Source organism: Serratia sp. CY31944, from assembly GCF_052169175.1.
Lineage (GTDB): Bacteria > Pseudomonadota > Gammaproteobacteria > Enterobacterales > Enterobacteriaceae > Serratia > Serratia sarumanii.
The window spans coordinates 57,406-113,017 of sequence record NZ_JBJNLG010000013.1 but is presented as its reverse complement, the minus strand read 5'-3'; the positions used below and the strand labels follow the sequence as shown (position 1 = coordinate 113,017).

At 61.1% G+C, this 55,612-nt stretch carries 54 protein-coding genes and 1 other RNA gene (2 of these 55 running past the window's edge); 39 read left to right on the top strand and 16 right to left on the bottom strand.

Annotated features, from left to right (window positions below):
* On the top strand, positions 1-335 hold the 3' portion of the coding sequence (locus tag ACJ8IN_RS14885) for a GNAT family N-acetyltransferase (protein WP_060428540.1). 163 nt of this gene lie to the left of the window's left edge; the window shows 335 of its 498 coding nt (coding positions 164-498); the start codon falls outside the window, past its left edge; the stop codon is at positions 333-335.
* A 62-nt stretch (positions 336-397) separates the two neighbouring features.
* Here the strand turns inward: ACJ8IN_RS14885 and ACJ8IN_RS14880 are convergent, their stop codons facing one another.
* Entirely contained in the window at positions 398-1,132 is a 735-nt protein-coding gene (locus ACJ8IN_RS14880) for a class I SAM-dependent methyltransferase (protein ID WP_033649792.1), read from the bottom strand.
* 98 nt (positions 1,133-1,230) lie between these two features.
* Between ACJ8IN_RS14880 and ACJ8IN_RS14875 the strand changes: the two genes are divergently transcribed.
* From ACJ8IN_RS14875 to ACJ8IN_RS14865, 3 genes are all read left to right on the top strand, one after another.
* Positions 1,231-1,683 carry a GNAT family N-acetyltransferase gene (locus ACJ8IN_RS14875; protein WP_308325979.1) on the top strand — a complete coding sequence of 151 codons (453 nt, stop codon included), beginning with the start codon at positions 1,231-1,233 and terminating at the stop codon, positions 1,681-1,683.
* A gap of 111 nt (positions 1,684-1,794) precedes the next feature.
* Positions 1,795-2,211 (top strand): DUF2946 domain-containing protein, encoded by a 417-nt coding sequence (locus tag ACJ8IN_RS14870; RefSeq protein WP_308325978.1) that lies wholly within the window; start codon positions 1,795-1,797, stop codon positions 2,209-2,211.
* Positions 2,212-2,282: 71 nt separating this feature from the next.
* Positions 2,283-3,944, top strand: a complete 1,662-nt coding sequence (locus ACJ8IN_RS14865) for a DUF2534 family protein (protein ID WP_308325977.1) — start codon at positions 2,283-2,285, stop codon at positions 3,942-3,944.
* A gap of 54 nt (positions 3,945-3,998) precedes the next feature.
* Here the strand turns inward: ACJ8IN_RS14865 and ACJ8IN_RS14860 are convergent, their stop codons facing one another.
* Complete coding sequence (locus tag ACJ8IN_RS14860) at positions 3,999-4,934, bottom strand: LysR family transcriptional regulator (protein WP_308325976.1); 936 nt, start codon at positions 4,932-4,934, stop codon at positions 3,999-4,001.
* 135 nt (positions 4,935-5,069) lie between these two features.
* Between ACJ8IN_RS14860 and ACJ8IN_RS14855 the strand changes: the two genes are divergently transcribed.
* Genes ACJ8IN_RS14855 through ACJ8IN_RS14845 form a run of 3 tightly spaced genes read left to right on the top strand, consistent with a single transcriptional unit; the run spans position 5,070 to position 7,252 of the window.
* Complete coding sequence (locus ACJ8IN_RS14855; protein WP_308325975.1) at positions 5,070-5,723, top strand: DUF3313 domain-containing protein; 654 nt, start codon at positions 5,070-5,072, stop codon at positions 5,721-5,723.
* A gap of 38 nt (positions 5,724-5,761) precedes the next feature.
* A complete protein-coding gene (locus ACJ8IN_RS14850; RefSeq protein WP_047570808.1) occupies positions 5,762-6,106 on the top strand; it encodes a DUF3302 domain-containing protein in 345 nt (114 codons plus the stop codon).
* 9 nt (positions 6,107-6,115) lie between these two features.
* Positions 6,116-7,252, top strand: coding sequence for an HlyD family secretion protein (locus ACJ8IN_RS14845; protein ID WP_041036389.1), 1,137 nt, complete (start codon positions 6,116-6,118; stop codon positions 7,250-7,252).
* Between the two features lie 134 nt (positions 7,253-7,386).
* Here ACJ8IN_RS14845 and ssrA read toward each other — a convergent pair.
* Positions 7,387-7,750: a transfer-messenger RNA gene (ssrA, locus tag ACJ8IN_RS14840) on the bottom strand.
* Positions 7,751-7,799: 49 nt separating this feature from the next.
* Positions 7,800-8,282, bottom strand: coding sequence for an SsrA-binding protein SmpB (smpB, locus tag ACJ8IN_RS14835; protein WP_033654311.1), 483 nt, complete (start codon positions 8,280-8,282; stop codon positions 7,800-7,802).
* A 161-nt stretch (positions 8,283-8,443) separates the two neighbouring features.
* On the opposite strand from smpB, the gene ACJ8IN_RS14830 reads away from it, so the two are divergent.
* Positions 8,444-8,878 (top strand): type II toxin-antitoxin system RatA family toxin, encoded by a 435-nt coding sequence (locus tag ACJ8IN_RS14830; RefSeq protein ID WP_060423847.1) that lies wholly within the window; start codon positions 8,444-8,446, stop codon positions 8,876-8,878.
* Positions 8,871-9,155 (top strand): RnfH family protein, encoded by a 285-nt coding sequence (locus ACJ8IN_RS14825; protein WP_004929098.1) that lies wholly within the window; start codon positions 8,871-8,873, stop codon positions 9,153-9,155. Before ACJ8IN_RS14830 ends, ACJ8IN_RS14825 begins: the two co-directional genes overlap by 8 nt.
* A 118-nt stretch (positions 9,156-9,273) precedes the next feature.
* On the opposite strand, the gene bamE is transcribed toward ACJ8IN_RS14825, so the two are convergent.
* The 3 genes from bamE to nadK form a co-directional block, all read right to left on the bottom strand.
* A complete protein-coding gene (bamE, locus tag ACJ8IN_RS14820; RefSeq protein WP_004929101.1) occupies positions 9,274-9,612 on the bottom strand; it encodes an outer membrane protein assembly factor BamE in 339 nt (112 codons plus the stop codon).
* Positions 9,613-9,852: 240 nt separating this feature from the next.
* On the bottom strand, positions 9,853-11,514 hold the full coding sequence (recN, locus tag ACJ8IN_RS14815; RefSeq protein WP_047570813.1) for a DNA repair protein RecN: 1,662 nt from the start codon (positions 11,512-11,514) through the stop codon (positions 9,853-9,855).
* Between the two features lie 86 nt (positions 11,515-11,600).
* Positions 11,601-12,479, bottom strand: coding sequence for an NAD(+) kinase (gene nadK / locus ACJ8IN_RS14810; protein WP_019452304.1), 879 nt, complete (start codon positions 12,477-12,479; stop codon positions 11,601-11,603).
* Positions 12,480-12,604: 125 nt separating this feature from the next.
* Between nadK and grpE the strand changes: the two genes are divergently transcribed.
* Positions 12,605-13,189 carry a nucleotide exchange factor GrpE gene (gene grpE, locus ACJ8IN_RS14805; RefSeq protein WP_025159545.1) on the top strand — a complete coding sequence of 195 codons (585 nt, stop codon included), beginning with the start codon at positions 12,605-12,607 and terminating at the stop codon, positions 13,187-13,189.
* A gap of 56 nt (positions 13,190-13,245) precedes the next feature.
* On the opposite strand, the gene ung is transcribed toward grpE, so the two are convergent.
* Complete coding sequence (ung, locus tag ACJ8IN_RS14800; RefSeq protein ID WP_055317291.1) at positions 13,246-13,929, bottom strand: uracil-DNA glycosylase; 684 nt, start codon at positions 13,927-13,929, stop codon at positions 13,246-13,248.
* Positions 13,930-14,275: 346 nt separating this feature from the next.
* On the opposite strand from ung, the gene grcA reads away from it, so the two are divergent.
* The 3 genes from grcA to ACJ8IN_RS14785 all read left to right on the top strand — a co-directional run bounded on the left by grcA (position 14,276) and on the right by ACJ8IN_RS14785 (position 16,553).
* Positions 14,276-14,659, top strand: a complete 384-nt coding sequence (gene grcA / locus ACJ8IN_RS14795; RefSeq protein WP_004929114.1) for an autonomous glycyl radical cofactor GrcA — start codon at positions 14,276-14,278, stop codon at positions 14,657-14,659.
* 183 nt (positions 14,660-14,842) lie between these two features.
* Positions 14,843-15,805, top strand: coding sequence for a phospholipase (locus tag ACJ8IN_RS14790; protein ID WP_308325974.1), 963 nt, complete (start codon positions 14,843-14,845; stop codon positions 15,803-15,805).
* Complete coding sequence (locus ACJ8IN_RS14785) at positions 15,798-16,553, top strand: ankyrin repeat domain-containing protein (RefSeq protein ID WP_308325973.1); 756 nt, start codon at positions 15,798-15,800, stop codon at positions 16,551-16,553. The genes ACJ8IN_RS14790 and ACJ8IN_RS14785 overlap by 8 nt, the downstream gene beginning before the upstream one ends.
* Positions 16,554-16,605: 52 nt before the next feature.
* Here the strand turns inward: ACJ8IN_RS14785 and srmB are convergent, their stop codons facing one another.
* Complete coding sequence (gene srmB, locus ACJ8IN_RS14780; RefSeq protein ID WP_016929798.1) at positions 16,606-17,928, bottom strand: ATP-dependent RNA helicase SrmB; 1,323 nt, start codon at positions 17,926-17,928, stop codon at positions 16,606-16,608.
* Between the two features lie 99 nt (positions 17,929-18,027).
* Here srmB and trmN point away from each other — a divergent pair, with 99 nt between their 5' ends.
* The gene (gene trmN / locus ACJ8IN_RS14775) at positions 18,028-18,828 is read left to right on the top strand and encodes a tRNA(1)(Val) (adenine(37)-N(6))-methyltransferase TrmN (protein WP_308325972.1); all 801 of its coding nucleotides are present in this window, start codon (positions 18,028-18,030) and stop codon (positions 18,826-18,828) included.
* A 17-nt stretch (positions 18,829-18,845) separates the two neighbouring features.
* On the opposite strand, the gene nadB is transcribed toward trmN, so the two are convergent.
* Positions 18,846-20,447: an L-aspartate oxidase gene (gene nadB, locus ACJ8IN_RS14770; RefSeq protein WP_019452310.1), complete on the bottom strand. Its 1,602-nt coding sequence runs from the start codon at positions 20,445-20,447 to the stop codon at positions 18,846-18,848.
* Between the two features lie 214 nt (positions 20,448-20,661).
* Here nadB and rpoE point away from each other — a divergent pair, with 214 nt between their 5' ends.
* From rpoE to rseC, 4 genes are read left to right on the top strand one after another with little or no spacing between them, the layout of a single operon-like run.
* Positions 20,662-21,237: an RNA polymerase sigma factor RpoE gene (rpoE, locus tag ACJ8IN_RS14765; RefSeq protein WP_004929136.1), complete on the top strand. Its 576-nt coding sequence runs from the start codon at positions 20,662-20,664 to the stop codon at positions 21,235-21,237.
* Between the two features lie 30 nt (positions 21,238-21,267).
* Complete coding sequence (gene rseA, locus ACJ8IN_RS14760; RefSeq protein WP_016929795.1) at positions 21,268-21,921, top strand: anti-sigma-E factor RseA; 654 nt, start codon at positions 21,268-21,270, stop codon at positions 21,919-21,921.
* Positions 21,921-22,880, top strand: a complete 960-nt coding sequence (rseB, locus tag ACJ8IN_RS14755) for a sigma-E factor regulatory protein RseB (RefSeq protein ID WP_033635628.1) — start codon at positions 21,921-21,923, stop codon at positions 22,878-22,880. The genes rseA and rseB overlap by 1 nt, the downstream gene beginning before the upstream one ends.
* On the top strand, positions 22,877-23,353 hold the full coding sequence (gene rseC / locus ACJ8IN_RS14750) for a SoxR-reducing system protein RseC (RefSeq protein WP_047570822.1): 477 nt from the start codon (positions 22,877-22,879) through the stop codon (positions 23,351-23,353). Before rseB ends, rseC begins: the two co-directional genes overlap by 4 nt.
* Here rseC and ACJ8IN_RS14745 read toward each other — a convergent pair.
* Entirely contained in the window at positions 23,350-24,186 is an 837-nt protein-coding gene (locus tag ACJ8IN_RS14745; protein ID WP_308325971.1) for a hypothetical protein, read from the bottom strand. The two genes, rseC and ACJ8IN_RS14745, sit on opposite strands and share 4 nt — an antisense overlap.
* A gap of 519 nt (positions 24,187-24,705) precedes the next feature.
* Here ACJ8IN_RS14745 and lepA point away from each other — a divergent pair.
* The 7 genes from lepA to acpS all read left to right on the top strand — a co-directional run bounded on the left by lepA (position 24,706) and on the right by acpS (position 31,258).
* Positions 24,706-26,505, top strand: coding sequence for a translation elongation factor 4 (gene lepA, locus ACJ8IN_RS14740; RefSeq protein WP_060423862.1), 1,800 nt, complete (start codon positions 24,706-24,708; stop codon positions 26,503-26,505).
* Positions 26,506-26,537: 32 nt separating this feature from the next.
* Positions 26,538-27,515 (top strand): signal peptidase I, encoded by a 978-nt coding sequence (gene lepB / locus ACJ8IN_RS14735; RefSeq protein ID WP_308325970.1) that lies wholly within the window; start codon positions 26,538-26,540, stop codon positions 27,513-27,515.
* A 236-nt stretch (positions 27,516-27,751) separates the two neighbouring features.
* The gene (gene rnc, locus ACJ8IN_RS14730) at positions 27,752-28,432 is read left to right on the top strand and encodes a ribonuclease III (protein WP_004929158.1); all 681 of its coding nucleotides are present in this window, start codon (positions 27,752-27,754) and stop codon (positions 28,430-28,432) included.
* Positions 28,429-29,337 carry a GTPase Era gene (gene era / locus ACJ8IN_RS14725; protein WP_004929162.1) on the top strand — a complete coding sequence of 303 codons (909 nt, stop codon included), beginning with the start codon at positions 28,429-28,431 and terminating at the stop codon, positions 29,335-29,337. The genes rnc and era overlap by 4 nt, the downstream gene beginning before the upstream one ends.
* Before the next feature lie 6 nt (positions 29,338-29,343).
* Positions 29,344-30,075 (top strand): DNA repair protein RecO, encoded by a 732-nt coding sequence (gene recO, locus ACJ8IN_RS14720; protein ID WP_004929165.1) that lies wholly within the window; start codon positions 29,344-29,346, stop codon positions 30,073-30,075.
* 71 nt (positions 30,076-30,146) lie between these two features.
* On the top strand, positions 30,147-30,878 hold the full coding sequence (pdxJ, locus tag ACJ8IN_RS14715; protein ID WP_025303943.1) for a pyridoxine 5'-phosphate synthase: 732 nt from the start codon (positions 30,147-30,149) through the stop codon (positions 30,876-30,878).
* Complete coding sequence (acpS, locus tag ACJ8IN_RS14710) at positions 30,878-31,258, top strand: holo-ACP synthase (protein ID WP_004929169.1); 381 nt, start codon at positions 30,878-30,880, stop codon at positions 31,256-31,258. Before pdxJ ends, acpS begins: the two co-directional genes overlap by 1 nt.
* A 45-nt stretch (positions 31,259-31,303) precedes the next feature.
* On the opposite strand, the gene ACJ8IN_RS14705 is transcribed toward acpS, so the two are convergent.
* The 3 genes from ACJ8IN_RS14705 to ACJ8IN_RS14695 all read right to left on the bottom strand — a co-directional run bounded on the left by ACJ8IN_RS14705 (position 31,304) and on the right by ACJ8IN_RS14695 (position 34,192).
* Positions 31,304-31,564 carry a YfhL family 4Fe-4S dicluster ferredoxin gene (locus ACJ8IN_RS14705; protein WP_033635622.1) on the bottom strand — a complete coding sequence of 87 codons (261 nt, stop codon included), beginning with the start codon at positions 31,562-31,564 and terminating at the stop codon, positions 31,304-31,306.
* Between the two features lie 91 nt (positions 31,565-31,655).
* The gene (locus ACJ8IN_RS14700; RefSeq protein ID WP_190296740.1) at positions 31,656-33,200 is read right to left on the bottom strand and encodes a phosphoethanolamine transferase; all 1,545 of its coding nucleotides are present in this window, start codon (positions 33,198-33,200) and stop codon (positions 31,656-31,658) included.
* A gap of 143 nt (positions 33,201-33,343) precedes the next feature.
* Positions 33,344-34,192, bottom strand: coding sequence for a MurR/RpiR family transcriptional regulator (locus tag ACJ8IN_RS14695; RefSeq protein ID WP_033648938.1), 849 nt, complete (start codon positions 34,190-34,192; stop codon positions 33,344-33,346).
* 167 nt (positions 34,193-34,359) lie between these two features.
* On the opposite strand from ACJ8IN_RS14695, the gene murQ reads away from it, so the two are divergent.
* From murQ to yfhb, 3 genes are read left to right on the top strand one after another with little or no spacing between them, the layout of a single operon-like run.
* On the top strand, positions 34,360-35,253 hold the full coding sequence (gene murQ / locus ACJ8IN_RS14690; protein ID WP_033648937.1) for an N-acetylmuramic acid 6-phosphate etherase: 894 nt from the start codon (positions 34,360-34,362) through the stop codon (positions 35,251-35,253).
* Positions 35,254-35,271: 18 nt separating this feature from the next.
* Entirely contained in the window at positions 35,272-36,639 is a 1,368-nt protein-coding gene (locus ACJ8IN_RS14685) for a PTS transporter subunit EIIC (RefSeq protein WP_033635619.1), read from the top strand.
* A gap of 3 nt (positions 36,640-36,642) precedes the next feature.
* Positions 36,643-37,299, top strand: coding sequence for a phosphatidylglycerophosphatase C (yfhb, locus tag ACJ8IN_RS14680; protein ID WP_103799209.1), 657 nt, complete (start codon positions 36,643-36,645; stop codon positions 37,297-37,299).
* Between the two features lie 35 nt (positions 37,300-37,334).
* On the opposite strand, the gene ACJ8IN_RS14675 is transcribed toward yfhb, so the two are convergent.
* A complete protein-coding gene (locus ACJ8IN_RS14675) occupies positions 37,335-38,399 on the bottom strand; it encodes a DUF2157 domain-containing protein (RefSeq protein WP_308325969.1) in 1,065 nt (354 codons plus the stop codon).
* Positions 38,400-38,516: 117 nt separating this feature from the next.
* Between ACJ8IN_RS14675 and tadA the strand changes: the two genes are divergently transcribed.
* On the top strand, positions 38,517-39,023 hold the full coding sequence (gene tadA / locus ACJ8IN_RS14670; protein ID WP_308325968.1) for a tRNA adenosine(34) deaminase TadA: 507 nt from the start codon (positions 38,517-38,519) through the stop codon (positions 39,021-39,023).
* On the opposite strand, the gene mltF is transcribed toward tadA, so the two are convergent.
* A complete protein-coding gene (gene mltF / locus ACJ8IN_RS14665; RefSeq protein WP_004941352.1) occupies positions 39,024-40,484 on the bottom strand; it encodes a membrane-bound lytic murein transglycosylase MltF in 1,461 nt (486 codons plus the stop codon).
* A 274-nt stretch (positions 40,485-40,758) separates the two neighbouring features.
* Between mltF and purL the strand changes: the two genes are divergently transcribed.
* The 10 genes from purL to ACJ8IN_RS14615 all read left to right on the top strand — a co-directional run.
* A complete protein-coding gene (purL, locus tag ACJ8IN_RS14660) occupies positions 40,759-44,652 on the top strand; it encodes a phosphoribosylformylglycinamidine synthase (RefSeq protein WP_192839562.1) in 3,894 nt (1,297 codons plus the stop codon).
* 887 nt (positions 44,653-45,539) lie between these two features.
* Positions 45,540-46,976, top strand: coding sequence for a sensor histidine kinase (locus ACJ8IN_RS14655; RefSeq protein WP_033635614.1), 1,437 nt, complete (start codon positions 45,540-45,542; stop codon positions 46,974-46,976).
* A gap of 3 nt (positions 46,977-46,979) precedes the next feature.
* On the top strand, positions 46,980-47,852 hold the full coding sequence (qseG, locus tag ACJ8IN_RS14650; protein WP_308325967.1) for a two-component system QseEF-associated lipoprotein QseG: 873 nt from the start codon (positions 46,980-46,982) through the stop codon (positions 47,850-47,852).
* Entirely contained in the window at positions 47,849-49,189 is a 1,341-nt protein-coding gene (glrR, locus tag ACJ8IN_RS14645) for a two-component system response regulator GlrR (RefSeq protein ID WP_033635613.1), read from the top strand. Before qseG ends, glrR begins: the two co-directional genes overlap by 4 nt.
* Positions 49,190-49,318: 129 nt before the next feature.
* Complete coding sequence (locus ACJ8IN_RS14640) at positions 49,319-50,941, top strand: NAD+ synthase (protein ID WP_025303930.1); 1,623 nt, start codon at positions 49,319-49,321, stop codon at positions 50,939-50,941.
* An 11-nt stretch (positions 50,942-50,952) separates the two neighbouring features.
* The gene (gene glnB / locus ACJ8IN_RS14635) at positions 50,953-51,291 is read left to right on the top strand and encodes a nitrogen regulatory protein P-II (protein WP_004847623.1); all 339 of its coding nucleotides are present in this window, start codon (positions 50,953-50,955) and stop codon (positions 51,289-51,291) included.
* A gap of 285 nt (positions 51,292-51,576) precedes the next feature.
* Complete coding sequence (locus ACJ8IN_RS14630; RefSeq protein ID WP_004941365.1) at positions 51,577-52,500, top strand: LysR substrate-binding domain-containing protein; 924 nt, start codon at positions 51,577-51,579, stop codon at positions 52,498-52,500.
* 115 nt (positions 52,501-52,615) lie between these two features.
* On the top strand, positions 52,616-54,079 hold the full coding sequence (locus tag ACJ8IN_RS14625) for a gamma-aminobutyraldehyde dehydrogenase (protein ID WP_033654294.1): 1,464 nt from the start codon (positions 52,616-52,618) through the stop codon (positions 54,077-54,079).
* Between the two features lie 73 nt (positions 54,080-54,152).
* A complete protein-coding gene (ydcS, locus tag ACJ8IN_RS14620; protein ID WP_033648931.1) occupies positions 54,153-55,307 on the top strand; it encodes a putative ABC transporter substrate-binding protein YdcS in 1,155 nt (384 codons plus the stop codon).
* Positions 55,308-55,360: 53 nt separating this feature from the next.
* A protein-coding gene (locus ACJ8IN_RS14615) for an ABC transporter ATP-binding protein (RefSeq protein ID WP_060423867.1) crosses the window boundary here: on the top strand, positions 55,361-55,612 show its start. 777 nt of this gene lie beyond the right edge of the window; only the first 252 of its 1,029 coding nucleotides appear in the window; the start codon lies at positions 55,361-55,363; its stop codon lies off the right edge, out of view.

The window sequence follows — 55,612 nt, the reverse complement described above, 5'->3', positions numbered from 1 at the left end:
TTTGTACGGTAAACGGCGAGCCGGCGGGTTATGCGGTGTTCTTTATGAGTTACTCCACCTGGCTGGGTAAAAACGGCATCTATCTGGAAGACCTGTACGTGGCGCCGAAGCATCGCGGCGCGGGCGCCGGTAAAAAGCTGCTGCGGCACATCGCCCAGCTGGCGTGCGAACGGCAGTGCGGCCGCCTGGAGTGGAGCGTGCTGGACTGGAACCAACCGGCCATCGATTTCTACCTCAGCATCGGCGCGCAGCCGCAGGGCGAGTGGGTGCGCTATCGTATGGAAGGCGAGGCGCTGACGCACTTCGCGGCGCACGGGGCGGCGCTGCCGGCATAATAGCCGTTGGGGGGAGGCGGCCTCCCCAACTGTGGTGATGTGAACGGTTTACTGCGGATCAATCAGGCGGGTTTGCGGGCGGCGAGAATGAAGATCATCGGGCGCTCCTGCTCTTCGTCCAGCGCCGGATTAGCGGCAATTTGCTGCGCGCTGGGGCCCCATTCGTTCAAATGCTGGATGATAAAGCCTTGCTGCGCCAGCGGGTTGATATAGCCGCCGAGCGTGCGGTGCTGCTTGATGACACCTTCCGCCAGCCAGTTGGAAACGCGCTGGCCTTCTCGCTGGTAGCCGTTCACCGGCCAGGATTTCTGTCCGTTGCCGTCGGTCAGCCAGCCCTGCTGCGCCGGGGCGGTGTAGATCGGGTGCTCGGCGGTGAAGATGAACTGCCCGCCGGGTTTCAGCGCGGCGTAAACCGTGGCGAACAGCGCGGCCAGATCCTCGAGGTAGTGCAGCGTCAGCGAGCTGTAGACCAGATCGTAACTTTCCGGCGGCAGCTGCAGCTGCGCCAAATCCTGCCGACGATACGCGATGCCCGCGTCGGCGGTCATCTCCCGTGCTTTGGCCAGCATTTTTTCCGAGACGTCCAGCCCCAGCACGCTGGCTGCGCCCTGTTCGCGCGCGCTGCGGCAGAACCAGCCGTAGCCGCAGCCGAGATCGACCACGCTTTTGCCCTGCAAATCCGGCAGGATGCGGCGGATGGCGGGCCATTCCGGCGCGCCGTCCAGGCCGTGCTGCGAGCGGCTGAGCTGCGCATAGCCGTCGAAAAAGGCCTGATTGTCATAGATGTTTTGCGTCATGATGACTCCTTAGTGAATGACGGCGGCGGAATGCCGCTGCCATACCGTGCATATTGCTGCATAATTCTACGCTGACAACATGGATAACAGGAATGACGATGGACATGATTTCGGTGCGGCAAGCGCCCGAGCTGGCGCCGCGCGCCATTGCGTATTTTCAGCGGCACTGGGCCACGGCAGAGACGCTGATGATGTATGAAGACGCCATCAACCGCAGCCTCGGCGCCATCAACCCGCTGCCGCAGTGGTACCTGCTGATGGAAAATGACCGGATCCTCGGCTGCGCGGGGCTTATCACCAACGACTTTATCAGCCGTGGGGAGTTGTATCCCTGGCTGTGTGCGCTCTATGTAGAGGAAGCGCAGCGCGGCCGGAGCCACGGCGCCAAACTGATTGAGCATGTGGCGGCGGAAACCCGCCGGCTGGGCTTCCCGCAGCTGCACCTGTGCACCGATCTGGAAGGCTACTACGAGCGCAGCGGCTTCGTTTATAACGGGCTCGGGTATCACCCCTGGGGCGAAGCCTCGCGGGTCTATTCGCGGGTGCTGTGATCGCCGCCGCCGGGTGCGCGTAAGACAAACCTGACTTTTCTTTCACCTCACCGCGCATCGCGGTTACACTGGCCGCTTGTTCGCCACCGACCGGGTTAATTCGCCGCCGCGATGAGAGTGCCACGTCAGCTACAGCAACGCTTTACCGCCTGCATCGCCATTATGGCGGTGCTGTTGCTGTTTGTGGCGCCGATGGTGTCGAAATCGCTGACGCACCACCCGATGATTGGCGGCATGACGCAGACGGCAGCCGCTATGCCGCACGACATGCACGCGATGGCGATGCCCGCCGCCGAGCATGCCGGCCACCACGGCATGGATCCTGGGGAGATGATTTTCTGCGGCTATTGCGAGCTGCTGATCCACGTGCCGCTGCTGCTGTGGACATTCGTCCCGCTGCTGTGGCTGATGGCGCGCATCGTGCGCCTGCCTTGCGCGCCGCGCATCGTTTCTCCGCCCATTCGGCGCCTGACTCTGCGGCCGAGCCCGCGCGGGCCACCCGGCCAACCGTTTTTCCCTATTGCTTGATCATGGGTAACGCCGTCCGTATCGCTGCGGACGGTTTGCCTGCGCGCACAGTTTGAAAAACGAGAAAGGCCATGTCTTCAATAACCAAAACTCCACCTGCCGCATCGCCGCGTGGCGCGATGCTGAACCTGATCAGACGGCTGCATTTTTATATCGGCCTGCTGGTCGCTCCTTTTATTCTGGTCGCTGCATTGACCGGCACGCTGTATGTGTTGACGCCGCAGCTTGAAGAGACGCTGTATCACGATGCGCTTTTCACCGAACCGCACGGGCAGGCGAGATCGCTGGCTGACCAGATAGCCGCCGCCCGCCGCGCGGTGGGTGACGAGGCGCGCATTTACGCCGTGCGCCCGGCACCCGGCGCAATGGACACCACGCGCGTACAATTCGCGGGCGCCGATCTGGGCGCTTCCGAGTCGCGCGCGCTGTTTGTCGATCCTTATACCCTGGCGATCAAGGGCGATATGACGGTGTACGGCACCTCCGGCGTGCTGCCGCTGCGCACCTGGCTGGATAAGTTGCACAGCAGCCTGCTGCTCGGCGATCTGGGGCGCAACTACAGCGAGCTGGCGGCCTCCTGGCTGTGGGTGGCCGCGCTGGGAGGCGTGGCGCTGTGGCTGGCGACGCGGCCGAAGCGCAAGCTGAAAAGGGCGAAAGGGGGCTTCGCAGCCAGCCGCCATTGGCATATCACGCTGGGTGTGGCGCTGTTGGCCGGGCTGCTGTTCTTCTCGGCTACCGGGCTGACCTGGTCGCAGTGGGCCGGCGGCAACATCGACGTGCTGCGGGCCAATCTGGGCTGGCTGACGCCGCAGGTCAACACCAGCCTGCAGGCCGATGCGCCGCAGACGCCGGCCGATCCGCACGCCGAGCACCGCGGGATGATGCCGAGCATGAAGATGGGCCCTGCCGCGCAGAGCAATGCGCTGAACGGCGACTGGGATCGGGCGCTGCACGCTGCGCGCGCCGCCGGAATAGATGCCGCTAAGGTTGAGCTGCGCCAGCCGAAAGGCGAGGGCAAAGCCTGGACGGTAACCGAAGTGGATCGCAGCTGGCCAACGCAGGTGGACGCGGTTGCCATCGCACCGCAAAGCTTCGCCGTCATCGATCAGGTGCGGTTCGACACCTTCCCACTCATCGCCAAGCTGACCCGCTGGGGCATCGACGCCCACATGGGCATTCTGTTCGGCTTGCCGAATCAGCTGCTGCTGGCGGCGTTCGGCCTTGGGCTGTGCTTGATGATCGCGCTGGGTTACCGCATGTGGTGGATCCGCCGCCCGGCGGCGGGGGCGCAGCATCCGGTGCATACGCTGGTCGCCGCCTGGCTGGCGCTTTCCCTACCGGCGCGCGCCGGCACGCTGCTGGTGGCAGCGGCGCTGGGTTATTGCCTGCCGGTGATGGGCGTGAGCCTCGCGGCGTTGCTGCTGGTGGACGTGTGGCGCTGGCGCGGCCAACGGCAAGGCCACCGGGACGAAACGCCGGAAGCGGCCGCCCGCCGCGCCGAGGTGCGTAAGTTCCGCGCGGCGGTGGCGACGGTGGCGGTGGCGGTCGGCTGCGTGATGGGCCGAGCGATCCTCGGCGGCACCGTTGAGCAATTCCAGCTGCCGATCGGCGCCTGGAGCGCCCAGATGGTGATCATGCAGAGCCTGATGGTGCTGCTGTATACGCTGGTGTTCACCCTGCTGCTTTCCATTCCGCTGTGGTATTTCTTCCTGGGGGAGAAAGAGGGGCGGTGAGGCATTTTTCGCCGACGCAAAGCATTCAACCCCGCTGCGGCGGGGTTTTTCTTGTTACATCAGGCGGTGCGCGTGCAGCTTAACGCTCTCCATGATGCTGTCCATCGTCACCTGCACGCGGTGCGGCAACACGCCGCGCCGGCGGTAGATCAGGTAGGCCTGCATATCGATGCCGCGCTCGCGCGCCAGGCAGGGCAGCAGTGTGCCGGCATCCAGCTCGGCGGCGACGGAATAGTACGGGGCGTAGACGATGCCCAGGCCCTGTTTGGCCAGCTCGATCGCCGGCAGAATGTTATCGCAAACGCTGGCGCCGTTGATCTCGACCTGCACCAACTCCCCCTGCGCACTGTAGCCGCTCCAGGTATTGCGAATGCCGCCCAGCATGCGCAAGGTAATGCAGCGATGCTGCGGCAGTTCATCCAGCGCTGTCAGCGGCGAGCGGGCGATGTAATCCGGTGCGGCGAACAGCCCGACGCGAAAACGGGTGAAGGGCCTGGCGATCAGGCTTTCGTTTTGCGGCTGGAAAAAGCTGATCAGCAAATCGCAGTCGCTGTCGAACACTGCGCCGTACTTTTTCTCGCGTTCGTCGGGGTTGCGGGTCACCAGATCGACAGTCAGCGCCGGTGCAGCGTGCAGCAGCGGCGGCAGTAAATAACGGGCCAGGAAAGCGTGGATGCCTATCGGCGCGCCGAGCGTGACCATGCCGTTCAGGCTGCGTTTATAGGTGCCGGACATATCGAGCAGATCGCTGTGTTCGTCCAGCAACTGCGAGGCGCGCCGCAAGAATTGCTCGCCGAATTCAGTCAGCGCCAGGGTACGCGGGCCGCGCAGGAACAGTTCCAACCCGAGCCGCCGTTCCAGCGCGGTGAGGGCGCGCGACACGTTAGACTGCGGCATGTCCAACCGCTGCGCCGCTTTGCTGACGCTCGCCGTTTCGGCAATGATGCGGACAATCCTGAGTTCTTCAATGCGGAAGTCTTTCTCTTTCACTGGCCGGCTCTTGTGAGTTTGTATATCAAAAATGATATACACCTTTGGCGGCATTGTCATATGACTTATCACGGGCGGGTGGGTATCATTCGATTTGATTATTTGCTATCCACCAAAATAAAGAGAAATCCGTCAATGAAAGTGACAAGAGCGGTTATTCTGCCTGCGCTGTTATTACTGGCCGCGTGCTCTTCCGCCGTGACCGAAAAAGAAAAATACTCGACCTTTCTGACCAATTATAACGATATCAATAAAGGTCAATCCGCGTCCGGCAAAGACGTTTTATATTGGAAAGATAAGAACGTCGATTTTTCCCATTATCAATATTTGGTTTATCAACCGATGATCTATTTCCCGCGGCCGAAGCCGAGCGAGATGGTGAGCCAGCGTTCACTCGACAATATTCTGAACTATACCAACCAGCAGTTTAAGCAGGCGATGGGCACCCACTTTACGCTGGTGGACATGCCGCGCGAGCATACGCTGATTTTCCGCGGCGCCATCACGGCGATCGACACGCAGAAGAAGGGGCTGCAAATCTATGAAGTCTTGCCGATCACCCTGCTGATCGCCGCGACGCAAAGCGTGACCGGCCATCGCACCATGGAGAGCGCGGTCTATATGGAAGGCGAGTTTATCGATGCCGCGACCAATCAGCCGGTCATTAAGGTGGTGCGCAAGGCTTCGGGGGAAAATCTCAATAACGAGAAAGCGCAGCTTAAAGTCACCGACGTGAAGAATGCCATCGATACCATCGCCAACGATATCAGACAATATAACACGCTATAAACCTCGTTTATTTTCGTTATTCTCAGCCAGGACTTTACATGTTTCTTGACTATTTCGCTTTAGGCGTACTGATCGCGGTATTCCTGATTTTATTCTACGGCGTCATTATTATTCATGACATTCCCTATTTGCTGGCCAAAAAACGCCGGCACCCCCATCAAGATGCGATTCACGTTGCCGGTTGGGTCAGCCTGTTTACGCTGCACGCCATTTGGCCGCTGCTGTGGATCTGGGCAACGCTCTATCGGCCGGAACGCGGCTGGGGCATGAGTGAGAAGGCAGAACCTTCAACGGATCTGCAGGCGCGCATCGCGCTGCTCGAAGCCGAATTGCAACGCCTGCAGGAAAAGCCGACGGCGGTTTCCGGCCCTACGGCAAGTTGAGCGTAGCCTATGGATTTGCTCATTATTCTCAGCTACGTGGCGCTGAGCTACGGCGTATTTAAACTGTTTCGCATTCCGGTCAACAAATGGACCGTGCCGACCGCCGTGCTTGGCGGGATCGTTATCGTCGGCGCGTTGATTCTGACGATGAACTACAACCATCCGTACAGCGATCGGGCGCAGAAGATCGCCGTGTCGGTACCGATGGTGCCGCAGGTCTCGGGCATGATCGTTGAGGTGACGGAGAAAACCAACGTGCTGCTGCGCAAAGGCGAGGTGCTGTTCCGTCTTGACGACAGCCGCTACCGTGCGCGGCTCACCAGGCTGGAGGCAGATCTGGCCGGGGCCGAGGCGGAGATAAGAACGCGCCGGGCGGCGCTCAGCGAGTCCGCCGCCAACGTGCAGCGGGCGAACGCAGAGTATGAGCGCGCCCGCAAGGATTACCAGCGCTACGCGAAAGGGGCGGCGATGCCGGTCAACCCGTTCTCGGAGCAGGACGTCAGCCATGCGCAGCAGCAGTACCAGGCGCAATCCGCGGCGCTGCAGGCGGCGAAAGCTCAGTTCCAACAGGAACAGGCGCGGTTGTCCGGGCGCTATGACGGTGAAGACGCCACGATCGCCAGCCTGAAATCGCAAATTGCCGAGGCGCGTTACAACCTGGAACAAACGGTGGTGCGTGCGCCGAGCGACGGGTATGTCACGCAGGTGCTGGCGCGGCCGGGCACGGCGGCGGTTCGCCTGCCGTTCAAACCGGTGATGATCTTTATCCCGCAGCAAAAGCGCCAGGTGGTGGCGGTGTTCCGCCAGAACGCCATCCTGCGTTTGGCGCAGGGGGATCAGGCCGAGGTGGTGTTCAACGGCTTGCCGGGACAGGTTTACGGCGGCACCGTAAGCCGGGTGTTGCCGGCGATACCGGACGGCAGCTACCAGGCCAGCGGCGCACTGCAGGGCCTGAGCGCCACACCGGGCCGGGAAGGGGTGTACGTGATGATTGACCTGGCGGCCAACCCGGATCTGGCTCACTTGCCCGACGGCGTGAGCGCTCAGGCGGCGGTCTATACCGGGCACTTCGAGCACGTCTCCGTGATGCGCAAAGTGCTGCTGCGCATGACCAGCTGGCTGCATTATCTTTATCTGGATCACTAGCCTGCATTGGCCCGGGGGGGCCCGGGCCGTGGGGTGAGCCTTCGGAATACGACAAAAACAAAAAAGCCCGCAACCGAAGTTGTGGGCTTTTTCGCTATTATCGCCGGGTCTATCTGGTTCACTGGCGACGTATTTGGTGGAGCTGGGGGGATTTGAACCCCCGTCCGAAATTACTACACCGTCGGCACTACATGCTTAGTCCAATCTTTACATTCGCCGGCCAGCTGCGGATGGACACGCTACTGACAGACTAGCCTGATTGAGTTTAACGCTTCAGCCCCAGGCAGGACGTCCACGCGATCTCTTTTGGGTTTGACCTCTCTTGATCCCCGTCCTAAGAGCGGAGGCTAGGGAGAGAGGGCTCTAAGCAGGGTATTAAGCTGCTAAAGCGTAGTTTTCGTCGTTTGCGACTATTTTTTTGCGGCTTTTTACGAGGCCAACCGCCCCTCGGCATGCTCCTAGGGCTTCGCAAATCCCGTCGAATCCAGAATCAGCCCCAAGTAACTTTGTGCAGTATACCAGAAGTTTACCTCGATAAGCCAGCGGCTTAACGATTGGCGTGCTTCATGATACGGGCTTTCGCCGTCTGCCATTCGCGATCTTTGATGTCATCGCGTTTGTCGTGCTCTTTCTTGCCTTTGGCTACGCCGATCTTGATCTTGCTCCAGGCATTTTTCCAATACAGGGACAAGGCCACCACGGTGTAGCCATCGCGGTTGACGCGGCCGAGCAGGGTATCCAGCTCGCGTCGTTTCAGCAGCAGTTTACGGGTACGCGTCGGATCGCACACCACATGCGACGAAGCCACGTTGAGCGGGGTGATGGTGGCGCCAAACAGATAGGCTTCACCGTCACGGAACGTCACGTAGCTGTCGCTGAGGTTGGCTTTGCCTGCACGCAGCGATTTAACTTCCCACCCTTGCAGCGACAGGCCCGCCTCGAACTCTTCTTCAATGAAGTATTCGAAACGCGCGCGCTTGTTTTGAGCAATGGTGGCGGAACCGGGTTTGTGTGCTTTTTTCTTTGTCATAGTGCGTTCATTATACTGGATGCTTCAGCGAAAGAAATCCTTTCCCGTTCAGCACCTGCGCAATTTTTCGCATTTTTGGCGCCCCCATCCCTTAGCAGATTTTTTGTTTGCCGCCAGATAAATGGTATTATCTGTACGTTTTATGTCTCACAGGAAATGATATGCCCCAGATCAGTCGGTCTGCATTAGTGCCGTTCAGCGCCGAGCAGATGTATCAGTTGGTTAACGATGTTCATTCTTATCCCGATTTTCTGCCAGGCTGCACCGGCAGCCGGGTGCTTAATGCTACCAACAATGAAATGACCGCCGCGGTGGACGTCGCTAAGGCCGGTATCAGCAAAACTTTTACCACGCGCAATACGCTGCTGGATAACCAGAGCATCAATATGCAACTGGTCGATGGCCCGTTCCGCAAGCTGATGGGCGGCTGGCAGTTCACGCCGCTGAGCGAAGAGGCCTGCAAGGTGGAGCTGCACCTGGACTTCGAGTTCACCAATAAACTGATTGAGCTGGCGTTCGGCAAGGTGTTCAAAGAGCTGGCGGGCAGCATGGTGCAGGCATTCACCCAGCGGGCGAAAGAGGTCTACAGTGTCTGACATCCAGGTCGAGGTGGTGTACGCCTTGCCGGAGCGTCAGTACCTGCGCAAGGTGAAACTGGCCGAGGGCAGCAGTGTCGAGCAGGCGATCCAGGCTTCGGGCCTGCTGGAGCTGCGCCAGGATATCGATCTCAAGAGCAACAAAATCGGCATCTACAGCCGCCCGGCCAAGCTGGGCGATACGCTGAACGACGGCGACCGGGTGGAGATCTACCGGCCGCTGATAGCCGATCCGAAAGAGCTGCGCCGGCAACGAGCAGAGAAGGCAAAAAAATAAGGCGCTATGAGCGCCTTATTTTTTTATCTGAAACTGATTTTCTCTTCCGCGTTGCAGCCTGCGACTGTCATGAGGAACACCATGCCCCCTCATGGGCCGGAAGAGCGGGCTGCGCCGATTACTTGGTCAGCGCCGGTTTGTTCTGGATATCGGTCAACACGCCTGCGCTGTCGAAGGTCAGCGTCAGCGTCTGCTGGGTGATGTCTTCATGGCCAGGCTGCTGGCGGAACACATAGAACCACGTCTGAGTCCCGAACGGGTCTTGCAGCATTGGGGTGCCCAATGTGTAAGCGACCTGTTGCTGGGTCATCCCTTTCTGAATTTTCGCCACGTCGGTCGACGTCAGGTAGTTCCCCTGGTTGATGTCAGGACGATAAACCACCTTTTCAAAAGTAGAACAGCCTGCAGTCAGCATCACAAGAACTACAGCGGCGGCAGTCAGCGTTTTACAGCGCATAGTAATCACATTCCTTTAGGGCATAGGATGCCGATGATAATAGACCTTGCGGCAGTTGGAAACCTTTATACCCTTCATCTTTCACGTTGCGACGCGTTGGCTTTCTTTCAGCACCTCAAGCGCTTGGCCTGTTTCAGGCCGTTGAGGAGGCTTAGGATCGCCGCCGCGCCGCACTTTAGATATCTTTCGGGTCAACAGCGTCACTGTCAGACCGCAGGAAAGTGAAAAAGTTGAGCTTTTTTATGCCGCCAGCAGTTCTTTGGCGTTCGCCAACGTATTGCGGGTGACTTCACTGCCGCCGAGCAGGCGCGCCAGCTCCTGCAGCCGGGCGCGTTTATCCAGCGGCGCCATCTGGGTTTCGGTGACCGTGCCGTCGGTCTGCTTGCTGACGAACAGGTGCTGATGCCCGCATCCGGCCACCTGTGGCAGGTGGGTCACGCACATCACCTGGGTGGATTCGCCGAGCTGGCGCAGCAGGCGGCCGACGATGGCGGCGGTCGGGCCGCTGATACCCACGTCCACCTCATCGAAGATCAGCGCCGGGGTTTCCATCTTGCGGGCGGTGATCACCTGAATCGCCAGCGCGATGCGTGACAGCTCACCGCCGGAGGCGACCTTCGCCAGCGGCTGCAGCGGCTGCCCCGGGTTGGTGGAGACGCAGAACTCGGTGCGGCTGGCCCCTTCGGCGCTCAGATGCTGCGGCTCGAAACGCACGTCGATGTTGAACTTGCCGTGCGGCATGGAGAGCGCCTGCATACTGTCGGTGATGAGCGTGGTCAGCTCGGCGGCGTAATGCAGGCGTTTCTGATGCAACTGTTCCGCCAGCGCCAGCGCCTGCTGGTGATGCAGGGTGACCGCCTCGTTCAGGTGTTCATGGTCGCTTTCCTGCTGCGACAGCAGCTGCTGTTCATCCAGCAACTGCTGATGCAGCTGCGGTAGCTCTTCCGGCGCAACCTGGTGTTTGCGCGCCAGGCTGATTTGGCGCGACAGGCGCTGTTCCAGCTCGTGCAGGCGGTTGGGATCGAGATCCATGCGATCGGCGTAGTGGCGCAGCTCGTCGCTGGCTTCGCTGATCTGGATAGAAGCCTCTTCCAGCATGTCCAGCAGGCCGCTGAGCTTGTCGTCCAGCCCGGCCAGCTCGAGCAGCAGGTGCTTGGCGCTGTATAGCTGGCTGAGCATGTTGTTCTCGTCGCTGTCGGCCAGCAGCTGCAGCGTCTGCTGGCTGAGGGTCAGCAGCTGGCCGCTGTTGGCCAGGCGCTTGTACTCGGCGTCGGTCTGTTCGAACTCGCCGGCCTGCGGCGCGAATTCGTTCAGCTCTTTCAATTGGTATTGCAGCAGCTGCTTGCGCGCTTCGCGCTCGATGGACTGCTGCTGATGGTGCGCCAGCTCGCGGCAGCTCTGGTGCCAGCGTTGGTAGGCCTGGCTCATCGCCGCCAGCAGGGCGGGTTCGTCGGCGTAGGCGTCGAGCAGCGATTTTTGGTGCTCCGGCTTGAGCAGCAGCTGATGGGCGTGTTGGCCATGGATTTGAATCAGGCGTTGCCCCAGCTCGCGCAGCTGCGACAGCGGCACGGCGGTGCCGTTGATAAAGCCGCGCGAACGGCCGTCGGCGTTGATCACCCGGCGCAGCAGGCATTCGTTGCTGTCGTCCAGCTGGTTCTGCTCCAGCCACTCGCGCGCGGACGGGGTGTCCGCCAGCGAGAAGCGGGCGCAGATGTCGGCGCGGGCGGCTCCCAGGCGCACCACGTTGCCGTCGGCGCGGTTGCCGAGGCACAGCCCCAGCGCATCGATGGCGATGGATTTGCCGGCGCCGGTTTCACCGGTGATCGCCGTCATACCCGGTTGAAAATCGATTTCCAACTCACGAACGATAGCAAAGTTGCTGATGGTTAATTGCGCCAGCATGGGAACCTTCCTGTGTATAAACACATAACTGTAGTTTCATACAGTATAAACTGGTTTTATATACAGTAAAGTGGCCGGCACAGATTTTAGAACAATTTTTTCGACCAGCCCAGTTTGGTGCTTAACGTGTTGAAATAGCTGTAGTCCTTTGGGTGAATCAGGTTCAGGTGGAAATCGCTGCGGCGGATCAGCACTTCTTCGCCTTCCTGGATCGGCAGCGCGATCTGGCTGTCGCAGCTGATCTCCAGATCGCTGCCGATCTGCGAAAACTTCAGGCGGATGGTGCTGTCGCCGTTGATCACCAGCGGCCGGGCGGAGAGGGTATGCGGGAACATCGGCACCAGCGCGATCGCCTCCAGCGACGGGGTGAGGATCGGTCCGCCGGCGGAGAGCGAGTAGGCGGTGGAGCCGGTCGGCGTGGCGATAATCAGGCCGTCGGAGCGCTGTGAGAAGGCGAAGCGATCGTCGATGTACACCTCGAATTCGATCATGTGCGCCACTTTGCCGGGGTGCAGCACCACTTCGTTGATGGCGGTGCTGATGCGGCACTGCTGGTGCTCTTTATGCACGATGGTTTCCAGCAGGAAACGCTGTTCGTCGATGTACTCGCCTTCCAGCACGTCCGCCAGTTGCTGCAGGGCGTTGTCGGGATCGAGATCGGTGAGGAAGCCGAGGTTGCCGCGGTTGACCCCGATCACCTTGATGTCGTAGCGCGCCAGCACGCGCGCGGCGCCGAGCATGTTGCCGTCGCCGCCGACCACCACCGCCAGGTCGGCGCGCTGGCCGATATCCGCCAGGCTGCCGGTCACGGCGTCTTTCAGCCCTAAATCATGAGCGATCTGGCGTTCGACCATCACCGAATAGCCGCGGGCGACCAGCCAGTGGAACAGCATCTCGTGGGTTGCCAGCGCTGAAGGGTGACGCGGGTGGCCAACAATGCCAATACAGGCGAATTTTTTATTCATTTGTTGTGATTTTCCTCACCGGGAGCCGTTTATGCCCCACATTGTGACCGGTTGACTTGAAACCCCGGTTTTGATCCCCATAATAAGCCAAGTTGCGAGATTAATGCTAAAACGCGGAGATATTCATGAGTAGTAAAGAACAGAAGACGCCAAACGAGCAAGTCTCGGAAGAAATGGAACAACACGCTCACCACGAGGATACGCTGCCGGAAGCGGCGGAAGGCGTCGATCTGCGCGATGCGCGTATCGCCGAACTGGAAGCCCAACTGGCGGAAGCTCAGCAGCACGAGCGCGACAGCCTGCTGCGCGCCAAAGCCGAAGCGGAGAACATCCGCCGCCGCGCCGAACTGGACGTCGAGAAAGCGCACAAGTTCGCCCTGGAGAAATTCTCCGGCGATCTGCTGCCGGTGATCGACAACCTGGAGCGTGCGCTGGATCTGGCGGATAAAAACAACCCGGAACTGGCCGCGATGATCGAAGGCATCGAGCTGACGCTGAAATCGCTGCTGGACGTGGTGCGCAAATACGGCATCGAGATCGTCGGCGACGTCAACGTGCCGTTCAACCCGGAAGTGCATCAGGCGATGAGCATGATGGAATCCGCCGATCACCAGCCGAACCACGTGATGATGGTGATGCAGAAAGGCTATACGCTGAACGGCCGCCTGCTGCGCCCTGCGATGGTTGCGGTCTCCAAAGCCAAGGCGTAATCGCCCCGGCAACGGCATAAAGAAAGGCACCCGAGGGTGCCTTTTCTGTCTCTGGACTACGCCTGCGGCAGGCGCGGCATCCAGTCGATCGGCGTGAGCCCTTGCTGCTCCAGCAGCTGATTGGCCTGCGAGAAGTGGCGGCAGCCGAGGAAGCCGCGGTGCGCGGAGAGCGGCGACGGGTGCGGCGCCTTCAGCACATGGTGGCGGTTGCGGTCGATAAAGTTGCCTTTCTTCTGCGCGTGCGAGCCCCACAGCAGGAACACCACGCCTTCGCGGTTCTCGTTCAGGGCGGCGATCACTTTATCGGTAAAGGTTTCCCAGCCCAGGTTGGCGTGCGAGTGCGCGCGGCCGCCTTCCACCGTCAGCACGGTGTTGAGCAGCAGCACCCCCTGTTCAGCCCAGCTTTGCAGGTAGCCGTGATCCGGGCGTTCGAAGCCGGGAATGTCGGCCGCCAGCTCTTTATACATGTTCACCAGCGACGGCGGCGCCGGCACGCCGGGGCGCACCGAGAAAGAGAGGCCGTGCGCCTGATTGGGGCCGTGATACGGATCCTGGCCGAGGATGACGACTTTGACGTCCGCCAGCTCGGTATAGCGGAAAGCGTTGAACACGTCCTTCTGCGGTGGATAAATGGTCTTACCGGCCTGGCGTTCAGCGGCAACAAAGGCGAGCGTTTCAACAAAATAGGGCTGCTCTTTCTCTTTGCCGATCACGTCATGCCAGGTGAGGGAGGTGGCCATAAACGCTCTCCTTTGTTTTCTTTAGCAATTCATGGGCTATAGCTTACCGTGTCGGCTCGCGCAGCGAAACCCGCTTTTCATTTCTCGCCGCTGCGTCTTATGCAATTAATTTTGAAAATTTACAAAAATAATTGGTTTTTGCCGCAGTGGGAAAATTGATATAAAACATAAATTTGCCCCTTCACGCCTTGTGCCTACCCGGTAAAAATTGACTTTAATCAAGGAACTGGCCCGGTCAGGCTGGTATACAGAACAACAAGACAACAATGGTTTTACCAAATGGCCGAAACCAGAATTGGGTTTTCTCACGACGTGAATTTTTACGCCCTTGTACGGAGGCAACATAATGATTACCGGTATTCAAATTACCAAAGCGAACGACCAGGCGCTGGTGAATTCTTTCTGGCTGCTGGACGATGAAAAAGCGGAAGCTCGCTGCGTGTGCGCCAAGGCCAACTACGCGGAAGATCAGGTTGTCGCGGTGAGCGACCTCGGCCAGATCGAATACCGTGAAGTGCCGCTGGAAATGCAGCCGACCGTGCGCGTGGAAGGCGGTCAGCACCTGAACGTCAACGTGCTGCGTCGCGAAACCCTGGAAGACGCGGTCAAGCACCCGGAAAAATACCCGCAGCTGACCATCCGCGTGTCCGGCTATGCGGTGCGCTTCAACTCCCTGACGCCGGAACAGCAGCGCGACGTTATCGCCCGCACCTTTACCGAAAGCCTGTAATTTGCGGCGCAGTCAATCAGGGAGCTTCGGCTCCCTTTTCTGCGTTTGACGGCCGAAAATCGAACGCGGATCACATTCTGCACAAAGATAAGCATTTCTAATACAGAACTCATCCGACCTGCCGATAGCTAAATCAGTACCTATTCAGGTGCTCAATAAAAAGTCTATCGACAAGGAGTCGGCATGAGTATGCCTTTAAGTTTTACCTCTGCAGTATCCCCGGTGGCCGCGATCCCTACGCCTCGCGCCGCTGCCGAGACGGCGACGGCGGCGCAGCCCGCGGCAGCACCGGCAAATCCGGCGCCGGTGGCCTCTCCCTCTCAGAACACGCTCAATGCGCAGAATCTGTTGAATACGCTGGTCGACGATATCTCAGCGGCGGCGCCGACGGCGGCGGCAGCGCCGGGCGTGACGCGGGGGCAGCAATCGCAGGAGGGGGATTATGCGTTGGCGCTGTTGGCCAAGGACGTTTATTCACTCAATGGCCAGGGTGCCGCCGGGTTCAACCGCCTGAGCGACAGCGCGCTGCTCGGTTTCGGCATCGATCCCGCCAGCCTGCACGACGCGGGCAGCGGTTTCCAGGCTGGGATTTACAGCAACGACAAGCAGTATGTGTTGGCGTTCGCCGGTACCAACGACTGGCGCGACTGGCTGAGCAACGTGCGGCAGGCGACGGGCTATGACGATGTGCAGTACAATCAGGCGGTTGCCGCTGCCAAAAGCGCCAAGGCGGCCTTCGGCGATGCGCTGGTGATCGCCGGCCATTCGCTCGGCGGCGGCCTGGCGGCCACGGCGGCGCTGGCGACCGGCACGGTCGCGGTCACCTTCAACGCGGCCGGGGTCTCGGATTACACCCTGAATCGCCTGGGCATCGATCCGACGGCGGCGAAGAAAGATGCCGAAGCCGGCAGCATTCGCCGCTACAGCGAGCAATATGACATGCTGACCAGCACCCAGGAATCGACCTCGCTGATCCCGGACGCCATTGGCCACAACATCACCCTGGCCAACAACGATACCCTGACCGGCATCGATGACTGGCGGCCGAGCAAGCATCTGGATCGCAGCCTGACGGCGCACGGCATCGACAAGGTGATAAGCTCGATGGCGGAACAAAAGCCGTGGGAGGCGAAGGCTAATGCCTGAAGGGCGTCGCTTGCGGTGGGCGCTGGCGATAGCCTTACTGGCGCTGGTCGCGGTGACCGGTTTACTGATGATGGCTAAGGAGCAACAGATGGGGCAGGAGATTTCGCCGTTTGACGGCCACAGCAATCTGGCGCTGGCTCAGGCGGTGGCGCGCGGCGATACGCAGGACATCCGTGCGCAGGCCACGCAGGATCGTTTGCGCGAGCGGGGCGATCGGCAGGTCACGCTGTTGCAGTGGGCGGTGCTTTCGCAGCAGCCGGGTAGCGTGCAGGCGTTGCTGGATCTCGGGGCCGACCCGGCGGCGGCGGGGCTGGACGGCAACAGCGCGCTGCACACCGCGGCGATGTTGCAAGACGCGCAGTACATGCGGTTGCTGCTGACCGAAGGGGCACCGGTGAACGTGCGCAATGCCGTTACCGGCGCCACGCCGCTCGCGGCGGCGGTGCTGGCCGGGCGCGAAGAGCAGCTGCGGCTGTTGCTGGCGGCCGGGGCGGACACCACCTTGAGCGATCGGCTGGGGGATACCCCGCTGCATCTGGCGGCGAAGATTAACGCGCCGCACCTGGCGCTGCTGTTGTTGCAGGCCGGGGCCGATGCCCGGGCGCGCAACCAGCAGGGCTTTGCGTTCCAGTTTTATTTCTCGCAAACGCCGGCGCATTTGCAGAATGACGAGCTGAAGGCGCAGTTCCGCGAACTGGACAAATGGCTGCAGGGGCACCGCCTGGCCACGCACTACGCGCAGCCGTAAACGCCCATAAAAAAACCGCCTGTACAGGCGGTTTTTTCTTAGGCAGCGGTGGTTATTCCGCGTCGCCGGCCGGTTTGGCCTTCGCCTGACGGCGTTTGCCGACGTTTTTGGCGTCGCGATGGCGCACTTTTACCTTGGCCTTTTCTTTGTTCTTCGCTTTATCTTCCGCGCGTTTGGCCAGCACTTTCTTCGATGGCTTGCCGTTGCTCTTCTCGTTCGGCACCTTGGTTTTTGGCCGCAGTTCGTCGATCACGCGCGCTTTCAGCGGCTCGTTCAGGTAACGGCCCACTTTGCCCAGCAGCAGATGGTCGTGCGCTTCCACCAGCGAAATGGCGGTGCCTTTGCGCCCGGCGCGGCCGGTACGGCCGATGCGGTGCAGGTAGGTGTCCGCCGTGCGCGGCATGTCGAAGTTGAACACGTGGGTGATATCGAGGATATCCAGGCCGCGTGCGGCAACGTCGGTGGCCACCAGCACGTTAACCCGGCCATCCATCATGCGTTTGACCGCTTCGTTGCGTTTGGCCTGCACCATTTCACCTTCGAGATAGCAGGTGTTAATGCCCGCTTCGCGCAGCCAGGTGGCCAACTCGTGCACGCGCTCGCGTTTGCGCACGAAGATCACCGATTTCTGCACGTCCGGCTGCTTCAGCAGGTGGATCAGCAGCGCGGTTTTGTGCTGCACGTCATCGGCGCGGTAGTACCACTGCAGGATCTTTTTGCGTTCGCGGCGCGACGGATCGGCCTCCACTTCCACCGGCTCTTTCAGGATGCGCTCGGCGAATTCGCGGATCGCTTCGCCTTCCAGCGTGGCGGAGAACAGCAGCGTCTGGTTGCGCCAGCGGGTTTCGGCGGAGATGGTTTCGATGTCCTGCGCGAAGCCCATATCGAGCATGCGGTCGGCTTCGTCGAGGATCAGGGTTTCCACCGCACGGCAGTCGAAGTTCTCTTCTTTAATGTATTGCAGCAAACGGCCGGTGGTGGCGACCACCACGTCCTGATTTTCGCTGAACACTTCCGCGTGGTTCATGTAAGCGACGCCGCCGGTGATGGTGGCGATATCCAGCGAGGTATGAGCAGCCAATTCACGCGCCTGATCGGCGACCTGCATCGCCAGTTCACGCGTTGGCGTCAGGATCAGCACGCGCGGCGGGCCGGATTTTTTGCGTGGAAAGTCCAGCAGGTGCTGCAGCACGGGCAGCAGGAAGGCGGCGGTTTTGCCGGTGCCGGTCGGAGCCGAACCTAAGACGTCGCGCCCGTCCATCGCCGGCGGGATCGCAGCGGCCTGAATGGCGGTGGGGCGATCGTAGCCTTTATCGCGCAGCGCGTCGATCAGGCGATCATCGAGTTCGAGTTCGGAAAAAGTGGTTGCTGTCATGGTCTACCTCTACTTGGGGCGCCGATTATAGACGGGTTGGCCGCGATCTTCACCTATTTAAGCGGAAAGCCGCTCTTTTCCCGCCGATCAGATTGCCTTATGCTACGCCAGTTTTATAGCCAGGTGGTGAGTGTGAGCAAGCGATCGAAAGCCGATTTTACCCCGCGCCGCGGGGGTTTTACCTTTAAACAATTCTTTGTCGCCCACGATCGTTGCGCCATGAAAGTGGGCACCGACGGGGTGCTGCTCGGCGCCTGGGCGCCGCTGGGGCAGGCGCGCCGGGTGCTGGACATCGGCAGCGGCAGCGGGCTGATCGCGCTGATGCTGGCGCAGCGCAGCGGCGACGAAGTGACCATTGACGCGGTGGAGCTGGATGAAGCCGCCGCCGGCCAGGCGCGCGAAAACGCGGCGGAATCGCCGTGGCCGCAGCGCATCCGCGTGCATGCGCAGGATATTCACCATTATGCGCAGCGGCATGCCGCTGAGTATGATCTGATCGTCAGCAATCCGCCTTATTTCGAGCCGGCGGTGGCCTGCCGCGACCAGGCGCGCCACAACGCGCGCTACACCGAAACCCTGACGCACGAGGCGCTGTTGGCCTGCGCGGCGCAGCTGCTGGCGGAACAGGGGACGTTCTGCGTGGTGCTGCCGCACGATATCGGCACCGAATTCGAACGCCTGGCGCAGCAAAGCGGCTGGCACACGGCGGCGAAAATGAACGTCAGCGATCGGGCCGATACGCCGCTGCACCGGGTGCTGCTGGCGCTGACGCGGCGGGAAACGCCGCTGCAGGCGCAGGTGCTGGCGATCAAGCAGGCCGACGGCAGCTACACCGACGATTTCCGCCATTTGATCGCTGACTTCTACCTGTTCTACGGAAAAGAAAAGGGCGCCGATTAGGCGCCCTGTCGCAGCGTTTAAGGCTGCAATATGGTCGGCAGCGCTTCCGGCAGTAAATCCGGGTAGTCCAGCGTGTAGTGCAGGCCGCGGCTCTCTTTGCGCGCCATGGCGCTGCGCACGATCAGCTCGGCCACCTGCACCAGATTGCGCAGCTCCAGCAGGTTGTTGGAGATGCGGAAGTGAGCGTAGTACTCGTCGATTTCCGCCTGCAGCGTGTTGATGCGGCGCAGTGCGCGCTCCAACCGCTTGGTGGTGCGCACGATGCCGACGTAATCCCACATGAACAGCCGCAGCTCGTGCCAGTTGTGCTGAATCACCACCCGTTCGTCCGCATCGTCCACCCGGCTTTCATCCCAATGCGGCACCTGTTTGGCCTGCTGAATGAACGGCAGGCGCTGCAGAATGTCTTCCGCCGCCGACCAACCGTACACCAGGCACTCCAGCAGCGAATTCGACGCCATGCGGTTGGCGCCGTGCAGGCCGGTATAGCTGACCTCGCCGATGGCGTACAGCCCGTCGAGATCGGTGCGGCCGTGCTGATCGACCATCACGCCGCCGCAGGTGTAGTGCGCCGCCGGGACGATCGGGATCGGCTGCCGGGTCAGATCGAAGCCCAGCGTCAGCAGCTTCTCGTGGATCATCGGGAAGTGCTGGGTGATGAACTCCGCCGGCTTGTGGCTGATGTCCAGGTACATGCAGTCGGCGCCCAGGCGCTTCATTTCATGGTCGATGGCGCGGGCGACGATATCGCGTGGGGCCAGTTCGCCGCGCGGGTCGAAATCCGGCATAAAGCGGCTGCCGTCCGGGCGCTTCAGGTAAGCCCCTTCGCCGCGCAGCGCTTCGGTTAGCAGGAAGTTGCGCGCCTGCGGATGGAACAGGCAGGTCGGGTGGAACTGGTTGAACTCCAGGTTGGCGACCCGGCAGCCGGCGCGCCAGGCCATGGCGATGCCGTCGCCGGAGGAGATGTCCGGGTTGGTGGTGTATTGGTATACCTTGGCCGCGCCGCCAGTCGCCAGCACCACCGTTTTGGCGCGGTAGGTTTCCACCCGCTCTAGCTCGCGGTTCCAGACGTACGCGCCCACCACTCGGCGGGTGCCCGGCAGGCCGATTTTGTTCGAGGTGATAAGGTCAACCGCGTTGCGGCGCTCCATCACGCAAATATTGGGGTGAGCGCTTGCTTTCCCCACCAGCGTGGTCTCTACTTCCTTACCGGTCGCGTCCGCGGCGTGCAGGATGCGGCGATGGCTGTGGCCGCCTTCGCGCGTGAGGTGATAATGCTCTTCGCCCTGCGCGTTGACCTCGGTATCGAACAGCACGCCCTGATCGATCAGCCACTGCACGCAGTGGCGCGCGTTGCCGGCGATGAATTCGACGGCCTCTTTGTCGCACAGGCCGGCGCCGGCAATCAAAGTGTCATCAACGTGTGAGGCAATGCTGTCCGTCTCATCGAACACCGCGGCGATCCCGCCCTGGGCGTAAAAGGTGGCCCCCTCGCTGAGCGGCCCCTTGCTGAGAACGGTAACCTTGCAATGCTGCGCCAGGCGCAGCGCCAGTGACAGGCCCGCAGCGCCGCTGCCGACGATCAGTACATCGCTTACATGTTCAGATGATGGTTGCATAACGTATGATGTGTGCAGAAGAAGAGTGAATTTCATGTTAGCCTAACTGTCCGGGCAAAAGCCACGGATAGGGTGACATCAACAGAAAAAACAATGGCGATATGGAACTTCGTGTTCTATATGAACTCCAAGCGAGTGCTTGCTCAGGAAAATAATGTATGGCTGGCAGTACAATTTTACGCGTGGAGACGGATTTGGGGAGAGTTTACCTCGGATGAGCGAGCAGTTAACGGATCAAGTTCTGGTCGAGCGGGTCCAAAAGGGCGATCAGAAATCGTTTAACCTACTGGTAGTGCGCTATCAGCATAAGGTGGCGAGTCTCGTTTCCCGCTATGTGCCGCAGGGCGATGTGCCCGATGTGGTGCAGGAGTCGTTTATTAAGGCCTATCGCGCACTGGAATCGTTCCGTGGCGACAGCGCTTTTTATACCTGGTTGTATCGAATCGCCGTGAACACGGCAAAGAATTATCTGGTTGCTCAGGGGCGCCGTCCGCCATCCAGTGATGTGGACGCCAACGATGCGGAAAATTACGAAAGTGCGGGCGCACTGAAAGAAATTTCGAACCCTGAGAACTTAATGTTGTCAGAAGAGCTGAGACAGATAGTTTTCCGTACCATTGAGTCGCTCCCCGAGGATCTTCGCATGGCGATTACCCTGCGGGAGTTGGATGGTCTAAGCTACGAAGAGATAGCCGCCATCATGGATTGCCCGGTCGGAACCGTACGTTCGCGTATTTTCCGCGCCCGGGAAGCTATCGATAATAAAGTTCAACCGCTGATCCAGCGTTAGCAATGGCGGGCACAGGAAGGGTACTTAGGCATGCAGAAAGAAAAGCTTTCCGCTCTGATGGATGGTGAATCGTTCGACAGCGAGCTGTTGAGTTCTCTGTCGCAAGATCGAACGCTTCAACAAAGCTGGCAGAGCTATCACCTGATACGTGACACACTGCGAGGTGATGTCGGGCAAGTGATGCATCTCGACATCGCCGATCGCGTAGCCGCTGCACTTGAGAAAGAACCCGCCCGGCTGGTGCCTTCCGCCGTTCAGGAATCTCAGCCGCAGCCTCACACCTGGCAGAAAATGCCGTTCTGGGACAAAGTGCGTCCTTGGGCGAGCCAGATTACGCAAATCGGTATGGCGGCCTGCGTGTCGCTGGCGGTGATCGTCGGCGTGCAGCAGTACAATCAGCCTTCTGCGCCCTCGAACGCGTCCGAATCGCCGGCCTTCACCACGCTGCCGATCATGGGCCAGGCCTCGCCGGTCAGCCTGGGCGTCCCGGCCGACAGTTTCTCCACCGGCAGCGGCCAACAGCAGCAGGTGCAGGAACAGCGCAAGCGTATCAACGCCATGCTGCAGGACTATGAACTGCAACGTCGCCTGCATTCGGATCAGCTGCAGCTTGAGCAAGGCAACCCGCAACAGGCCGCCATTCAGGTTCCCGGAACTCAGTCTTTAGGAATGCAACAGCAGTAATGAAGCAAATCTGGTTCTCCGTTTGTTTATTGACGGGCAGCCTGCTCTATTCCAGCATCGCCCCGGCGCAGCCAACTGCGTCCGGGGCGTTATTGCAACAGATGAGCAGCGCCAGCCGTTCTCTCAATTACGAGCTCGCCTACATCAGCATCAGCAAGCAGGGAATCGAGTCGTTGCGCTATCGCCATGCGGTGATCGGCAACGTGCCGCTCGGCCAGCTGCTGCATATGGACGGCCCGCGCCGCGAAGTGTTGCAGCGCGGCGGCGGGATCAGCTACTTCGAGCCTGGCCTGGAGCCGTTCACGCTCACCGGCGATCACATCGTCGATGCGCTGCCGGCGATCGTCTATGCCGATTTCACCCGCCTGGCCAAGTACTACGACTTTATCTCCGTGGGCAGCACCCGCATCGCCGATCGGCCGTGTGAAGTGCTGCGCGTGGTGGCGCGCGACGGTTCCCGCTACAGTTATATCGTCTGGATGGACGAGGACACTAAGCTGCCGCTGCGGGTGGATCTGCTCGATCGCGACGGCGAAACGCTGGAGCAATATCGGGTGATCTCCTTCGCGGTCGGCGCCGACGTGCAGGGCGCGATGCAGGGGCTGCTCAAAGCCAACCTGCCGCCGCTGCTGTCGCTGCCGGCGGTAGAAAACGTCAAGCTCAGCTGGAGCACCGGCTGGCTGCCGGCCGGGGTGGACGAGGTGGCGCGCAATCGCCGCAAATTGCCGAACGTCGCCGTGCCGGTTGAATCCCGGCTCTACAGCGACGGCCTGTTCAGCTTCTCGGTCAACGTCAGCCCGGCGGGCAGCGGAGCCGGGCAGCAATACTACCGTCAGGGGCGCCGCACCATTCAGACCGAAGTGCGTGCGGGCAACGAAATCACTATCGTGGGCGAATTGCCGCCGGCTACGGCCAAGCGTATCGCCGACAGCATTTCTTTCAAGGTATCGCCGCAATGATGAAAGAGTGGGCCACGGTGGTTTCGTGGCAACAGGGCGTAGCGCTGCTGCGCTGTGAACCCAAGGCCGGCTGCGGCAGCTGCACCGCGCGTTCCGGCTGCGGCGCGCGCGCGCTGAACGAGCTGGTGCCGGAAACCGAGCATCAGCTCCAGGTGCATATCGATCAGCCGCTCGAACCGGGGCAGCGCGTCGAGGTCGGCATTGCGGAAGGCAGCCTGCTGCGCTCCGCCATGCTGGTTTACCTGACGCCGCTGCTGGGCATGATGCTGGGCGGCGCGTTGCTGCAATATTGTTTCGGCAGCGACGCCTCGGCGGCCGTCGGCGCCGTGCTGGGCGGCGCGGCGGCCTTTATGCTGGCGCGTCGGTTGGCCCGGCGTCTGGGCGAGCAGGCCGATTATCAGCCGGTGGTGCTGCAGATTGGGTTGCCGCCTACCGCGATGCGCATGCAGGCGGAAAATTCCCCGCTGATTTAAACCGACGGCCGCGTCATCGCCGGGTTGTGATAGGCGGGGATGCGGTTGTGGATCATATGCTCCAGCAGCGCGATGAACAGATCGGCGCTGAGCAGCGAATCGTAGTTAATCGCGAACAGCACATTTCCCTGGCCGTCGAGCAAGCGGATGCCGCGCTGCGGATGGTTTTCCACCGCGCGGATCTGCTCGAGCGGCACGTTGCCCCGCTCCGTGGTCAGCAAGGTGGCGCTCAGCCGCAGCGTTTCGGTCGGCGTGCCTTGCCGCTTGCCGAGCAGCAGTTGCCACAGCCAGCGCGCGTCGCCCTCAACGGTGTGAAACGACACCGTCTCCCCTTGATAGAGCGCATTCAGCGCCAGCGGCCCGCGCTGCTGCAGCTGTTGGTCGACGATCACGTCTGCCAGCCGCCACGAATGGGCGACATTGCTGAAAACCGTACACCAGGGCTGATCCACGCCGGCGCGGAACGCCGTGACGTCAAACAGCCCGCCAAAAGCCTGGCCGCCGCGAAAGCGATAGATATCGCCGATCTTCTCAAACGGGATGAAGCGCTCTTTGTGATGGTGGCCGTCAAAGACCCGCACGCCGTGCTCGTACAGGCGATAGGTCAGCGTCGGACGCAGATAATGCCGCAGCGCCAGCAGCGTACAACCGAGTAAAATCGTGCCCGCGCCGGCCTGCAACAGCGTAATGACCTCGCTCTCATCAAGACTGCTCAGCAGCGGCAGCACCAACAGCGCCGCCCCCACGCTAAACAGCAGCGCCGCCGCCGCCAGAATGCCCCAGTTGACCTTTGAAAAATCGTGCCGGCTCAGCATTTGCCCTTTATCGATCATAATGCACCTTCCAATCAACGTACGGATATATGCTGGTGAACCCCGGTGGGCTGCCGATGTAGTGCCCTGAATAATGTTTTGTCGCGGAGTTCATGCCCTTTCTATCCGAGGGGCGGTGGTGGCGTATATGGGGTTTTTCCTAAAGGAAGATGGGTGAGATGGAAATCTAAGAGGTTGATCCAAATATTCTTTTTTTATAATTTCGGAGAGGGTTTATTGCGCTGCGGCCGGTTATGTATTAGCGCCGGAGTTTGGCGGCCACGAAGCACCGGCAAGCCTTGGGTTCAGGCCGTATCGTCCGCGTTAACATCTGTTTTCACCCGCCGGGGCGCCCTGTAACATTTAGCGGCGCATAATAGAATGCCTTCACTGCACCGATCGCTAGGTTTTCAGTGGTGTGGCATGTAGAATGCAGCGATTCAGGTGCAAGACGGCCTAACCCATTCACTGTCGCTTTAGGTCCATGCGGGTTTCTATAGGCGAGTAATTCAGAAATACCAAGGCAGAAAAACTTTTATAATGAAGCATATACGAAATTTCTCCATTATTGCCCATATTGACCACGGTAAGTCGACGCTGTCTGACCGCATTATCCAAATCTGCGGCGGCTTGTCTGACCGTGAAATGGCCGCGCAGGTGCTCGATTCCATGGATCTGGAGCGCGAACGCGGCATCACCATCAAAGCGCAGAGCGTGACGCTGGATTATAAGGCGCTGGATGGGCAGACCTATCAACTCAACTTTATCGACACCCCCGGCCACGTTGACTTCTCCTATGAAGTTTCCCGCTCGCTGGCGGCCTGCGAAGGCGCGCTGCTGGTGGTGGATGCCGGCCAGGGCGTCGAAGCCCAGACGTTGGCCAACTGCTACACCGCGATCGAAATGGATCTGGAAGTGGTGCCGGTGCTGAACAAAATCGACCTGCCGGCCGCCGATCCGGATCGCGCCGCGCAGGAAATTGAAGACATCGTCGGCATCGACGCCACCGATGCGGTGCGCTGCTCGGCCAAAACCGGCGTCGGCGTGCCCGAGGTGCTGGAGCGCCTGGTGCGCGACATCCCGCCGCCGCAGGGCGATCCTGATGCGCCGCTGCAGGCGCTGATCATCGACTCCTGGTTCGATAACTACCTAGGCGTCGTGTCTCTGGTGCGCGTCAAGAACGGCACGCTGCGCAAGGGCGACAAGATCAAGGTCATGAGCACCGGCCAGGTGTACAACGCCGACCGCCTGGGCATCTTCACGCCGAAGCAGGTCGATCGCGACGTGCTGAACTGCGGCGAAGTGGGCTGGCTGGTCTGTGCGATCAAAGACATCCTCGGCGCGCCGGTGGGCGATACCCTGACGCAGGCGCGTCAGCCGGCGGATAAAGCGCTGCCGGGCTTCAAGAAAGTGAAGCCGCAGGTGTACGCCGGTCTGTTCCCGATCAGCTCCGACGACTATGAATCCTTCCGCGATGCGCTGGGCAAACTGAGCCTCAACGACGCCTCCCTGTTCTACGAGCCGGAAAGCTCCACCGCGCTGGGCTTCGGCTTCCGCTGCGGCTTCCTCGGCCTGCTGCACATGGAGATCATTCAGGAGCGTCTGGAGCGTGAATACGATCTGGATCTGATCACCACCGCGCCGACGGTCGTCTACGAAGTGGAAACCACCGGCAAAGAAGTGATCTACGTCGACAGCCCGTCCAAGCTGCCGCCGTTGAACAACATCCAGGAACTGCGCGAGCCGATCGCCGAATGTCACATGCTGATGCCGCAGGAATACCTGGGCAACGTCATCACCCTGTGCGTTGAAAAACGCGGCGTGCAGACCAACATGGTCTACCACGGCAACCAGGTGGCGTTGACCTATGAAATCCCGATGGCGGAAGTGGTGCTCGACTTCTTCGACCGCCTGAAGTCCACGTCGCGCGGCTATGCGTCGCTGGATTACAACTTCAAGCGCTTCCAGGCTTCCGACATGGTGCGCGTGGACGTGCTGATCAACAACGAGCGCGTGGATGCGCTGGCGCTGATCACTCACCGCGACAACTCGCAGTATCGCGGCCGTGAATTGGTGGAGAAGATGAAAGAGCTGATCCCGCGTCAGCAGTTCGACATCGCGATTCAGGCGGCGATCGGCACGCACATCATCGCGCGTTCCACCGTGAAGCAGTTGCGTAAAAACGTGCTGGCGAAATGCTACGGCGGTGACGTCAGCCGTAAGAAAAAGCTGCTGCAGAAACAGAAAGACGGTAAGAAACGCATGAAGCAGGTCGGCAACGTCGAGCTGCCGCAGGAAGCGTTCCTGGCCATTCTGCACGTCGGTAAAGACGGCAAGTAACCGCGACGAGTTCGCGAAACGAGGGAGTTTGCATGGCGAATATGTTTGCCCTGATCCTGGCGTTGGCCACTCTGGTCACCGGGACCATCTGGTGCTTCGAGCGCTTCAAATGGGCGCCGGCCCGCCGCGCGAAGATCGCGGCGGTCAACGCACAGACCGCGGGCGCCGTAGACGATAAAACGCTGGCGAAAGTGGCGAAGCAGCCCGGCTGGGTGGAGACCGGCGCATCGGTGTTCCCGGTATTGCTGCTGGTCTTTGTGGTGCGTTCGTTTATTTACGAACCGTTCCAGATCCCGTCCGGCTCAATGATGCCGACGCTGTTGATTGGCGATTTCATTCTGGTGGAGAAATATGCCTACGGCATTAAAGATCCGATTACCCAGACCACGCTCATTGAAACCGGCCATCCGAAGCGCGGCGATATTGCGGTATTTAAATATCCGCTGGATCCGAAACTGGATTATATCAAGCGCGTGATCGGCCTGCCGGGCGACCGTATTACTTACGATCCGGTGAATAAGCGCGTTACCGTGCAGCCGTCCTGCAACAGTGGGCAGTCCTGCGATACCGCGCTGGCGGTGACCTACGCCGACGCGCAGCCGAGCGACTTCGTGCAGCTGTTCAGCCGCAGCGGCATGGGCGAGGCCAGCAACGGCTTCTACCAGATCCCGCTGAGCGATAACGTGCCGCCGGGCGGCATTCGCATGCGCGAGCGCCAGGAAAGCCTCGGCAACGTCACGCATCGTATCCTGACCGTGCCGGACGCGCAGGATCGGGTGGGCGCTTACTACCAACAGCCGGGCAAACCGCTGGCGGAGTGGGTGGTGCCGGCCGGGCATTACTTCATGATGGGCGACAACCGCGACAACAGCGCGGACAGCCGTTACTGGGGCTTTGTGCCGGAGAAGAATCTGGTGGGTAAAGCCACGGCCATCTGGATGAGCTTTGAAAAGCAGGAAGGTGAGTGGCCTACCGGCGTGCGTTTGAGCCGGATCGGCGGCATTCATTAATCGCTGACTGATTCCCTGTTAATTTCACGCCGCAGCCTACTGCGGCGTGAAAGATTAAGGGGATATAAAACACAGCATTATGTTTCCACTCGTTGTAGAATACTTTCTCGAGCGATAAAAAGTTGGCCCCTGCTGGGAGCCACTGCAAACGAAACAGCTTTGGATCGGCTTTCGGCGAAGCAGGCCTGTTCCGTATGCTGCAAGTTTTTGACGCATTCTTGATCTATTGGTAACTCATGAACCCCATCGTAATAAACAGGCTGCAGCGGAAGCTGGGCTACACTTTTCAACAGCAGGAGCTTTTACTGCAGGCTTTGACTCACCGCAGCGCCAGCAGTAAACACAATGAACGTCTTGAGTTTCTGGGTGACTCGATTCTGAGCTTTGTCATCGCCAATGCGCTCTATCACCGCTTTCCTCGCGTCGACGAGGGCGATATGAGCCGCATGCGCGCCACGCTGGTGCGCGGCAACACGCTGGCGGAGATGGCGCGCGAGTTTGACCTGGGCGAATGTCTGCGGCTTGGGCCGGGCGAATTGAAAAGTGGTGGGTTCCGCCGCGAGTCAATCCTGGCGGATACGGTGGAGGCATTGATCGGCGGCGTGTTCCTGGACAGCGATATCCAGACCGTCGAGCGTCTGATTTTGGACTGGTATCGCAGCCGGTTGGACGAAATCAGCCCCGGTGATAAGCAGAAAGACCCGAAAACCCGTCTGCAGGAGTTTTTGCAGGGGCGTCATCTGCCGTTGCCTTCTTATTTGGTAGTGCAGGTTCGCGGTGAAGCGCACGACCAAGAGTTTACCATCCACTGCCAGGTGAGTGGTTTGAGCGAGCCCGTGGTGGGCACCGGCTCGAGCCGCCGTAAAGCCGAGCAGGCGGCAGCGGAACAAGCGCTGAAAAAGCTGGAGCTTGAATGAGCGAAGTAAAACAACACTGCGGGTTTATCGCCATCGTCGGCCGCCCGAACGTGGGCAAATCGACGTTGCTGAACCAACTGCTGGGGCAGAAGGTTTCCATTACGTCGCGTAAGCCGCAGACGACCCGTCACCGCATCATGGGCATCGACACCGATGGCGCCTATCAGGCGATCTACGTCGACACCCCAGGGCTGCACATCGAAGAAAAACGCGCCATCAACCGCTTGATGAACCGCGCGGCCAGCAGCTCGATCGGCGACGTCGAACTGGTGATCTTCGTGGTCGAAGGCACCAACTGGACCGCCGACGACGAAATGGTGGTCAACAAGCTGCGCAGCCTGCGCTGCCCGGTATTGCTGGCGATCAACAAGGTCGATAACGTCACCGACAAATCCAAGCTGTTGCCGCACATCGCGTTCCTCAGCCAGCAGATGAACTTCCTCGACGTGGTGCCTATCTCCGCCGAAAAAGGCATGAACGTCGACACCATCGCCGGCATCGTGCGTAAGCTGCTGCCGGAAGCGGAACACCACTTCCCTGAAGACTACATCACCGATCGCTCCCAGCGCTTTATGGCGTCCGAGATCATCCGCGAGAAGCTGATGCGTTTCCTGGGCGAAGAGCTGCCGTACTCGGTGACGGTAGAAATCGAACAGTTCGTGGCCAACGATCGCGGCGGCTACGATGTGCACGGCCTGATCCTGGTCGAGCGCGAAGGCCAGAAGAAAATGGTCATCGGCAACAAGGGCGCCAAGATCAAAACCATCGGCATCGAAGCGCGCCAGGACATGGAACAGATGTTCGACGCCAAAGTGCATCTCGAGCTGTGGGTGAAAGTGAAATCCGGTTGGGCGGACGACGAACGTGCGCTGCGCAGCCTGGGCTATGTTGACGATCTGAAGTAACGATCCGTGGACGGCTGGGAGCGCGCTTTCGTCCTGCATGGGCGGCCGTACAGTGAAACCAGTCTGATGCTGGATCTGTTTACCGAAGGTCATGGGCGGGTGCGCTTGCTGGCGAAAGGCGCGCGCAGCCGCCGTTCCAATCTCAAGGGTTGCCTGCAGCCCTTTACCCCCCTGTTAGTGCGCTGGGGCGGCCGCGGCGAAGTGAAAACGCTGCGCAACGCCGAAGCGGTCTCCCTCGGTTTACCCCTCAGCGGCATGATGCTGTACAGCGGCCTGTACGTGAACGAACTGCTGGCGCGCGTGCTCGAGCAGGAAACCAACTACTCGGTGCTGTTCTTCGACTATCTGCAATGCCTGCAGGCGCTGGCGGCGGAAGACAGCTCGCCGGAGCAGGCGCTGCGCCAGTTCGAGCTGGCCTTGTTGCACCACCTGGGTTACGGCCTCGATTTCCTGCACTGCGCCGGCAGCGGCCTGCCGGTGGATGACGCCATGACCTACCGCTACCGCGAAGAGAAAGGCTTTATCGCCAGCCTGGTGGTGGATCACTACAGCTTCACCGGGCGCGAACTACGCGCGCTGGCGGAGCGGCAGTTTCCCGATGCCGAGACGCTGCGCGCCGCCAAGCGTTTCACCCGTATGGCGCTGAAACCCTACCTCGGCGGCAAGCCGTTGAAGAGCCGCGAACTGTTCCGCCAGTTCGTGCGCAAACAGCCGAATACGCCGGTCGACGACGCCTGACCTTTTCCCCTTTTGCCGCCCTGCGCCCGCGTGTAAACTGCTGGCACTGAAAATCGTATTTAGAGGTTGTCATGGCTGATTTGCTGCTGGGCGTCAATATCGATCACATCGCCACGTTACGTAACGCGCGCGGAACCCAATACCCGGATCCGGTTCAGGCGGCATTCATTGCCGAACAGGCGGGAGCCGACGGCATTACCGTGCATCTGCGCGAAGACCGCCGCCACATCACCGACCGCGACGTGCGCCTGCTGCGCCAGACCATCCAGACGCGCATGAATCTGGAGATGGCGGTGACCGACGAGATGCTGGACATCGCCATTGAGCTGAAGCCGCATTTCTGCTGCCTGGTGCCGGAGAAGCGCGAAGAAGTGACCACCGAAGGCGGCCTGGACGTCGCCGGCCAGCTGGACAAAATGAGCGTGGCGGTCGAGCGCCTGGCGCAGGCGGGCATTTTGGTCTCGCTGTTCATCGATCCCGATCATCGTCAGATTGACGCGGCGGTGGCGGTGGGCGCACCCTATATCGAAATCCACACCGGCGCCTACGCCGAAGCGCAGGGCGAGCTGGCGGTACAGGCCGAGCTGCGCCGCATCGCGGTAGCCGCCGCCTACGCGGCCGAGAAGGGGCTGAAGGTCAACGCCGGCCACGGCCTGACCTACCACAACGTGCAGCCGATCGCCGCGCTGCCGGAGATGCACGAGCTGAACATCGGCCATGCGATTATCGGCCAGGCGGTGATGAGCGGGCTGCCGGCCGCGGTTGCCGACATGAAAGTGCTGATGCGGGAAGCGCGCCGGTAATGGCGGTGCTCGGGCTGGGAACCGACATCGTCGAGATGGCGCGTATCGAAGCGGTGGTGGAGCGCAGCGGCGATCGCCTGGCGCGCCGCGTGCTGAGCGACGCCGAGTGGGCGCTGTATCAGCAGCACCAGCAGCCGATTCGCTTTCTGGCCAAACGTTTCGCGGTGAAAGAGGCCGCCGCCAAGGCGTTCGGCACCGGCATTCGCAACGGCCTGGCGTTCAATCAGTTCGAAGTGTTCAATGATGCGCTGGGCAAGCCGAATATTCGTTTGCACGGCCGCGCCGCCGAGCTGGCCGGGGAGATGGGGGTCACCGCGATCCACGTTTCGCTGGCCGACGAACGGCGCTACGCCTGCGCGACGGTGATCGTCGAAAGCTGAAAATAGCAAGGGCGCCTGTGGCGCCCTTGTCAGTCCTGCGGCAAATTAAATGCGATCGGCGTGGTGCAGCACCACGAACTTGTCCCACAGCTGTTCGTTGGTCTCGCGATGCTGCGGATCGGTGATGATGGTGTTGTCGATCGGGCAAACCTGCTGGCAGGTCGGCGTATCGTAATGGCCGACGCACTCGGTGCAGCGATCGGTATCGATCTGATAAATCTCATCGCCCATCGAAATCGCCTGGTTCGGGCATTCCGGCTCGCACATATCGCAGTTGATGCATTTCTTGGTAATCAGCAGTGCCATTGTCAGTTATCTTTCCATCGGTGTGCTCGGGCTGGCGCGCAATCTATCATAGAATCACCGCGCGGCGGGCGTTTTTTCGTCATCTTACCGCTTAGGGTAACTCAGGTGGGTCGTCAGCCAACTGATCGAAATCAACCCTTCTCTGCCCGTCAAACACCCAGCGCTTATCGGTATCCGCCATACGCATCGTAGGCATCACCTCCGGATGGGTAACCCGTATTCCCGCCTCTTGAGCAAACAACCCGATAAAATCGAACGCGCTCAAGGGATCATCAATGATCTGGTGCTGTTGGTCGCGATCGCTCAGCACCAGCAACGGCACCTGGTAATTCTGCCGGGTATCGCCGCTGTGACGCAGAGAACGTATGCCGCCGATATCCTTATGGGAAAGACCGTGATCGGAGAAATAGAACAGTTTAAACGGCGCGCCGGTCTGTTTCAGACTGTGATAAACCTGCTCGATAAAACGATCAGTCTTGCGATAGGTAGAGAGGTAGCAGGCCAGCTCCTTATTCGGCGACTCGACGCTCGGCGGTTCGCCGTTAAGCCGCTCGCAAAAGTCGGCGTGCGAGCCCATCAGATGCAGCACATAAAGGTTGCCTTGCCCCTGGCGGCTCAATAATTGGTCAAATATCGGCAGCAGTGCATCATCATCGGTGTTGCGCGATTGATAGTCGCCTTTCTTCAGGAAGTAATGGTTATCGCTGAACATAGCGATTTTTGATACCGGCGTATCGAATTGCCCGAACATGCCCTGATTGGACAGCCAGTGGGTATTGAGGCCGGCGGCTTTTGCCAGGGTGATGATATTATCTCCGAGGGCAATGCTGTGGCCGTTGCTTAAAGCCAGCGTGCGGGGGAGCGATTCGAATGTATTCGGCGCGGTGGAAATATAATTACTGTAAAACCGTCCCTTGGCATTATCCAGAAACGGTGTAGTGGACACCGGATAACCAAATAAGGACATATGATCCCTGCGCATACTTTCGCCGACGATAATGACATAGTTTTCATTCTTCGGTGCGCCAGAGGTGAACGACCAAGAGTACGGTTCTGAAACGCCGGTGTTTAATTCATCAATTTGCTGTTGATATTGATCGTAAGCAGAGTAGGTGGATAAAAAGAAGTCAGGTAATTTAAGCTTAACCAAGCCACCGCTGAATATTCTGGTGATGACGATAACCGCAAATAACGCCAGCAAAGGCAATATGATTTTTTTTGGCAGCGCTTGTCGCCAAATAAACCTTTTTAAAATAATAAGCATGGTAAATATTACGACAGGCAGCAGATAACACCTGGCTGGGAGGGTATGCAGGAACTCACTCGCTTCTGTACTGTTGGTTTGCAGCAGGGCAGACACCACGGCCGCTGACGGAGACCCGTAAATGGCACCGACCGGCGCATACAGCGCGCACAGCAGAATAAACGGAATAATCAGGCCGTAGCGGGTAAGCGAATGATTAGATAATAATAGCAAGATAAGTGCAATAAAAAGAATATCAATGCCTTTTCCACCGCTGTATCCCATCGCTTTGATCAATATCAAAGCAATAATGGCGTAAAATAAAAAAGTGCGCAGGGTCGGGTGAGCCACGGAGTGCCGCAACTTATCTAAAATAACAGTGTGTGTATTCATAATGGTATCGTTAAATAATGCTGTCCATGCATGCTCAATTATTGAACGATAATTGAGCGAGTCACCGCCCGCACATTATTTTTCGAATGCAGAGAAGGGAAATAATTGAGCTGGCGGCGTTTTATCGGCCGCCATTATACGCCTCAAACCAACTTTTTCATTAACTGTTCGCTGTGTTTGATGCGATCGCGGGCATGATCGAGATCGTGCTGGATCAGCGCCATAAACAGCAGGTCGGTGAGGGCGTACTGGGCCGTGCTGGAAGAGATGGCCGCGCTGCGGGTGTGGGGCTCTTCGGCGATGGTATAGAGGCAGTGGTCCGCGCGTTGCTGCAGGCCGTTGGGAGAGAAGCTGGTCAGCGCCAGCACTCTGGCGCCGGCCTGGCGCGCCTCTTCCGCCGCCAGATTGATTTCACGCCGTTCGCCGCTGAAAGAGATAGCCAGCAGCAGATCGCGTTTGTCCAGCGCCTGAACCGCCGCCAGCTGGACGTGCATGTCCGGTTCGGCCACTGCCATCACGCCGATTTTCAGCAGTTTGAAGGAGAAATCCTTGGCCACCAGCCCGGAGGCGCCGATGCCGATCAGCATGACCCGGCGCGCCTGGCGCAGCATGTCCAGCGCCTGATGCAGCCGCTCTTCGCTGTTGATGTCCAGCGTCGCGCGCAGCGCCGCCTGCTTTTCCGCCAGCAGTTTTTCACCGACGATTTTCAGCGTGTCGCTGCTGAGGATGTGGTTGTGAACGGTCACCACCGGCTCGGCCTGCGGCTGGGCCAGCGTTTCGCTCAGCGCCAGTTTCAGCGCCGGGAAGCCCTTATAGCCCAGCTTTTGGGCGAACTTCACCACGCTCGACTGGCTGATGCCGGCCAGCTCGGCCAGCTTTTGCGAGCTGAGATGGCGCGCCTGCTCGGCGTTGTTCAGCAAAAAGTCCGCCAGCTTGCGGTCGTTTTGCGCCAGTGTCGGATACATCTGGCGTATGCGCAGAAGGGTACTCATTGATCTTTCCCTGGAAACCAGCGGCCATTTTGCCACGCAGGCGGCGAAAACGCGCGGTGAAAATTTTTGTGAGCTCGTCGTTAAAATAGCAAATAGCGCTCGCTTTGTTGAATAAAATATTCAAATATTGATTTAAATTTGTGAATTAAAAATTCAAAGGTGAACAGATGAACTTAGGCGCACTGGTATCGGAAACCCGCAACCCGGCCACCATGGGGCTGGATGAGATGTCGACTCTGGAGATGGTCCGCTGCTTTAACCAGGAAGACCGCAAGGTGCCGGAGGCGATCGAAAAGGTGCTGCCGGCGATCGCGCAGGCGGTCGATTTGGCGGCGGCGGCGTTGAAGGCCGGCGGCCGGCTGATTTATTTGGGCGCCGGCACCAGCGGCCGATTGGGGGTGTTGGATGCCTCCGAGTGCCCGCCGACCTTCGGCGTGCCGCACGGCGTGGTGGTGGGCTTGATCGCCGGCGGGCCGGGCGCGTTGCTCAAGGCGGTGGAGGGGGCGGAAGACGACGAAGCCCTGGGCGAAGCCGATCTCCGGGCGCTGAATCTGACCGCCGTCGATATGGTGGTGGGGTTGGCGGCCTCAGGGCGCACGCCTTATGTGATCGGCGCACTGCGCTATGCGCGCGGGCTGGGCTGCCCGACGGCGGCCATCTCCTGCAACCCGGATTCGCCGATCGCGCACGAAGCGCAGGTGGCGATTTCACCGGTGGTGGGGCCGGAGGCGCTGACCGGTTCGACGCGCCTGAAATCCGGCACCGCGCAGAAGCTGGTGCTCAACATGCTGTCGACCGGCGCGATGGTCAAGCTGGGCAAGGTCTATCAGAACCTGATGGTGGACGTGAAGGCCACCAACGTCAAACTGGTGGATCGCGCCTGCCGCATCGTGGTGGAGGCCACCGGCGCCGAACGCGCTCAGGCCGAGGCGGCGCTGGCACAGACCGGCTTCGAGGTCAAGCCGGCGATCCTGATGATTCTGGCCGGCGTCAGCGCCGAAGAGGCGCAGCAGCGGCTGCAGCGGCACGACGGCTACCTGCGCGCGGCGCTGGCGCGTTAACTCACGGTGGGGGCGGCGATGGACAAGACAACGGCATTGGCGACACAGATCCTGGCGGGCGTGGGGGGCGAGGGCAATATCCTCAAACTGGAGAACTGCATGACGCGGGTACGCGTCGAGGTCAGCGACGAACAGCGTCTGGATCTGGCCGCTCTCAAGCAGCTGTCCGGCGTGAAGGGCTATATCAAACAGGGTGAGCAGCATCAGTTTATCGTTGGCCCGGGCGCCGCCGCCAAGGTGGTGGACGCCATGCGCGCATTGCTGAGCGGTAGCGCGCAGCCTGCCGTCGCCGTCGGTGACGCGGCCCGCACCAAGGCGCAGGCCAAGCAAAAATACGCTGCGCCGATGAGCGGTGCGCTGAAAAAGCTGGCCGATGTCTTTATTCCGCTGATCCCGGCGTTTATCGCCTCGGGCCTGATCACCGGCATCATCAACCTGCTGAAACGGCCCGACATCGCCGGCCAACTGGCGGTGGACTACCCGAACGTGCTGGGGTTGCTGGCGATCTTCGGCAGCGCGGTGTTCGCCATCATGAACATTTTGGTCGGGGTCAACGCCGCGCGGGTGTTCGGCGGCTCCCAGGCGATGGGCGGCGTGATGGCGGGCATTCTCTCCAGCCCGGCGCTGGCGCAGATCACCTTGTTCGGCGAGGCGCTGCAGCCGGGGCGCGGCGGGGTGATCGCCGTGCTGCTGGTGGTGGCGTTGATGTGCTGGGTGGAGAAACGCCTGCGCACGCTGTTGCCGGAATCGGTCGAGCTGATCCTTAACCCATTGCTGACCACGCTGGTCACCGCCTCGCTGGCGATCCTGATTCTGCAGCCGATCGGCGGCATTATCTCCGACGCCATCGCCCACGGCGCCAATCTGGCGATCGACAAGGGCGGGCTGCTGGTGGGGGCGCTGCTCTCGGGGCTGTTCCTGCCGCTGGTGCTCTCCGGCCTGCACCAGGGGCTGGTGCCGATCCACGTCGAGCTGGTGCAGGCGCACGGTTCCAACCCGCTGCTGCCGATCCTGGCGATGGCCGGCGTCGGGCAGGTGGGGGCGGCGCTGGCGGTGCTGTTGAAGACCCGCAACGCGCGGCTGAAGAAGGTGATCAAAGGGGCGTTACCGGTCGGCATTCTCGGCATCGGCGAGCCGCTGATCTTCGGGGTGACGTTGCCGCTGGGGCGGCCGTTTATCGGCGCCTGCCTCGGCGGGGCGGTCGGCGGCGCGCTGATCAGCTACTGGAAGGTGGCGACGGTCATCACCTTCGGCATTTCTGGGCTGCCTTTGGCGTTGACCATCGTCTCAGGTAAGGTGATGTTGTATCTGGCGGGGATGCTGATTACGATTATCGCCGGTTTTCTCTTCACCTGGATGATGGGGTTCAACGATCCCGAGGAGTAGCGTTTGAGCGACAAGCAGCAACAACCGGCCGCAGAGGGGCGCCGCGTGGTCTTTTTCGATCTGGACGGCACCCTGCATCAGGAGGATATGTTCGGCAGTTTCTTGCGCTTTCTGCTGCGCCGTTTGCCGCTGAACCTGCTGCTGGTGATACCGGTGCTGCCGCCGATCGGCCTGGCGCTGCTGCTGCTGGGGCGCGCCGCGCGTTGGCCGATGAGCCTGCTGCTGTGGGCGATTACTTTCGGGCGCTCCGAAGCGACGCTGAAGGCGCTGGAGCGGCAGTTTATCGAGGCCTTTCGCCAGAAGGTGACCGCGTTTCCGGTGGTGCAAATGCGGCTGCGGCAGTACCTGGACGAGCACGATGCTGAAGTGTGGCTGATCACCGGCTCGCCGGAGCGGCTGGTGGAGCAGGTGTATCGCGACTCGGCGTTTCTGCCGCGCGTGCGGTTGATCGGCAGCCGCATCACGCGCCGCTGCGGCGGTTGGGTCTTGACCCTGCGCTGCCTGGGGACGCAAAAAGTGGTGCAGCTGGAGCAGCGGCTCGGCGCGCCGCTAAAGCTGTACAGCGGTTACAGCGACAGCAAGCAGGATAATCCGCTGCTGTTCTTTTGCGAGCACCGCTGGCGGGTAAGTAAGCAGGGCGAGCTGCAGCAGCTGGAATAAGCCAAGGGCGGAGGATTCCGCCCTTGCTGTTTTTATCAGTACCGCGATCGGTCGTCGGTCACGTCGTGCGGCTGGCGCCCCAGCTGCCAAATTTTCTCCGCATAATGCCCCAGCGCCCACAGGCTCAGGCCGAGCAGCGCGAAAAAAATCGTCTTCGGCATGCTGTCCCAGAAAAACTCGAACAGGCGGGTATACAGGTTAATGCCGAGGAAGGTTAGCCCGAAGCCGCGCAGCATGGCGTCGTCATGCTTCAATCCCAGCCAAATGGCGGCGAGGGCGGCCAGCCCGAACAGCAGGCTCCAGTGGAACAGCTCGATCTGGCGCGCGCGGTACCAGCTGTCGAGGTCGCCGTAGTTGCCGAAGATAGACAGCAGCCACAGGGCGATAAACAGATACAGCAGGCCCATCGCCAGCGACACCCGCTGCAGGCCGCGTTGCGCCAACAGCGGCCGCAGCAGCAGCGCGGCGGCGATCAGCACCGCGCCAAAGGCGATAAAGCGAATCGGGTAGCTCATGCCGAGCCAGTAGGCGCCCCAGCCGGACAGGTAGCCGGTCTCGGCGCCGAAGGCGTTGCCGAGCGACAGCAAGGCGAACCACCACACCAGCCCGGAGCGGCTGAACCAGCCGATCGCGCCGTACAGCAGCGCGGCGAACAGCAGCAGCACGGAAACCCGGCCGCTGCCGTTATCCAGCCAGACCCCCAGCTGCCATAAGGCGCAGGCGGTAAGCAACACGGCGACAAACAGCGCGGCCTCATTGCCGTAGCGTTTTTTCGGGTGGCGCCGGCGGCGACGCAGCGCCCAGACGTAGGCCAGCGCCGCCAGTACGCCGGCGATCGCCATGCGCACCGGCGCGTCGAAGCGGAACAGTCCGCTGAGCCATGCAAGCAGTTCGCTGTCGGCGAACAGGCTGGTGACGGCGATCAGCAGCGAGGCCAGCGCGGCGAGAAACGCATAGCGCGCCAGCCGCCGCCAGTCGAAAGGCTGCACGGCCACATGCTGCAGCAGCTGCTGCCGTTGTGCGGGCGTCAAGGCGCCTTCTCCCACCCAGCCGTCCAGCGCCTTGCGCACCACGACGGCGTTCTTTTTACTGAGTTTCATGCTTCTTGTCCCTGAATCACATGCTGATTCGGCCAGTATAGCCATTGGCGGGCGGCTACGACAAAGGAGGGCTAATGTGTATAATGCCCGCCGCAAAAGCGCACGAGGAATTATGCGATGACTGAATATAACGATGAGTACTGGATGCGTCAGGCATTGCAGCTGGCCCTGCGCGCGCAGGAAGAGGGCGAGGTGCCGGTGGGTGCGCTGCTGGTGCTGGACAATCAGGTCATCGGCGAGGGCTGGAACCGCCCGATCGGCCGACACGATCCTACCGCACACGCCGAGATCATGGCGCTGCGCCAGGGCGGCGTGGTGCTGCAAAACTACCGTTTGCTGAACGCCACGCTGTACGTCACGCTGGAGCCCTGCGTGATGTGCGCCGGCGCGATGGTGCACAGCCGCATCCGCCGGCTGGTGTATGGCGCCGCCGACGAGAAAACCGGCGCGGCCGGTTCACTGGTGGACATTCTGCGCCATCCGGGCATGAACCATCAGGTGGAGATCGTCTCGGGCGTGCTGGCGGAGGAGTGCGCCGCCACCCTGAGCAATTTCTTCCGCATGCGCCGCGAACAGAAAAAAGCGCTCAGGCTGGCGCAGCGGGCGGCGGATAAGCCGGAATAATCAGTAGTTGAGCGCCAGTTCCGGCATCACCGTCGGGTAGCCTTTCCCCAACGCCTCCTGCTCGGCGGCCGCTTGCGCCGCCTTTCTCTCTTTTTCCTGCAGATAGCCCACCAGGCTGACCTGGTAGCGGCGGATGTTTTCCACATAGTTGTAGGCTTCACGCCCGCGCGCATAGCCGTAGGTCAGCTGCGGGTAGTAGCGCTTCTGGCTGAGCATCGGCAGGCGCTGCTTGACGTCGACCCAGCTGTCCGGATTGCCTTTTTGCGTCTTGGTCAGCTTGCGAGCGTCCAGCATGTGGCCCCAGCCCATGTTGTAGGCCGCCAGCGAGAACCAGATGCGCTCGTCTTCCGGCACGCTGTCCGGCACCTTGGCCATCAGCCGCTGCAGGTAAAGGGCGCCGCCCTGAATGCTCTCTTCCGGATCGAGGCGGTCGTTGACCCCGAGGCCGTCGGCGGTGGCGCGGGTCAGCATCATCAGGCCGCGCACGCCGGTGGGTGAGGTGGCCTGCGGATTCCAGTGCGATTCCTGATAGGCGATCGCCGCCAGCAGCTTCCAGTCGATCTCGTTGGCGTGCTTCTCGAACAGCGGGCGGAAGTTGGGCAGCACCGAGTCGATGGCCGACAGGAAGGTTTTGGTGTCCACATAGTCGAAGCTGCCGACGTGGCCGAGGTATTTCTCTTCGAGCCGCGCCAGGGTGCCGTCGTCCACCATCTGGCTGTAGAAGTCCAGCATCGCCGCGTACAGGCTGTCGTCGCCGTCGCGTTTCAGATACCAGGTGACCGGCTCTTCGTCGGTGACGTCGAACGCCACCGCCAGCTGCGGATGGATGCGCTGCAGCAGCGCGATGGTCACCGAATCGCCGAGGGTGTAGTCCAGCTTGCCGTCGGCCACTCGCTCCAGCAGCTCTTTGGAGGTGAGATCGCTGGAGGACTCCCAGGCGAGATCCGGGTATTTATCCTGTTTGAGCTGCTTGAGGGTGCTGACGTGCGCGGAACCGGAAGCGACCGCCAGCTTGCCTTTAATGTCGGCGAAACTTTTCGGCCGCGGGGTGCCCAGCCGGTACACCAGCTGTTGAGAAACGGAGTAGTAGGCCGGGCCGGTGCGCGCGCGGCTGAGGCGCTCCTGGTTGTAGATCAGACCCGCCGCCAGCAGGTCGGCGTCGTCGTCGTCCAGATCGTCGAACAGGTCATTGATGTTCTGATGGGGGATCACCACCAGCTTCACCCCGAGGTAGTTGGCGAAGCGCTTCGCCAGTTCGTAGTCGAGCCCACCCGGCCCTTGCTTGGTGTTGAAATAGGTCAGCGGGGAGTTCAGCGTGCTGATACGCAACTCGCCGCGGGAAATGATCTCCTGGAGTTGCCCGCCCTGGCCGCTGCGCCAGGTGATATTGGGCCACAGCGCGAGAGCCAGAAGCAGGGTGACAACGCCGATGAGGATGTAGTTTATTTTAAGACGTTTCAAATAGTTATCCAGTGGTGGCACAGGTACGCCGGCGACGATAACCGCGACTTTTCTCATGGTTAAATCACCAGTGCGGGGGCATTTTGCGCAACAAAACGCCAGTGTGCAACTTTATTGACACGTTATGACAATTCGACGGTGCGGCACGCTTTTATCAATTATCCCTACGCAAACGGTTTCGTCGGCGGCGAGGATTCTCTATAATGACGCGCGTTTTCCCCTGTTGCGCCCAATGAAGCGTCTTATCCGTCGCTTCGAAGACGAGAGAACTTTGATTATGGAAATTCTGCGTGGTTCGCCCGCTTTATCGGCTTTTCGCATTACCAAACTGCTGTCCCGCTGCCAGGACGCTCACCTGCCCGTCAGTGATATCTACGCCGAGTACGTCCACTTTGCCGATGTTAGCGCACCGCTCAGTGCCGAAGAACACGCCAAGCTTCAGCGGCTGCTCAAGTACGGTCCTTCTCTCGCCGAACACGCCCCCGAAGGCCGGTTGCTGCTGGTTACGCCGCGTCCGGGCACCATTTCTCCCTGGTCTTCCAAAGCCACCGACATCGCCCACAACTGCGGTCTGCAGCAGGTCGTGCGCCTGGAGCGCGGCCTGGCGTTTTACGTCAAGGCGCCCGAGCTGACGGAAACCCAGTGGCGGCAGCTCGCCGCGCTGCTGCACGATCGCATGATGGAAACCGTCTTCAGCGAACTGCAACAGGCCGAACAGCTGTTCGCGCACCATCAGCCGGCGCCGTATCAGTCGGTCGACGTGCTGGGCGCAGGGCGCGCCGCGCTGGAGCAGGCCAACGTCCGGCTCGGCCTGGCGCTGGCGCAGGACGAGATCGACTACCTGCTGAATGCCTTTACCGGTTTGGGGCGCAACCCGACGGATATCGAACTTTATATGTTCGCGCAGGCCAACTCCGAGCACTGCCGCCACAAGATTTTCAACGCCGACTGGATCATCGACGGCGAACAGCAGCCTAAATCGCTGTTCAAAATGATCAAGAACACCTATGAGCAAACGCCGGACTATGTGCTGTCGGCGTATAAAGACAACGCCGCCGTGATGGAAGGCTCGCAGGTCGGCCGCTTCTTCGCCGCGCCGGAGACCGGCACCTACGATTACCATCAGGAAGACGCGCACATCCTGATGAAGGTGGAAACCCACAACCACCCGACGGCGATCTCGCCGTGGCCGGGCGCCGCGACCGGCTCCGGCGGCGAGATCCGCGACGAGGGGGCTACCGGCCGCGGCGCCAAGCCGAAGGCCGGCCTGGTGGGCTTCTCGGTGTCCAATCTGCGTATTCCCGGCTTTGAACAGCCGTGGGAGCAGGATTTCGGCAAGCCGGAACGCATCGTCACCGCGCTGGATATCATGACCGAAGGCCCGCTGGGCGGCGCGGCGTTCAACAACGAATTCGGTCGTCCGGCGCTGCTGGGCTACTTCCGTACCTATGAAGAGCGCGTCAACAGCCACAACGGCGTTGAGCTGCGCGGCTACCACAAACCGATCATGCTGGCGGGCGGCATCGGCAACATCCGTGCCGATCACGTGCAGAAAGGGGAAATCACCGTCGGCGCCAAGCTGGTGGTGCTGGGCGGCCCGGCGATGAATATCGGCCTGGGCGGCGGCGCGGCGTCGTCGATGGCGTCCGGCCAGTCCGACGCCGATCTGGACTTCGCTTCGGTGCAGCGCGACAACCCGGAAATGGAGCGCCGCTGTCAGGAAGTGATCGACCGCTGCTGGCAGCTGGGCGACCAGAACCCGATCCTGTTTATCCATGACGTCGGCGCCGGCGGCCTGTCCAACGCCATGCCGGAGCTGGTGAGCGACGGCGGCCGCGGCGGCCGCTTCGAGCTGCGCGATATCCTCAACGACGAGCCGGGCATGAGCCCGCTGGAAGTGTGGTGCAACGAATCGCAGGAACGTTACGTGATGGCGATCGCCCCGGCGCAGATGGCGCAGTTCGACGAGATCTGCCGCCGCGAGCGCGCGCCTTATGCGGTGATCGGCGAAGCGACCGAAGAACAGCACCTGACGCTCAACGACCGCCACTTCGACAACCAGCCGATCGACATGCCGCTGGACGTACTGCTCGGCAAGACGCCGAAAATGACCCGCGACGTCACCCGCCTGCAGGCGAGCGGCGAGGCGGTGCAGCGCGAGAACATCACGCTGGCCGACGCGGTGAAACGCGTGCTGCATCTGCCGGCCGTGGCGGAGAAAACCTTCCTGATCACCATCGGCGACCGCACCGTTACCGGCATGGTGGCGCGCGACCAAATGGTCGGCCCGTGGCAGATCCCGGTGGCCGACTGCGCGGTCACCACCGCCAGCCTGGACAGCTATTACGGCGAAGCGATGTCGCTCGGTGAACGCGCGCCGGTGGCGCTGCTGGACTTCGCCGCCTCCGGCCGCCTGGCGGTCGGGGAAGCGCTGACCAACCTGGCCGCCACAGAGATCGGTAGCCTGAAGCGCGTGAAGCTGTCCGCCAACTGGATGGCCGCCGCCGGCCACCCGGGCGAAGACGCCGGCCTGTACGAAGCGGTAAAAGCGGTGGGCGAAGAACTGTGCCCGGCGCTGGGCATCACTATCCCGGTGGGTAAAGACTCCATGTCGATGAAGACCCGCTGGCAGGAAGGCAACGAACAGCGTGAAATGACCTCGCCGCTGTCTCTGGTCATCACCGCTTTCGCCCGCGTGGAGGACGTGCGCCACACCGTGACGCCGCAGCTGCGCACCGATAAGGGCGACAGCGCGCTACTGTTGATCGACCTGGGCAACGGCCATAACGCGCTGGGTGCCACCGCGCTGGCGCAGGTTTACCGCCAACTGGGTGACAAACCAGCCGACGTGCGCAACGTTGCGCAGCTGGCGGGCTTCTTCAACGCCATGCAGCAGTTGGTGGCCGATCGCGCGCTGCTGGCATACCACGACCGCGCCGACGGCGGCCTGCTGGTGACGCTGGCGGAGATGGCCTTCGCCGGTCACTGCGGCGTGGACGTCAACCTTGACGGCCTCGGCGATGATGCGCTGGCGGTGCTGTTCAACGAAGAGCTGGGCGCGGTGATCCAGGTGAGCGCCGAACGTCTCGACGACGTGAAGCAGGCATTCGCTCAGCACGGTCTGACCGACAACGTGCATCACATCGGCAGCGTGCAGGCCGGCGATCGTTTCGTCATCACCCAACACGGCAAGGCGCTGTACAGCGAAAGCCGCAATACGCTGCGCACCTGGTGGGCGGAAACCACCTGGCAGATGCAGCGCCTGCGCGACAACCCGGCGTGCGCCGATCAGGAACATCAGGCCAAGCAGGATGAACAAGATCCCGGCCTGAACGTGAAGCTGACCTTCGCACCGCAGGAAGACATCGCCGCGCCGTACATCGCCAAGGGCGCTCGCCCGAAAGTGGCGGTGCTGCGTGAGCAGGGGGTGAACTCCCACGTTGAAATGGCGGCGGCGTTCCACCGCGCCGGCTTTGATGCGGTGGACGTGCACATGAGCGATCTGCTGGCGGGGCGCCGCGATCTGCAGGACTTCCACACGCTGGTGGCCTGCGGTGGCTTCTCTTACGGCGACGTACTGGGCGCCGGCGAAGGCTGGGCGAAGTCTATCCTGTTCAACGAGCGGGTGCGTGACGAGTTCGAAGCGTTCTTCCACCGTCCGCAGACGCTGGCGCTGGGCGTGTGCAATGGCTGCCAGATGATGTCCAACCTGCGCGAGCTGATCCCGGGCGCCGAACACTGGCCGCGCTTTGTGCGCAACCTGTCGGATCGCTTCGAGGCGCGTTTCAGCCTGGTGGAAGTGGCGGCCAGCCCGTCTCTGTTCCTGCAGGGCATGACCGGTTCGCGCATGCCGATCGCCGTTTCCCACGGCGAGGGGCATGTCGAAGTGCGCGATGCGGCGCATCTGGCCGCGCTGGAAAGCCACGGCCTGGTGGCGCTGCGTTTCGTCAACAACGCCGGTCAGGTGACGGAAACTTACCCGGCCAACCCGAACGGTTCGCCGAACGGCATTACCGCCGTGACCAGCGCCAACGGGCGCGCCACGGTGATGATGCCGCACCCGGAACGCGTGTTCCGCACCGTCAGCAACTCCTGGCACCCGGAAGAGTGGGGCGAGGACAGCCCGTGGATGCGCATGTTCCGTAACGCCCGTAAGCAGCTGGGCTAAAAACGGCCACCGCCGTACAGAGGGTGCAAGCAATTGCGCCCTTTTTTATGGCCGGCGTTCGCCGTCTGGCGGCAGTGTCTGCATTTTGCGACAGGCGCTATTTTCCCTGTCGCTAAATGGAGACATTTAACTATTTGATTTTATTAATGGTAAATGGGTTTGGCTTTAGTTGTCTGCATTTGGCGACAGCGCGGCGTTTTTTTCCTCGCTCATCGGGGCGTGATGCACAAAGAAATTTGCTGACATAATCTTATTTTTTAATAAAATCATCTAGTTATTATTTTTATTGCAAAGTTGGCACGTAACGTGCATTATTCTCGACGGCTGCTCATTCACCTTTTTATGACGGCGCCGTAATTAGACGGCAAATCGCCTCATAAGCCTCCGAATGATGCCAAAGAAATGGTGCCTATCGTCCAACCAAACCGATAACAGACCGTGCGAGCGGCTTTATCAAGCATCGGGCGACACGTGGAGTGAGGCACCGCCTGTATCCAACTGTGATGAAGGGTTCATCAATCCTGGATACTTACGGATGCTATTCGTCCTGTTCGATGCCAGCCGCTGCGCTACATCACCCTGGGGACGAGGTTTAAGGGCATCCACACTTTCCTTGCGTTGGGGCAAGTTTCTTGCCCCGATGTCAATTCTCAACGCTGCGCTTATCCCTGTTGCGTTGCCTATGCCCTCGAACGCAGACGCTATCCCCACACTCTTGCTATCGCACCGGTTGATGTTACCGGGGCCGCATGCCGTCGGCAGGCCAGGCCTATGGGCGCGGTTCACCGATCCCGCAGCTTTTTCCTTGCGCGTTCAGGATTCTCCCTTGCCGGGCTTTTCTCTTTCCGGCGAGTCAGTTAGCATCGTGACAGAGCTGAGAGAATGAGATGATTTCGTTGAAAAGATGGCGTTTATTCCCCCGTTCGCTGCGGCAATTGGTGCTGCTGGCCTTCCTGTTGGTGCTGCTGCCGCTGCTGGTGCTGGCCTATCAGGCTTACCAGAGCCTGGATCACCTCAGCGCGCAGGCGGCGGACATCAACCGCACCACGCTGGTGGACGCGCGGCGCAGCGAGGCGATGACCAGCGTGGCACTGGAGATGGAGCGCAGCTATCGTCAGTACTGCGTGCTGGTCGATCCCACGCTGCAAAAGCTGTATCAGAACCAGCGCAAGCAGTATTCGCAGATGCTGGACGCCCATGCGCCGATTCTGCCGGACGAGCGCTATTATCAAACGTTGCGCCAGCTGCTGACCCAGCTGGCGGCGATCAAATGCCATAACAGCGGGCCGGATCAAGAGGCTTCCGCCTTGCTCGAGTCGTTCTCGCGCTCCAACGCCGAAATGGTGCAGGCCACGCGCGCGGTGGTGTTCTCGCGCGGCCAGCAGCTGCAGCAGGCCATCGCCGAGCGCGGCCAGTTCTTCGGCTGGCAGGCGCTGCTGCTGTTCCTGGTCAGCGTGCTGCTGGTGGTGCTGTTCACCCGCATGATCATCGGGCCGGTCAAGGCCGTGGAGCGGATGATCAACCGTCTGGGGGAAGGGCGCGCGCTGGGCAGCACCGCGTCGTTCAAAGGGCCGCGCGAGTTGCGTTCCCTGGCGCAGCGCATTATCTGGCTGAGCGAGCGGCTGGCGTGGCTGGAATCGCAGCGCCACGAGTTCTTGCGCCATATCTCGCACGAGCTGAAAACGCCGCTGGCCAGCATGCGCGAAGGCACCGAGCTGCTGGCCGACGAGGTGGCGGGGCCGCTGACTTCCGATCAGAAAGAGGTGGTGACGATCCTCGACAACAGCAGCCGCCACCTGCAGCAGCTGATTGAACAGCTGTTGGATTACAACCGCAAACTGGCCGATGGCCCGGCGGCACATGAGAACGTCGAGCTGCGCGAAATGGTCGATTTGGTGGTCGCCGCGCACAGTTTGCCGGCGCGGGCGAAGATGATTTCCACCGAAATTGCGCTGGAGGCGGAAATCTGCTGGGCAGAGCCTACGCTATTAATGCGCGTGCTGGATAATCTCTATTCCAATGCGGTGCACTACGGCAAGGAATCCGGTAACATTTGGATCCGCAGCCGTCAGGTTGGACAACGGGTGCAAATCGACGTCGCCAATACCGGCACGCCGATCCCCGAGGCTGAAAGAGCCATGATTTTCGAGCCTTTTTTCCAGGGTAGTCACCAGCGAAAAGGGGCGGTAAAAGGAAGCGGACTGGGGTTGAGCATCGCTCAGGACTGTATCCGTCGCATGCGCGGTGAGCTGCAACTGGCGACGGTCGCCGGTGCAGACGTCTGCTTCCGCATTGAATTGCCGTTAACCGCCGAGAATGAATAAATAATGTACACATGGTCTAAGCGCCTTCGTCTTTCACAGACCGAAGGTTCACCGCGTGCCACGCACAGGACGCCGCTCGGCAAACGCCCGATCGGCTGGTTGGGCGCCGTCTTCTTTATGCCGCTGTTGCTGGCGGGCTGCGTCGATCGCGCCGTCAGCGGCGGCCTGAACGCTCAGCAGCAAGAGGCGATCCCGGATACCAAGGTGATCGATTACCGCACCGCGGCTTGCGATACCCTGTGGCAGTTGGACGACAAGGACGCGCTGGATAACGCGCTCTACTGGCTGCGCGCGATGGACTGCGCCGATCGCATCGGGTCGACCCAGGCGCGCGCGCTGGCGAAAATGGTGCCTGGCGACAGCTGGTCCGGCGTTTTCAAACAGAGCATCCTGCTGGGCAGCGCGCAGCCGACTTCCGGCGAGCGCCGCCAGATGATCGACAGGATCAACAGCTACCGAATGGAGTTCCCAGGCTCGTTGCGGCCGCTGACGCAGCTGTGGCGCCAGCAGCAGCTGCTGCAGATCACGCTGTTCGATGAAAAAGCGCGCTATCAGCATCTGCAGGAGAGCAGCGACAGCCAGATCGATTCGCTGCGCCAGAACCAGGCACGTTTGCAATCGCAGCTGCAGGACACCTCGCGCAAGCTGGAAAACCTGACCGACATCGAGCGCCAGCTCTCTTCGCGCAAGCAGTTGCAAGGGGAAATCCCGGAAAACAACACAGGCTCGCAAAAGGGCGAAGCCGCCGGTAAAAACGGCGCGGCCGCCAAAGGGGCGGAGCCGCAGGACGAACCGGAAAAGGGCACCGCGCTGCCGGTTGAACCGGAAGACACCTATACGCCGCCCCCTGCCAATAAGGAGTCTCACGCGCAATGACCGCACGCAAACCGGCCAACCTGCTCTTGGTTGACGACGATCCCAGCCTGCTGAAGCTGCTGGGCATGCGTCTGACCAGCGAAGGTTTTCACGTCACCACCGCCGAAAGCGGCCAGGAAGCGCTGCGCCTGCTGGCGCGCGAACAGATCGATCTGGTGATCAGCGATCTGCGTATGGACGAGATGGACGGCATGGCGCTGTTCGCCGAGATCCAAAAGCATCAGCCGGGCATGCCGGTGATCATTCTCACCGCGCACGGTTCGATTCCCGATGCGGTGGCTGCCACCCAGCAGGGGGTGTTCAGCTTCCTGACCAAACCGGTGGATCGCGATGCGCTGTACAAGGCGATCGACGAAGCGCTCGCGCTGTCGGCCACCCCGGCCGGCGACGATGCCTGGCGCGAAGATATCGTCACCCGCAGCCCGCTGATGCTGCGCCTGCTGGAGCAGGTGAAAATGGTGGCGCAGTCCGACGTCAGCGTCTTGATCAACGGCCAGAGCGGCACCGGCAAAGAGGTGGTGGCGCAGGCGATCCACGCCGCCAGCCCGCGCGCCGGCAAGGCGTTCATCGCCATCAACTGCGGCGCGCTGCCGGAGCAGCTGCTGGAGTCCGAACTGTTCGGCCACGCCAAGGGCGCCTTTACCGGCGCGGTCAGCAGCCGCGAAGGGCTGTTCCAGGCGGCGGCGGGCGGCACGCTGTTCCTCGACGAGATCGGCGATATGCCGCTGTCGCTGCAGGTGAAGTTGCTGCGCGTGCTGCAGGAGCGCAAGGTGCGGCCGCTGGGCAGCAACCGCGATCTGGACATTGACGTGCGCATCATCTCCGCCACCCACCGCGATCTGCAAAAGGCGATGGCGAAGAACGAGTTCCGCGAGGATCTCTACTATCGCCTCAACGTGGTGAACCTGAAGATCCCGGCGCTCAACGAACGCGCCGAAGATATCCCGCTGCTGGCCAATCACCTGTTGCGCGAGGCGGCTCAGCGGCACAAGCCGTTCGTGCGCAGCTTCTCGACCGACGCCATGAAGCGGCTGATGACCGCCAGCTGGCCGGGCAACGTGCGTCAGTTGGTCAACGTCATTGAGCAGTGCGTGGCGCTGACCTCGGCGCCGGTGATCGGCGAAGCGCTGGTGGAGCAGGCGCTGGAAGGGGAAAACACCGCGCTGCCGACCTTCGCCGAAGCGCGCAACCAGTTTGAATTGCACTACTTGCGCAAGCTGCTGCAGATCACCAAGGGCAACGTGACCCAGGCCGCGCGCATGGCGGGCCGCAACCGCACCGAGTTTTACAAATTGCTGTCGCGCCACGAGCTGGACGCCAACGATTTTAAAGAATGACAGTTTGCCGCCGGTGCCTGCCACGCAGGTTCTCAACAAATCCGGCGGAATGATTTACACTCCGTTCTCTTTGCCGCGGCGCGCCCGGCGTAGAGCACCATGGAACGTATTAAGCGGGATCGTACACAAATGAGCAGATCACTTTCCATCGCCCTGGCCCAGCTGAACCTGCTGGTCGGCGACATTGAAGGCAACACCGAACGCATGTTGCAAATCGTGCAGGAGCAGCAGAAGGCGGGAGCCGATCTGGTCATGTTCAGCGAACTGGCGCTGTCCGGCTACCCGCCGGAAGATCTGCTGTATCGCAATGACTTCTATCAGCGCTGCGACGCGCAGCTGCTGCGCCTGCAGCAGGCCTCCGCCGAGACCGCGATCCTGGTCGGCCACCCGTGGCGCGAAGGCGACAAGCTGTATAACGCGCTGTCGCTGTTTGCCGAAGGCCGCCTGCTGACCCGCTACTTTAAACAGCAGCTGCCGAACTACGGCGTGTTCGATGAGAAGCGCTATTTCCACGCCGGCAACGACACCTGCGTGGTGGAACTGAAAGGCTACCGTCTGGGGCTGCTGATTTGCGAAGATCTGTGGTTCCCTGAGCCGATCGACGCCGCCAAGGCGGCCGGCGCGGAAATTATCCTGTCGATCAACGCCTCGCCGTATAACCGCGAAAAGCCGTATATCCGCAAAACCCTGATGGCCGGCCACTGCCAGCGCACCCAGCTGCCGCTGGTGTACCTCAATCAGGTCGGCGGCCAGGATGAGCTGATCTTCGACGGCTGTTCCAAGGTCTTCGACGCCGCCGGCACCATGACCCACCGTCTGGCGGCCTTCGACGAGCAGGTGACCCGCCTGGAATTCAACGAGCTGGCCGTGGTGCCGATGGCCGATCCGGCCGCCGAGCTGCCGCAGCTGGCGCAGGTGTACCAGGCGCTGGTGTTGGCGGTGCGCGACTACGTGACCAAAAACGGCTTTAAAGGCGCGGTGCTGGGGCTGTCCGGCGGTATCGACTCGGCGCTGACGCTGGCGATCGCCGTGGATGCGCTGGGCAAAGACAAGGTGCAGGCGCTGATGATGCCGTTCCGCTATACCGCGGACATCAGCATCGCCGACGCCAAGGAAGAGGCGGAAATCCTCGGCGTGGAGTTCGATATCGTCTCCATCGAACCGATGTTCGACGCCTTTATGGGCCAGCTGTCGCCGATGTTCGCCGGCACCGAGCGCGACACCACCGAAGAAAACCTGCAGGCGCGTTGCCGCGGGGTGGTGCTGATGGCGCTGTCCAACAAACGCCGCAGCATCGTGCTGACCACCGGCAACAAGAGCGAAATGGCGGTGGGATACGCCACGCTGTACGGCGATATGGCCGGCGGTTTCGACGTGTTGAAAGACGTGCCGAAAACGTTGGTGTTCAAGCTGTCCGAATACCGCAACACCGTCTCCTACGTGATCCCGCAGCGGGTGATCGATCGTCCGCCGTCCGCCGAGCTGGCGCCGGATCAGGTCGATCAGGACAGCCTGCCGCCATACGATATCCTGGACGCGATCCTGGAAGGCTACGTTGAGCGCGACAAATCGGTTGCCGATCTGGTGGCCGAAGGGTTCGACGAAGCGATCGTGCGCAAGGTGATCCGCCTGGTGGACATCAACGAATACAAGCGGCGTCAGGCCGCCGTCGGGCCGCGTATCACCGCCCGTAACTTCGGCAAAGACCGCCGCTACCCCATCACATCCGGTTTTGGCCGCAAAAATTGGTAAAAGGAAAGAAGATGAAAAAGATCGACGCGATTATCAAGCCGTTCAAACTGGATGACGTCCGCGAAGCGCTGGCCGAAGTGGGCATCACCGGCATGACGGTCACCGAAGTGAAAGGCTTCGGCCGCCAGAAGGGCCACACCGAGCTGTACCGCGGCGCCGAGTACATGGTCGACTTTCTGCCTAAGGTGAAGATCGAGATCGTGGTTGCCGACGACATCGTCGACACCTGCGTGGAAACCATCATGCAGACCGCGCAGACCGGCAAGATCGGCGACGGCAAAATCTTCGTCTTCGACGTGGCGCGCGTGGTGCGCATTCGTACCGGCGAGCAGGACGAAGAAGCGATTTAATGTGATCGTCTACCGAGCACCGCCAGCTTGAGCCTGGGCAGTGCTCGGTCTCCTCACGTACTGCGTGTACGCTCCGGGCCCTGCGCGCTGGCCGTGCCCAATCTGGCCGGCGCTCGCTATGCCCCACACCTCAGTGAACATCTCCCGACCTCTCCACAATCCTGGTTATTTTCACCATTAGCATTCTAAAAAAGCGAACGCTATCGCGTTTTTGATACTTTGCCCGATCGCTTCACGGCCGGCGTCTACACTCAACGCAATGTTTTTGCTTGAGGAATCATCCCCATGATGACGTTACGCCAAATCCGCCACTTCATCGCGGTGGCGGAAACCGGGTCGATCTCCGCCGGCGCCCAGGCGGTGTTTGTCTCCCAGTCTTCGCTGACGCTGGCGATCCAGCAGTTGGAAACCGAGATCGGCGTGCGGCTGTTCGATCGCCACGCCAAGGGCATGACGCTGACCCATCAGGGGCATCAGTTTCTGCGCCAGTCGTATCTGATCCTGGCGACGGTGGACAACGCCAAGCGCAGCCTGCAGATCGGCACCGAAAGCCTGACCGGCAAGCTGACCGTCGGCGTCACCAGCCTGGTGGCCGGCTACTTCCTGGTGGAGCTGCTCACGCGCTTTAAATCGGCCTATCCCAACGTCACCGTGCAGGTGGTTGAAGACGAGCGCCCGTATATCGAGCATCTGTTGGTCAGCGGCGAGATCGACATCGGCGTGCTGATCCTGTCGAACATCGAAGACCGCGACGCGCTGCAGACCGAGGTGCTGATGCACTCGCCGTATCGCCTGTGGTTGCCGCCGCTGCACCCGCTGCTGGAGCACGAGAGCATCAGCCTGGCGGACGTGGCCAAACAGCCGCTGATCCAGCTCAACGCCGATGAAATGGACGTGCACGCGCGGCGCATCTGGGCGCGCGCCGGGCTGAAACCGGAGATCGCCATGAAGACCGCCTCGACTGAGGCGGTGCGCAGCCTGGTGGCGGCAGGGATGGGGGTCTCCATCCAGCCGGACATGGCGTACCGCGCCTGGTCGCTGGAAGGCAACATGATCGAGGCGCGCAAGCTGGACGATCTGCTGGAGCCGCTGGACATCGGGTTGGCGTGGCGGCGTGGCAGCGCGCGGCCGGAGCTGGTGACGCCGTTCCTTACCATCGCGCGCGAGAACGGCAGCAAACACGCGGCCGGGCTTAAGCATTCGATTTAATCGAACGCGGCGTTCAGTATTTAGAATTTGTTGCCCGCCAGTGGCTCGCTTAGGCTGATTAAAACTAACTTATTCACATTTAGTTAACGTTTTTGTCACTTAGGGGCGTCAGGTGATGGCAGATGTGCAGGTTCTCTCAGGTTTGTCCTGTCAGCAGTTCATTAACGGTCAGCTTATCGACGGCGAAGGCCAGCAGGAGTGCATCGTCAATCCGGCCAACGGCGAGACGCTGATCGCCCTGACCGAAGCCTCTTCGGCGCAGGTCGGCAGCGCGGTGAAAGCCGCGCAGCAGGCGTTTGGTCACTGGTCGCGCACCACGCCGGCCCAGCGCGCCGCCCTGTTGCTGCGCATTGCCGACGCCATTGAGCGGCAGGCGCCGCAGCTGGCGCAGCTGGAAGCCCTCAACTGCGGCAAACCGCTGCATCAGGCGCTCAATGACGATCTGCCGGCGGCGGTCGATGTGTTCCGCTTCTTCGCCGGCGCGGTGCGCACGCAGCAAGGGCAGCTGGCCGGCGAGTATGTGCCGGGCCACACCTCGATGATCCGCCGCGATCCGATCGGCGTGGTGGCCTCGATCGCCCCCTGGAACTATCCGCTGATGATGGCGGCGTGGAAGATCGCGCCGGCGCTGGCGGCGGGCAATACCGTGGTGTTCAAACCCTCTGAACATACGCCGCTGACCATTCTGGCGCTGGTGCCGGCGCTGCAGGAGATCCTGCCGCCGGGCGTGCTGAATATCGTCTACGGCGGCGGCGAAGGGGTCGGCAGCCAGCTGGTGGGGCACCCGCAGGTGCGGCTGGTGTCGGTCACCGGCGATATCGTCACCGGGCAAAAAATTCTTCAGGCGGCGGCCAAAAGCGTCAAGCGCACCCACCTGGAACTGGGGGGCAAGGCGCCGGTGATCGTCTGCGACGATGCCGATCTCGACGAAGTGGTCAACGGCATTCGCACCTACGGCTATTACAACGCCGGCCAGGACTGCACCGCCGCCTGCCGCATCTACGCGCAGGCGGGCATCTATCCCAAGCTGGTGGACGCGCTGGGCGAGGCGGTCGCCAGCCTGCGTTTCGCCCGCAAGCGCGATCAGGACAACGAAATCGGCCCGTTAATCAGTGCCCGCCAGCGCGATCGCGTCGCCAGCTTCGTCGAGCGGGCGCTCAGCCAACCGCATATCGAATTGATCACCGGCGCCGCGGCCCACTCCGGGCCGGGGTTCTATTACCAACCGACCCTGCTGGCGGGCTGCCTGCAAAGCGACGAAATCGTGCAGCGCGAGGTGTTTGGCCCGGTGGTCAGCGTCACGCGCTTCGAACACCTGGAGCAGGCGGTGGCGTGGGCCAACGACTCGGAATACGGGCTGGCTTCGTCGGTGTGGACGCAAAATATCGATCGGGCGCTGCACATCGCCGCCCATCTGCAGTACGGCAGCACCTGGATCAACACCCATTTCACCTTGGCGAGCGAGATGCCGCACGGCGGCCTGAAACGCTCCGGCTACGGCAAGGATCTGTCCAGCGATTCGCTGCAGGATTACAGCGTTGTCAGGCACGTAATGGCGAAGTTCAAAGCCGGCTTCTAACGGTTATATCAAGAAAAATCAGGCGGCAGCCGTTCCCTGCCGCATACCGATAAGCAACACAGGGGTAATTACGATGGGAAAAACTACCGCAGTCACCACCACCGTCTCCGCGCTCTGTCTTACCGTGCTGTGCGGCCTGGCCCAGGCGGCCGATCTGCCGCAGACGCTGGGCAAAGGCGAAGGCCGGCTGGATATCATCGCCTGGCCCGGCTACATCGAACGCGGCCAGTCCGACAAAAACTACGACTGGGTCACCCAGTTTGAGAAGCAAACCGGCTGTGCGGTGAACGTGAAGACCGCCGCCACCTCTGATGAAATGGTCAGCCTGATGGCCAAGGGCGGCTACGATCTGGTGACCGCCTCCGGCGACGCCTCGCTGCGCCTGATCTTCGGCAAGCGGGTGCAGCCGATCAACACCGCGCTGATCCCGAACTGGAAGAACATCGATCCGCGCCTGCTGAACGGCGCCTGGTACACCGTGGACGGCAAAACCTACGGCACGCCGTACCAGTGGGGGCCGAACCTGCTGATGTACAACACCAAAACCTTCCCGACGCCTCCGGACAGCTGGGCGGTGATCTTCCAGCAGCAGAACCTGCCGGACGGCAAGAGCAACCAGGGCCGGGTGCAGGCTTACGACGGCCCGATCTACATCGCCGACGCGGCGCTGTTCCTGAAGGCCACCCAGCCGCAGCTCGGCATCAGCGATCCATACCAGCTCAACGAAGAGCAGTATCAGGCGGCGCTGAAGCTGCTGCGCAGCCAGCACGCGCTGATCCACCGCTACTGGCACGACACCTCGGTGCAGATGAGCGACTTTAAAAACGAAGGCGTGGTGGCCTCCAGCGCCTGGCCGTATCAGGCCAACGCCCTGAAGGGCGAGGGGCAGCCGATCGCCACCGTGTTCCCGAAAGAGGGCGTGACCGGCTGGGCGGACACCACCATGCTGCATGCCGACGCCAAGCACCCGAGCTGCGCCTACCAGTGGATGAACTGGTCGCTGGAGCCGAAGGTGCAGGGCGACGTGGCGGCCTGGTTCGGGTCGGTGCCGGCTTCGCCGGCGGGCTGCAAGGCCAGCGCGCTGCTGGGTGAGAAGGGCTGCGAAACCAACGGCTTCAACCAGTTCGACAAAATCGCCTTCTGGAAAACGCCGCAGGCGCAGGGCGGCAAGTTCGTGCCGTACAGCCGCTGGACCCAGGATTACATCGCCATCATGGGCGGCCGCTAAGCCGCGGGGCGCAGCCCGCTGCGCCCGAACTACATCAGTATGGAGCACAGAAAATGACCATTGCCGTGCAATTCATCGATGTTTCGCGGACTTTCGGCGATGTTCGCGCCGTGGATCGGGTATCCATCGACATTCAGGACGGGGAATTCTTCTCCATGCTCGGGCCGTCCGGCTCGGGCAAAACCACCTGCCTGCGCCTGATCGCCGGCTTTGAACAGCTCACTTCCGGCTCGATTCGCATCCACGGCCAGGAAGCCGCCAACCTGCCGCCGTACCAGCGCGACGTGAATACGGTGTTTCAGGAT

Excerpts from the sequence above, each read along its gene's own strand:
- ACJ8IN_RS14880 (WP_033649792.1), bottom strand. The coding sequence starts at position 1,132 with ATGACGCAAAACATCTATGACAATCAGGCCTTTTTCGACGGCTATGCG.
- ACJ8IN_RS14875 (WP_308325979.1), top strand. The coding sequence starts at position 1,231 with ATGGACATGATTTCGGTGCGGCAAGCGCCCGAGCTGGCGCCGCGCGCC.
- ACJ8IN_RS14870 (WP_308325978.1), top strand. The coding sequence starts at position 1,795 with ATGAGAGTGCCACGTCAGCTACAGCAACGCTTTACCGCCTGCATCGCC.
- ACJ8IN_RS14865 (WP_308325977.1), top strand. The coding sequence starts at position 2,283 with ATGTCTTCAATAACCAAAACTCCACCTGCCGCATCGCCGCGTGGCGCG.
- ACJ8IN_RS14855 (WP_308325975.1), top strand. The coding sequence starts at position 5,070 with ATGAAAGTGACAAGAGCGGTTATTCTGCCTGCGCTGTTATTACTGGCC.
- ACJ8IN_RS14850 (WP_047570808.1), top strand. The coding sequence starts at position 5,762 with ATGTTTCTTGACTATTTCGCTTTAGGCGTACTGATCGCGGTATTCCTG.
- ACJ8IN_RS14845 (WP_041036389.1), top strand. The coding sequence starts at position 6,116 with ATGGATTTGCTCATTATTCTCAGCTACGTGGCGCTGAGCTACGGCGTA.
- smpB (WP_033654311.1), bottom strand. The coding sequence starts at position 8,282 with ATGACAAAGAAAAAAGCACACAAACCCGGTTCCGCCACCATTGCTCAA.
- ACJ8IN_RS14830 (WP_060423847.1), top strand. The coding sequence starts at position 8,444 with ATGCCCCAGATCAGTCGGTCTGCATTAGTGCCGTTCAGCGCCGAGCAG.
- bamE (WP_004929101.1), bottom strand. The coding sequence starts at position 9,612 with ATGCGCTGTAAAACGCTGACTGCCGCCGCTGTAGTTCTTGTGATGCTG.
- recN (WP_047570813.1), bottom strand. The coding sequence starts at position 11,514 with ATGCTGGCGCAATTAACCATCAGCAACTTTGCTATCGTTCGTGAGTTG.
- nadK (WP_019452304.1), bottom strand. The coding sequence starts at position 12,479 with ATGAATAAAAAATTCGCCTGTATTGGCATTGTTGGCCACCCGCGTCAC.
- grpE (WP_025159545.1), top strand. The coding sequence starts at position 12,605 with ATGAGTAGTAAAGAACAGAAGACGCCAAACGAGCAAGTCTCGGAAGAA.
- ung (WP_055317291.1), bottom strand. The coding sequence starts at position 13,929 with ATGGCCACCTCCCTCACCTGGCATGACGTGATCGGCAAAGAGAAAGAG.
- grcA (WP_004929114.1), top strand. The coding sequence starts at position 14,276 with ATGATTACCGGTATTCAAATTACCAAAGCGAACGACCAGGCGCTGGTG.
- ACJ8IN_RS14790 (WP_308325974.1), top strand. The coding sequence starts at position 14,843 with ATGAGTATGCCTTTAAGTTTTACCTCTGCAGTATCCCCGGTGGCCGCG.
- ACJ8IN_RS14785 (WP_308325973.1), top strand. The coding sequence starts at position 15,798 with ATGCCTGAAGGGCGTCGCTTGCGGTGGGCGCTGGCGATAGCCTTACTG.
- srmB (WP_016929798.1), bottom strand. The coding sequence starts at position 17,928 with ATGACAGCAACCACTTTTTCCGAACTCGAACTCGATGATCGCCTGATC.
- trmN (WP_308325972.1), top strand. The coding sequence starts at position 18,028 with ATGCTACGCCAGTTTTATAGCCAGGTGGTGAGTGTGAGCAAGCGATCG.
- nadB (WP_019452310.1), bottom strand. The coding sequence starts at position 20,447 with ATGCAACCATCATCTGAACATGTAAGCGATGTACTGATCGTCGGCAGC.
- rpoE (WP_004929136.1), top strand. The coding sequence starts at position 20,662 with ATGAGCGAGCAGTTAACGGATCAAGTTCTGGTCGAGCGGGTCCAAAAG.
- rseA (WP_016929795.1), top strand. The coding sequence starts at position 21,268 with ATGCAGAAAGAAAAGCTTTCCGCTCTGATGGATGGTGAATCGTTCGAC.
- rseB (WP_033635628.1), top strand. The coding sequence starts at position 21,921 with ATGAAGCAAATCTGGTTCTCCGTTTGTTTATTGACGGGCAGCCTGCTC.
- rseC (WP_047570822.1), top strand. The coding sequence starts at position 22,877 with ATGATGAAAGAGTGGGCCACGGTGGTTTCGTGGCAACAGGGCGTAGCG.
- ACJ8IN_RS14745 (WP_308325971.1), bottom strand. The coding sequence starts at position 24,186 with ATGATCGATAAAGGGCAAATGCTGAGCCGGCACGATTTTTCAAAGGTC.
- lepA (WP_060423862.1), top strand. The coding sequence starts at position 24,706 with ATGAAGCATATACGAAATTTCTCCATTATTGCCCATATTGACCACGGT.
- lepB (WP_308325970.1), top strand. The coding sequence starts at position 26,538 with ATGGCGAATATGTTTGCCCTGATCCTGGCGTTGGCCACTCTGGTCACC.
- rnc (WP_004929158.1), top strand. The coding sequence starts at position 27,752 with ATGAACCCCATCGTAATAAACAGGCTGCAGCGGAAGCTGGGCTACACT.
- era (WP_004929162.1), top strand. The coding sequence starts at position 28,429 with ATGAGCGAAGTAAAACAACACTGCGGGTTTATCGCCATCGTCGGCCGC.
- pdxJ (WP_025303943.1), top strand. The coding sequence starts at position 30,147 with ATGGCTGATTTGCTGCTGGGCGTCAATATCGATCACATCGCCACGTTA.
- acpS (WP_004929169.1), top strand. The coding sequence starts at position 30,878 with ATGGCGGTGCTCGGGCTGGGAACCGACATCGTCGAGATGGCGCGTATC.
- ACJ8IN_RS14705 (WP_033635622.1), bottom strand. The coding sequence starts at position 31,564 with ATGGCACTGCTGATTACCAAGAAATGCATCAACTGCGATATGTGCGAG.
- ACJ8IN_RS14700 (WP_190296740.1), bottom strand. The coding sequence starts at position 33,200 with ATGAATACACACACTGTTATTTTAGATAAGTTGCGGCACTCCGTGGCT.
- ACJ8IN_RS14695 (WP_033648938.1), bottom strand. The coding sequence starts at position 34,192 with ATGAGTACCCTTCTGCGCATACGCCAGATGTATCCGACACTGGCGCAA.
- murQ (WP_033648937.1), top strand. The coding sequence starts at position 34,360 with ATGAACTTAGGCGCACTGGTATCGGAAACCCGCAACCCGGCCACCATG.
- ACJ8IN_RS14685 (WP_033635619.1), top strand. The coding sequence starts at position 35,272 with ATGGACAAGACAACGGCATTGGCGACACAGATCCTGGCGGGCGTGGGG.
- ACJ8IN_RS14675 (WP_308325969.1), bottom strand. The coding sequence starts at position 38,399 with ATGAAACTCAGTAAAAAGAACGCCGTCGTGGTGCGCAAGGCGCTGGAC.
- tadA (WP_308325968.1), top strand. The coding sequence starts at position 38,517 with ATGACTGAATATAACGATGAGTACTGGATGCGTCAGGCATTGCAGCTG.
- ACJ8IN_RS14655 (WP_033635614.1), top strand. The coding sequence starts at position 45,540 with ATGATTTCGTTGAAAAGATGGCGTTTATTCCCCCGTTCGCTGCGGCAA.
- qseG (WP_308325967.1), top strand. The coding sequence starts at position 46,980 with ATGTACACATGGTCTAAGCGCCTTCGTCTTTCACAGACCGAAGGTTCA.
- glrR (WP_033635613.1), top strand. The coding sequence starts at position 47,849 with ATGACCGCACGCAAACCGGCCAACCTGCTCTTGGTTGACGACGATCCC.
- ACJ8IN_RS14640 (WP_025303930.1), top strand. The coding sequence starts at position 49,319 with ATGAGCAGATCACTTTCCATCGCCCTGGCCCAGCTGAACCTGCTGGTC.
- glnB (WP_004847623.1), top strand. The coding sequence starts at position 50,953 with ATGAAAAAGATCGACGCGATTATCAAGCCGTTCAAACTGGATGACGTC.
- ACJ8IN_RS14630 (WP_004941365.1), top strand. The coding sequence starts at position 51,577 with ATGATGACGTTACGCCAAATCCGCCACTTCATCGCGGTGGCGGAAACC.
- ACJ8IN_RS14625 (WP_033654294.1), top strand. The coding sequence starts at position 52,616 with ATGGCAGATGTGCAGGTTCTCTCAGGTTTGTCCTGTCAGCAGTTCATT.
- ydcS (WP_033648931.1), top strand. The coding sequence starts at position 54,153 with ATGGGAAAAACTACCGCAGTCACCACCACCGTCTCCGCGCTCTGTCTT.